The sequence below is a fragment of the Klebsiella sp. GN_Kp190 genome (assembly GCF_040061795.1).
In the GTDB taxonomy this organism is placed as follows: Bacteria; Pseudomonadota; Gammaproteobacteria; order Enterobacterales; family Enterobacteriaceae; genus Klebsiella; species Klebsiella michiganensis.
The window spans coordinates 113,082-156,111 of the sequence record NZ_JBEAFN010000031.1 but is presented as its reverse complement, the minus strand read 5'-3'; the positions used below and the strand labels follow the sequence as shown (position 1 = coordinate 156,111).

At 57.0% G+C, this 43,030-nt stretch carries 38 protein-coding genes and 1 pseudogene (1 of these 39 running past the window's edge); 20 read left to right on the top strand and 19 right to left on the bottom strand.

Annotation, left to right across the window (positions count from 1 at the left end):
- Positions 1-90 precede the first annotated feature (90 nt).
- The 4 genes from ABLU67_RS20095 to yjgA all read right to left on the bottom strand — a co-directional run bounded on the left by ABLU67_RS20095 (position 91) and on the right by yjgA (position 5,663).
- Positions 91-1,299, bottom strand: a complete 1,209-nt coding sequence (locus ABLU67_RS20095; protein ID WP_025107443.1) for an aldose 1-epimerase family protein — start codon at positions 1,297-1,299, stop codon at positions 91-93.
- Between the two features lie 326 nt (positions 1,300-1,625).
- Positions 1,626-2,768 carry an iron-containing alcohol dehydrogenase gene (locus tag ABLU67_RS20090; protein ID WP_014837210.1) on the bottom strand — a complete coding sequence of 381 codons (1,143 nt, stop codon included), beginning with the start codon at positions 2,766-2,768 and terminating at the stop codon, positions 1,626-1,628.
- Positions 2,769-2,962: 194 nt separating this feature from the next.
- Positions 2,963-4,474 (bottom strand): CoA-acylating methylmalonate-semialdehyde dehydrogenase, encoded by a 1,512-nt coding sequence (locus ABLU67_RS20085; RefSeq protein ID WP_049079517.1) that lies wholly within the window; start codon positions 4,472-4,474, stop codon positions 2,963-2,965.
- Positions 4,475-5,111: 637 nt separating this feature from the next.
- Complete coding sequence (yjgA, locus tag ABLU67_RS20080; RefSeq protein ID WP_004098062.1) at positions 5,112-5,663, bottom strand: ribosome biogenesis factor YjgA; 552 nt, start codon at positions 5,661-5,663, stop codon at positions 5,112-5,114.
- A 94-nt stretch (positions 5,664-5,757) separates the two neighbouring features.
- Between yjgA and pmbA the strand changes: the two genes are divergently transcribed.
- The 13 genes and pseudogenes from pmbA to ABLU67_RS20015 all read left to right on the top strand — a co-directional run.
- A complete protein-coding gene (pmbA, locus tag ABLU67_RS20075) occupies positions 5,758-7,110 on the top strand; it encodes a metalloprotease PmbA (RefSeq protein WP_004098067.1) in 1,353 nt (450 codons plus the stop codon).
- 36 nt (positions 7,111-7,146) lie between these two features.
- The gene (cybC, locus tag ABLU67_RS20070) at positions 7,147-7,533 is read left to right on the top strand and encodes a cytochrome b562 (RefSeq protein WP_032695164.1); all 387 of its coding nucleotides are present in this window, start codon (positions 7,147-7,149) and stop codon (positions 7,531-7,533) included.
- Between the two features lie 291 nt (positions 7,534-7,824).
- Positions 7,825-8,163: a PRD domain-containing protein gene (locus tag ABLU67_RS20065; RefSeq protein ID WP_004098070.1), complete on the top strand. Its 339-nt coding sequence runs from the start codon at positions 7,825-7,827 to the stop codon at positions 8,161-8,163.
- An 11-nt stretch (positions 8,164-8,174) separates the two neighbouring features.
- Positions 8,175-8,537, top strand: a complete 363-nt coding sequence (locus tag ABLU67_RS20060; RefSeq protein ID WP_004098072.1) for an SFCGS family glycine-rich protein — start codon at positions 8,175-8,177, stop codon at positions 8,535-8,537.
- A gap of 2 nt (positions 8,538-8,539) precedes the next feature.
- Complete coding sequence (locus tag ABLU67_RS20055) at positions 8,540-8,839, top strand: DUF4312 family protein (protein ID WP_004098073.1); 300 nt, start codon at positions 8,540-8,542, stop codon at positions 8,837-8,839.
- A gap of 21 nt (positions 8,840-8,860) precedes the next feature.
- Positions 8,861-9,637, top strand: coding sequence for a DUF4311 domain-containing protein (locus ABLU67_RS20050; protein ID WP_004098075.1), 777 nt, complete (start codon positions 8,861-8,863; stop codon positions 9,635-9,637).
- 12 nt (positions 9,638-9,649) lie between these two features.
- Positions 9,650-10,294: a DUF4310 family protein gene (locus ABLU67_RS20045; RefSeq protein ID WP_004098076.1), complete on the top strand. Its 645-nt coding sequence runs from the start codon at positions 9,650-9,652 to the stop codon at positions 10,292-10,294.
- 44 nt (positions 10,295-10,338) lie between these two features.
- The gene (locus ABLU67_RS20040) at positions 10,339-11,472 is read left to right on the top strand and encodes an amidohydrolase/deacetylase family metallohydrolase (RefSeq protein WP_064375407.1); all 1,134 of its coding nucleotides are present in this window, start codon (positions 10,339-10,341) and stop codon (positions 11,470-11,472) included.
- On the top strand, positions 11,456-12,574 hold the full coding sequence (locus tag ABLU67_RS20035; protein WP_014227652.1) for a DgaE family pyridoxal phosphate-dependent ammonia lyase: 1,119 nt from the start codon (positions 11,456-11,458) through the stop codon (positions 12,572-12,574). The genes ABLU67_RS20040 and ABLU67_RS20035 overlap by 17 nt, the downstream gene beginning before the upstream one ends.
- A complete protein-coding gene (locus tag ABLU67_RS20030; RefSeq protein ID WP_014227653.1) occupies positions 12,571-13,311 on the top strand; it encodes a KDGP aldolase family protein in 741 nt (246 codons plus the stop codon). The genes ABLU67_RS20035 and ABLU67_RS20030 overlap by 4 nt, the downstream gene beginning before the upstream one ends.
- Positions 13,312-13,398: 87 nt before the next feature.
- On the top strand, positions 13,399-14,550 hold the full coding sequence (locus ABLU67_RS20025) for a lactonase family protein (RefSeq protein WP_048261976.1): 1,152 nt from the start codon (positions 13,399-13,401) through the stop codon (positions 14,548-14,550).
- Positions 14,551-14,572: 22 nt separating this feature from the next.
- Positions 14,573-16,483 (top strand): PRD domain-containing protein, encoded by a 1,911-nt coding sequence (locus ABLU67_RS20020; RefSeq protein ID WP_064358217.1) that lies wholly within the window; start codon positions 14,573-14,575, stop codon positions 16,481-16,483.
- 11 nt (positions 16,484-16,494) lie between these two features.
- Positions 16,495-16,629 (top strand): annotated as a pseudogene (locus tag ABLU67_RS20015) (hypothetical protein); the annotation flags it as partial.
- A gap of 7 nt (positions 16,630-16,636) precedes the next feature.
- Here the strand turns inward: ABLU67_RS20015 and nrdG are convergent.
- The 3 genes from nrdG to ABLU67_RS20000 all read right to left on the bottom strand — a co-directional run bounded on the left by nrdG (position 16,637) and on the right by ABLU67_RS20000 (position 20,674).
- On the bottom strand, positions 16,637-17,101 hold the full coding sequence (gene nrdG, locus ABLU67_RS20010; protein ID WP_014227659.1) for an anaerobic ribonucleoside-triphosphate reductase-activating protein: 465 nt from the start codon (positions 17,099-17,101) through the stop codon (positions 16,637-16,639).
- 320 nt (positions 17,102-17,421) lie between these two features.
- A complete protein-coding gene (nrdD, locus tag ABLU67_RS20005) occupies positions 17,422-19,560 on the bottom strand; it encodes an anaerobic ribonucleoside-triphosphate reductase (RefSeq protein WP_032747666.1) in 2,139 nt (712 codons plus the stop codon).
- Positions 19,561-19,930: 370 nt separating this feature from the next.
- Positions 19,931-20,674, bottom strand: coding sequence for a MurR/RpiR family transcriptional regulator (locus ABLU67_RS20000; protein WP_128696639.1), 744 nt, complete (start codon positions 20,672-20,674; stop codon positions 19,931-19,933).
- Positions 20,675-20,934: 260 nt separating this feature from the next.
- Between ABLU67_RS20000 and ABLU67_RS19995 the strand changes: the two genes are divergently transcribed.
- The 3 genes from ABLU67_RS19995 to celB all read left to right on the top strand — a co-directional run bounded on the left by ABLU67_RS19995 (position 20,935) and on the right by celB (position 24,012).
- On the top strand, positions 20,935-21,243 hold the full coding sequence (locus ABLU67_RS19995; protein WP_014227662.1) for a PTS sugar transporter subunit IIB: 309 nt from the start codon (positions 20,935-20,937) through the stop codon (positions 21,241-21,243).
- A 79-nt stretch (positions 21,244-21,322) separates the two neighbouring features.
- Entirely contained in the window at positions 21,323-22,630 is a 1,308-nt protein-coding gene (locus ABLU67_RS19990; RefSeq protein WP_032718874.1) for a 6-phospho-beta-glucosidase, read from the top strand.
- Positions 22,631-22,656: 26 nt separating this feature from the next.
- The gene (gene celB / locus ABLU67_RS19985; RefSeq protein ID WP_014227664.1) at positions 22,657-24,012 is read left to right on the top strand and encodes a PTS cellobiose transporter subunit IIC; all 1,356 of its coding nucleotides are present in this window, start codon (positions 22,657-22,659) and stop codon (positions 24,010-24,012) included.
- Between the two features lie 119 nt (positions 24,013-24,131).
- Here celB and treC read toward each other — a convergent pair whose 3' ends face one another.
- The 3 genes from treC to treR all read right to left on the bottom strand — a co-directional run bounded on the left by treC (position 24,132) and on the right by treR (position 28,336).
- Positions 24,132-25,787, bottom strand: coding sequence for an alpha,alpha-phosphotrehalase (treC, locus tag ABLU67_RS19980; protein WP_254539724.1), 1,656 nt, complete (start codon positions 25,785-25,787; stop codon positions 24,132-24,134).
- Between the two features lie 54 nt (positions 25,788-25,841).
- Complete coding sequence (treB, locus tag ABLU67_RS19975) at positions 25,842-27,260, bottom strand: PTS trehalose transporter subunit IIBC (RefSeq protein ID WP_004108948.1); 1,419 nt, start codon at positions 27,258-27,260, stop codon at positions 25,842-25,844.
- Positions 27,261-27,388: 128 nt separating this feature from the next.
- On the bottom strand, positions 27,389-28,336 hold the full coding sequence (gene treR / locus ABLU67_RS19970) for a trehalose operon repressor TreR (RefSeq protein WP_014227667.1): 948 nt from the start codon (positions 28,334-28,336) through the stop codon (positions 27,389-27,391).
- 378 nt (positions 28,337-28,714) lie between these two features.
- Here treR and mgtA point away from each other — a divergent pair, with 378 nt between their 5' ends.
- Positions 28,715-31,423: a magnesium-translocating P-type ATPase gene (mgtA, locus tag ABLU67_RS19965; protein WP_064375401.1), complete on the top strand. Its 2,709-nt coding sequence runs from the start codon at positions 28,715-28,717 to the stop codon at positions 31,421-31,423.
- Between the two features lie 67 nt (positions 31,424-31,490).
- On the opposite strand, the gene ridA is transcribed toward mgtA, so the two are convergent.
- From ridA to ABLU67_RS19940, 5 genes are all read right to left on the bottom strand, one after another.
- Positions 31,491-31,877, bottom strand: coding sequence for a 2-iminobutanoate/2-iminopropanoate deaminase (gene ridA, locus ABLU67_RS19960; RefSeq protein ID WP_009652347.1), 387 nt, complete (start codon positions 31,875-31,877; stop codon positions 31,491-31,493).
- Between the two features lie 154 nt (positions 31,878-32,031).
- A complete protein-coding gene (gene gbpA / locus ABLU67_RS19955; RefSeq protein ID WP_070596181.1) occupies positions 32,032-33,495 on the bottom strand; it encodes an N-acetylglucosamine-binding protein GbpA in 1,464 nt (487 codons plus the stop codon).
- 259 nt (positions 33,496-33,754) lie between these two features.
- Complete coding sequence (gene pyrI / locus ABLU67_RS19950) at positions 33,755-34,216, bottom strand: aspartate carbamoyltransferase regulatory subunit (protein WP_004098115.1); 462 nt, start codon at positions 34,214-34,216, stop codon at positions 33,755-33,757.
- Positions 34,217-34,227: 11 nt separating this feature from the next.
- Positions 34,228-35,163, bottom strand: coding sequence for an aspartate carbamoyltransferase (gene pyrB / locus ABLU67_RS19945; RefSeq protein WP_014227670.1), 936 nt, complete (start codon positions 35,161-35,163; stop codon positions 34,228-34,230).
- Between the two features lie 36 nt (positions 35,164-35,199).
- Entirely contained in the window at positions 35,200-35,304 is a 105-nt protein-coding gene (locus tag ABLU67_RS19940) for a pyrBI operon leader peptide (protein ID WP_072351778.1), read from the bottom strand.
- Between the two features lie 192 nt (positions 35,305-35,496).
- Between ABLU67_RS19940 and ABLU67_RS19935 the strand changes: the two genes are divergently transcribed.
- On the top strand, positions 35,497-35,949 hold the full coding sequence (locus tag ABLU67_RS19935) for a YhcH/YjgK/YiaL family protein (RefSeq protein WP_014227671.1): 453 nt from the start codon (positions 35,497-35,499) through the stop codon (positions 35,947-35,949).
- A gap of 111 nt (positions 35,950-36,060) precedes the next feature.
- Here the strand turns inward: ABLU67_RS19935 and argF are convergent, their stop codons facing one another.
- Positions 36,061-37,065 carry an ornithine carbamoyltransferase gene (gene argF / locus ABLU67_RS19930; protein ID WP_014227672.1) on the bottom strand — a complete coding sequence of 335 codons (1,005 nt, stop codon included), beginning with the start codon at positions 37,063-37,065 and terminating at the stop codon, positions 36,061-36,063.
- A gap of 164 nt (positions 37,066-37,229) precedes the next feature.
- On the opposite strand from argF, the gene rraB reads away from it, so the two are divergent.
- Entirely contained in the window at positions 37,230-37,655 is a 426-nt protein-coding gene (gene rraB / locus ABLU67_RS19925) for a ribonuclease E inhibitor RraB (protein WP_004098122.1), read from the top strand.
- A gap of 52 nt (positions 37,656-37,707) precedes the next feature.
- Entirely contained in the window at positions 37,708-38,466 is a 759-nt protein-coding gene (miaE, locus tag ABLU67_RS19920) for a tRNA isopentenyl-2-thiomethyl-A-37 hydroxylase MiaE (RefSeq protein ID WP_014227673.1), read from the top strand.
- A 40-nt stretch (positions 38,467-38,506) separates the two neighbouring features.
- Here miaE and ABLU67_RS19915 read toward each other — a convergent pair whose 3' ends face one another.
- From ABLU67_RS19915 to ABLU67_RS19905, 3 genes are all read right to left on the bottom strand, one after another.
- On the bottom strand, positions 38,507-39,529 hold the full coding sequence (locus ABLU67_RS19915; protein ID WP_025107460.1) for an alpha/beta hydrolase: 1,023 nt from the start codon (positions 39,527-39,529) through the stop codon (positions 38,507-38,509).
- A gap of 152 nt (positions 39,530-39,681) precedes the next feature.
- Positions 39,682-40,185: a GNAT family N-acetyltransferase gene (locus ABLU67_RS19910; protein ID WP_004098126.1), complete on the bottom strand. Its 504-nt coding sequence runs from the start codon at positions 40,183-40,185 to the stop codon at positions 39,682-39,684.
- A gap of 122 nt (positions 40,186-40,307) precedes the next feature.
- Positions 40,308-43,030, bottom strand: partial view of a valine--tRNA ligase gene (locus ABLU67_RS19905; RefSeq protein WP_049083845.1) — the 3' portion only. Its footprint extends 133 nt past the window's final position; only the last 2,723 of its 2,856 coding nucleotides appear in the window; its start codon lies off the right edge, out of view; it ends in the stop codon at positions 40,308-40,310.

Genomic DNA, 43,030 nt, shown 5'->3' with positions numbered 1-43,030 from the left:
CTTAGCCGGGCTACGGGTTCAGCGCCGTCTGCGGGCCGGTAGCCCGGGTCAGGCGTTACGCCGCAACCCGGGATGGGCTCAAAGCTTACGCTACTCCTTCGCGATAGGCGTTTCGTTTTCCGCCACTTTGGTATCGCCCTGAATGGCCGCGATTTTCTTCTCCACGTCGGCAACCTGCTCGCTGCTGTGCAGCAGCGTATAGGTCAGATCAAACTGGGTGCTTGCCCCGGGCTGAAGCTGCTTAACGCGTTTTTGCTCGCGCTCGATGGTTACCGGATAGGCGTAGCTGGTACCCGGCTCAATACCGGTCACGTAACCCTGTTTCTCGGTATCGGTGTTTTTCCACAGCGTCAGCACCGGCAGCTGGCGGGTATCAAACTGAATCGATGCCCCTTTGTCGCCGGCTTTGTTGACCACGGCGGCCAGCGTTTGATGATTTTCGTCCGCCAGCGGCTGCATGTTAAACACCATTTCATCGAAATCTTTGGTTGGACCGGCGTAGGTTTGCCAGGTTTTTAAGCCGGCTTTGGCGTAGTCATTGAACGGGCTGATGCTGGCGATCGGCGCCATAAAGCGGGCCCCCTCTTCGAGGATCGGCTTGCCAAAGTTGCTGTGATAGATAATCTGATAGTCATGCGGATAGTCAGCATGGTTGGTTAAGACATCGTGCAGGCTGAAGCTGTTGCTGCCGGGTACATAGCGCAGCTCGGTCATGGTCTGCAGATCCGCTTTCTTAAACGTGCTCTCCTTCACCAGCCCGCGAACGCGAATTTCATACGGCGCGGTGTCCGCGACTTCCACTTCCACCTGTGAAGCCGGCGTGTTGCCGACTTTACCGTGCAGGGTATAAATCTGCCCGTCTGCGGTTACCGGGTGGCCGGTCCATTCATAGCCGCAGCGCACCATCATTTCATTGAAGCCTTCCAGCCAGCCCAGCCCGTTGCGGCTTTCGAGGTTAATAAAGGCCGGGTTGACCACCTCTTTTACCGGTGAGTCCCAGCCCATCCGTGAACCAAAACCTTCGATTTTCAGTAGATTCATGCCGCGAGTCGGGCTCAGGGTAATCGTCAGGCCGTCTTTGCTGTGGATCACGAGGATTTTGCTGCCTTCCTGTTTCCCGCCGTGAAGGACTTTTTGCTCAATGCTGAAGTTATGATCTTTTATCTTCAGCTGGTCGCTGGTTATCTGCCAGTTTCCTTTATCCATACCGCTTTCAGCGCTTGTCAGCACCCATGTTTTCGCGACTACAGGCCCAGAAACAAGCATGGCAATTGCTGTTAAAGCTAATGTTTTTTTCATTTTTTAACCCTTTTGCTGAATCGATTGTGTTGCTGATGCAGGGAATTTAGTTGTAAGTGGATTATGAAAATGTGAAGTGTCTCACCTGGTGAGAAAATGGCCGTTTTTATATTTTTAAATGAGATTTAAATCGCTTTTTTTAAGTAATTATAAAAGTTGTTGCTAAAAAAATGTGAATCAAGATGATTTTAGCTTTAACGATTCAGCTATTACTGGCTACGGCTATGATGAAGCCTTTAGAAACGACAGGGCCGCCGGGCTTTGGTGGCCCAGGCGGCCCTGGTTGAAGCGGTTTTACCGTGTAAAAAAACGCAGCGGGGAGGTTATCAAGCGCCGTAGAACGCTTTGGTATAGAGCCCTTTGACATCCTGAACGGACGGATAGTTAGGATTCGTTAATGTGCAGGGATCGTCAACGGCATGGTGACTCATTCTGTCGAGGACGTTCACAAAGGTGATTTCATTGATTTCAACTTCGCCGCACTGGCTTAGCGTTTTCGGCACGCCCAGACGTTGATTCAGCGCGTTGATCGCTTCAATCAGGTTTTTGATGCCTAACGCCGCTTCCAGCTGACGATATTTTTTGGTGAACTTCGCATTATATTGAATGATATAAGGCAGCATAATCGCGTTTGCCAGACCGTGGGTAATACCAAACTCGCCGCCAATCTTGTGCGCCATTGAATGAACTAACCCCAGCGAGGCGTTGGTGAAGGCGATTCCCGCCAGCGCAGAAGCATTGTGCATATGCATGCGGGCGTTTAAATCATCAGGTGAGCGCCAGGCGATTTCCAGATACGTAAACACCAGCCGAATCGCTTCTACCGCATAGGGGTCAGTAAACGAGTTGGCCGCGGTGGACACATAGGCTTCAATGGCGTGGGTCAGAACGTCCATTCCGGTATGAACGGTAACGTGCGGCGGCATTTTTGCCGGAATGGTGGGGTCGAGAATGGCGATATCCGGTACCAGATCGGCGGCAACAATCGGGTATTTGATATGATTTGCCGTGTCGGTGATCACCGAAAATGCGGTGATCTCAGAGGCGCTGCCGCTGGTGGAAGGGATCGCCACAAATCGGGCTTTATTGCGTAGCGCCGGCATGGAACCGACCGGGAGAATATCCTCGAACTTCAGCTGCGGATGCTCGTAGAAACACCACATTACTTTTGCGGCATCAAGCGCGGAGCCGCCGCCAATCGCCACTATCCAGTCCGGTTCAAAAGCCTGCATCGCTTTTGCGCCGCGCCAGACGGTTTTAATGGACGGATTGGGTTCGACATTATCGATAATAATGCACTCCATACCTGCTTTATTGAGTTCGCTGACGGCTTTATCCAGAAAGCCAAAACGCTTCATGGAACTTCCGCCAGTGACTAACGCGGCTTTTTTGCCGCTCAGGGTGGAAAGATGTTCTAAAGCATTTTCGCCATAAATAATACTGCGAGGAATTGAGAAGGCCTGGGTCATAGGAAACTCCATTTAATATTAAGGATTTTTTTAGTGTGCATTCGTCATTTACGATTCAGCGACACGTGCAGAGTAAAAAAATCGAATTAATGCTCCAGATATTGCTGAAGCAATATCTGGAGGGAGTTGACCGTCATACTTCGAGCGGCTGGTGCGTTGACTGCAACTTGAATTATTTGGGGTATTAGCGGCGTTTAAATCGTACCGTCCCAGGAGTCGACTTTTTCGCGTTTCGCTTCCTCTTCATCAAACCAGCGCGAGGTCACGCATTTTGATTCGGTGTAGAAACGGACGCCGTCTTTGCCCAGGCAGTGCAGGTCGCCGAAGAAGGACTGCTTATGGCCTGAGAACGGGAATACGCCGACCGGCACAGGTATACCGACGTTGATACCGACCATGCCGCCGTGGGTGCGTTTCTGGAATTCGCGGGCGTAGTAGCCGCTTTGGGTGAAAATAACCGAGCCGTTGGCAAACGGGTTATTGTTCATAAGTTGCAGACCTTCCTCGAAGGTTTTGACCCGCTTAAAGCACAGCACCGGCCCGAAAATTTCCTGCGTGCCGACGCTCATCTCTTCGGTTACGCGATCCAGGATGGTTGGCCCGACGTAGAAGCCATTTTCCTGGCCCGGCACCTGAATAGCGCGACCGTCGAGCACCAGCTTTGCCCCCTCCTCAATGCCTTTATTAATCCAGTTGATGACCGATTGCTTATGATCTTTAGAAATCACCGGACCCATATCGGTATCGCGCAGATAGCCGGGGCCGATTTTCAGCTGTTTGGCTTTCTCGGCGACGGCGGCAATCAGCTTATCAGCGATCTCTTCCTGCACCACGACAACCGGCAGCGCCATGCAGCGTTCGCCCGCGCAGCCAAACGCGGCGTTGATAATCCCCGCTGCGGTACGGTTAATTGGCGCATCGGCCAGCACCAGGGCATGGTTTTTCGCTTCGCACAGCGCCTGAACGCGCTTGCCGTGAGCGGCGGCTTTGGAGTAAACGTGCAGACCCACGGAGGTTGAGCCGACGAAGGAGACGCCGTTGACGTCCGGGTGGGTCAGCAAGATATCGGCTTCATTGCGTGAGCAGGTCACTACGTTAATCACCCCATCCGGCACTCCTGCTTCCTGATAGAGTTTGGTGATTTCCATACAGGTCATCGGCGTCATACTGGCCGCTTTAATCACCATGGTATTACCGGAGGCGACGCATAATGGCGCCATCCATCCCATCGGGATCATTGCCGGGAAGTTAAACGGCACAATACCGGCGAACACGCCAATTGGCTCACGATAAAGGTTGGTGTCGATCCCGGCAGAGGCGTCCATCAGGTTTTCACCGGCCATGAGAGTGGGAATCGAGCAGGCAAGCTCGGTACCTTCTTTCGCTTTTAATACATCGCCCTGGGCGTCGCCCCAGGCTTTACCGTTTTCTTTTGCCACCAGCTCGGTTAAGCGGTCCTGATGCTGGATTAATAATTCGCGAACGCGGAACATAATTTGCGAGCGTTTAATGGCCGGCGTATCTGACCACGCCGGAAAGGCTTTGCGCGCCGCGGCAACGGCATCCAGCACTTCTTGCTCGGTGCAGCAGGGGGCCTGAGCCATGACTTCCCCGGTACTTGGGTTATAGACGTCCATATAGCGTTCGGTCTGCGATACGCGCCATTGACCATCAACGAAATATTTCAGCCTTGGTACAGTAGTCATATTTTTCTCCATGATGATAGCTGTCGACTCTCTAAAATCTGGCTCCGGTCGGCGGCAAATAACCGACCGCCGGGTTAGCCCCTTTCGTGAAAAGTGAATTCCTGCTTCTTGCCGGACGATGGCCTCCGCTGGGCGATTCACCTGCGGCGGTGCGGATGATTTTGTCGACTTTCTGCTGAGGAAAGCCTGCAGACGCCAGGTTTTAATGAACAGAACTCACTGGCCAAAAATACGCGCACGCACCGTTTCGGTTCTTGTACTTTAATGAAATTTATTTTTCATTATTATAATGTATGAAATAACAAAACCGTTTTGAGAGGTGGATCAAAGATAAGCAAACTGCTGATGAAGTCAGCGCCCTAAAGGCAGGGTTATATTGTTTTATTTAATAAAGTTAACAGGTTGTGTTGATGGCATTGGCGTTGATGGCGAGGGGAGATTGCCAGCCGGATTGCAATGGAACGGCTTTCTTGTGAAATAAAAGTTAAATATAAGCGCGAAATCGAATGAAAATGAAAAATTAAAACCGATTTAAATGCAGGGAAAATTCGAATTGACCATTGTCCATGGCATTGCGCTCGAGGGAGTGGGTCGCCCGGATCGGGCAACAGCCGTAATCCGGGGGAGTCATACAGAATTAGCCTTCGCTTTCGGCCAGTTCGCGCAGGTACTGGAAGATAAGACGCGCGGACTTCGGCGGCTTGTTGCCTTCTTTCTCTTTTTTGGCGTTGCGGATCAGCGAACGCAGCTGCTGACGATCGGCATCTGGCCACAGGTTCAGCACTTCAGCCACGGCATCATCACCATTATCAATCAGACGATCGCGGATCTGCTCAAGCTTATGGAACAGCGCAACCTGCTGGTTGTGGCGGTTCTTCAGCTTGTCCAGCGCCTGACGAATCGGCTCGACGTCGCGGCTGCGCAGCATTTTACCAATCAGCTGCATCTGGCGGCGGCGGCCTTCTTTCTTGATACGCTGGGCGAGTTCAATCGCGTCGCGCAGGTCGGTATCCAGCGGGATTTTATCGAGCGCGTTTTTACCCAGCTCGACCATTTCCGCGCCAAGACGCTTCAGTTCTTCGGCGTCACGCTTAATTTCACTTTTACTGACCCAGATAATTTCATCGTCTTCATCTTCGACGTCATCACCAGGGACGTCGTCGAGCCAGTCTTCGGGCTGCTTTGTCATCTCAGGCTCCTTAAAAAAGAGACTAATGTTACCAGTTAAGGCGCGCACTGAAAAACGGTTCTCTGTTAGACTTCAGTTAACTCCTTCTTACATTATGGCATTAGCGATGAAAGTCATCTCTCAAGTTGCACAACAGCGTAAGACGCTGGAAGAGGCCGTGACCACGGCGCTGGAACTGGCGGCAGGCAAATCCGACGGCGCGGAAGTCTCCGTCAGTAAAACTACCGGTATCGGCGTGAGCACCCGCTACGGCGAAGTGGAGAACGTAGAATTCAACAGCGATGGTGCTCTCGGCATCACCGTTTATCACCAGAATCGCAAAGGCAGCGCGTCTTCGACCGATCTCAGCCCGCAGGCTATTGCCCGCACGGTGCAGGCGGCGCTGGATATCGCCCGCTATACCTCGCCGGACCCGTGCGCGGGCGTGGCGGATAAAGAACTGCTGGCTTTTGAAGCCCCGGATCTTGACCTGTTCCATCCGGCGGAAGTTTCCCCGGATGAAGCCATTGAGCTGGCCTCCCGCGCTGAACAGGCGGCGCTAAAAGCCGATAAACGCATCAGCAATACCGAAGGCGGCAGCTTTAACAGCCACTACGGCATTAAAGTGTTCGGCAACAGCCACGGCATGCTGCAGAGCTACTGCTCTACCCGCCACTCGCTCTCCAGCTGCGTGATTGCCGAAGAGAATGGCGATATGGAGCGCGATTACGCTTACACCATCGGACGGGCGATAGACGACCTGCAATCGCCGGAGTGGGTTGGCGAAGAGTGCGCCCGCCGCACCCTGTCGCGCCTGGCCCCGCGTAAGCTATCGACGATGAAAGCGCCGGTGATTTTTGCCAACGAAGTCGCTACCGGTCTGTTTGGCCATCTGGTCGGGGCGATCGCCGGCGGTTCGGTTTACCGTAAATCCACCTTCCTGCTTGATGCGCTGGGTAGCCAGATCCTGCCGGACTGGCTGACCATTGAAGAGCATCCGCACCTGCTGAAAGGTCTGGCTTCGACGCCGTTTGATAGTGAAGGCGTCCGTACGGAACGCCGGGATATCATTAAAGACGGCGTACTGACCCAGTGGCTGTTGACCAACTACTCGGCGCGCAAGCTGGGATTGAAGAGCACTGGCCACGCGGGCGGTATTCATAACTGGCGTATTAACGGCCGCGGCCTGAGTTTTGCAAAGTTGCTTAAAGAGATGGGGACCGGTCTTGTCGTCACGGAACTGATGGGGCAGGGTGTAAGCGGCGTCACCGGCGACTACTCACGCGGCGCATCCGGCTTCTGGGTAGAAAACGGCGAAATTCAGTATCCGGTCAGTGAGATAACCATTGCAGGAAATCTGAAAGATATGTGGCGTAATATCGTGACCATCGGCGACGATATCGAAACGCGCAGCAACATTCAGTGCGGTTCCGTACTGCTGCCGGAGATGAAGATCGCCGGGCAATAACACTTGTGTGCTTAATAATAAAAAAGGAAGTGAGCAATGCGTAAAAAACTGTTAGCGATGCTGGCCGTATCGGCTTTTGCGCTTGGTTCGGCATCGGCTTTCGCCGATCTGGGCGAAGACATGGATACCCTTGCTGAGAACCTGCAAGTGGTGCAGAAAACTTCAGATGCCGGCGAGCTGAAAGCGGCGCTGAATAAGATGCGCACAGCGGCGGCTGACGCTCAGAAAGAGACGCCGCCGAAGCTGGAAGGTAAAGCGGCGGACAGCGCGGAAATGAAAGACTATCGTCACGGTTTCGATGTGCTGATCGGCCAGATTGACGGCGCGCTGAAGCTGGCTGATGAAGGCAAAGTCAAAGAAGCCCAGGCCGCAGCGGAAGAGTTTAAAACCACCCGCAATACATACCATAAGAAGTACCGTTAATTTCTCTTTGTGGGGAGGCGTCAGCCGATGCCTCCCACATTCTGTTAATTCAAAACTCCATCACCGTCACATTTTTCGCTTTTCCTGCATGCCGGTTTTCGCCACCATGACACCGATGATCTTGTGATGTTCATCACGAGAATTGGTTGGGGCGAATACATCCACAATAACTATGTGAAATAGATCACGCCTGCCTTCTTCCTTTCCACTTCGAAGTGGAAAACAACTCGCTACAAACTCTTTGCCCCCGGCATTAGTGTTATCCCCAGAGACATCAACGGGGTAATTCAAGTGAATAACGGAGCGGTAACACACGTCCCAGAGGAGCAGGCCACGCTAACCGAACAGCTGGCCGACAAGATGCTGCAGCAGGTTTTCGCACTATTAAGCCGCCGCAACATCGTCCCCAACGACGTTCAGGAGCAAATGCTGACTTCCCACGTTCGGGCGATGGCCCATCGGTCAATCAGCGGCGAGCCGCTGCCGGAAGTGGATGCCAGCCTGTTCGAAGAGATCTCAGAAGATTCAATGATGCTGGCCCGCGAAGTGGTCGCGCAGTTCGGCAATCTGCCAGATGAAGAAGCCTGGCTGCTGTCCGTCCACTTCGAAGTCGCGAAAGATAACCTGTAAGGAGCACACAAATGGAACAAATCACCGTTGTTATTGGCGATCGCCTGGGTAAAGGACAAAAAGTTGCCGCAGGTGCGGAAAAAGCCGGCGCTCGCGCCGTGGTCGTGCCGGGCGTTGCCGCGGATATGAAGCTGGGCGACATGATGAAGGCGGAAAACGCCACCTTCGGTATCTCTTTCTGCGGCAGCGGCGGCGCAGGGGCTATCACCGCGCAGAATAAGCACGGCTACAAGGCGAAATATGGCATGCGTTCCGTTGATGAAGGCGTCACCGCGATCAACGAAGGCTACAACGTACTGGGCTTCGGCTTTATGGATAAAGAAGAGCTGGGTGAACGCCTGGTTGAGGCCTGGAAGAAGAAGTACGGCGCGTGAGCATGAAAGAGCAATTCACCACCACGGTGAGCGTAACCGGCAAAGGCGAGAGCAAAACGCGCGCTTTTGCCGATGCCCTGAACCATGTCCAGGCGGCGGTGATGAAAACGTCGCCGCACATCTTACTGCGTATTGAACCACAGGACGTGGAGGTTGTTCATGCGCGTGAAGCGGTACGGAAAGAGGCCTTTTTATTCTTCTTTTTGCGCCGTGAGCGACGAACCTACAGCGTGGAGCTGAAGGTCACCGTCACCGTGACCGCCATTAATCTCGATAAAGTGGATTTCGTCACGCAAACCTGATTTTCACCAAAGGGTCAGACTATGTTCCTGATAATTTTAATAAAATCGCTCATCATCGGCGGCCTGGTTGGCGTCGGCGTAGGCGCCGGAGCGGCACGCATGTTTCATGCGCCCACCACGCAGGGGATGGGGGCGTTTCGTACCTTGGGCGAGCTGAATTCATGTGAAGGCGATCCGGCTTCCCACTTCTCATTTGGCCTGGGCTTCTTCTTCAACGCCTGGGCCTCTTCCGTCGCGGCAGGCTCCTTCACTCAGGACGTTGACCACCGCATTATCCCCAACTGGGGGGCGGCAGCGCTGATGATTAAAAACCGCAACGTCGGCGAGACGCTGCACGATCCGAAAAAGATGGCCATCGCCTGCGGCATTATCGGCATGATCGTGGTCGCTTTCCTCAACCTCACCGCCTCTTCTGTACCGGAAGCGCTGCAGGTGACGGCGGTAAAAGTGCTGGTTCCGGCGGCAAACCTGCTGGTGAATACGGTGATGCCGGTCATCTTCTGGCTGGCGGCGATTGATGCCGGTAAAAAATCGGGCTTCTGGGCGACGATTTTCGGCGGCGCGGCGCAGCTGATTATGGGCAACGCCGTTCCGGGCCTGGTGCTGGGCATCCTGATCGGGAAAGGCGTTGAAGAGAGCGGCTGGCACCGCGTCACCAAGGTGATGATGGTGGCGATCGTCGCGCTGTTCGTTCTGAGCGGCTTCTTCCGCGGTTTCGACATGAAGATGATTGAATCCTTCCATCTGACCGTGCCGAACTGGCTGGAACTGATCCACAACTCGCTCAGCGGTAAATAACAGGAGCCTCTCATGGAACAAAATAAAGGTTTTTGGTATGCCGACTGGTCGTTCCCGATCTTTGTTGGCCTGCTCTCCGCCGGCGTCTTTGCCGGGACGCATATGTACTACCTCTACGGCATCGGCGCGTTTAACGAAGTCGCCTTCGTGGCGATGCTGAAAGCGGGAATTGATACCGGAGCCTACGGCGCGGTAGCGGCGTTCGGCGCCAGCTTCCTGTTCGCGCGTATTATCGAAGGCTCGCTGGTGGGGATTCTGGATATCGGCGGGGCGATTCAGACCGGCGTCGGCTTAGGCGTTCCGGCGCTGCTGCTCGGCGCGGGCTTTGTTTTCCCGGTCGCCAACTTTGCCGCCTCGCTGGTCACCGGCCTGGTGCTGGGCCTCGCGATTGGCTACATCATCATCCTGGCGCGTAAATTCACCATCAACCAGAGCGATTCCACCTACGGTGCGGACGTCATGATGGGGGCCGGTAACGCCTCAGGCCGTTTCCTCGGACCGTTGATTATCCTCAGCGCCATGACCGCTTCTATTCCTATCGGCATCGGTTCCCTGGCGGGCGCGCTGCTGTTCTACATCTGGCAGAAGCCTATCACCGGCGGCGCGATCCTTGGCGCCATGCTTCTTGGGTCAATCTTCCCGGTGGCGATTAGTTAAGTCCTGCGGGCGCCTCGGCGCCCGCGTTAACAGGAGAGAGAGACATGTTTGATTTACTCCTGCGCCGTGCGCGCCTCGTCGACGATACCCTGACCGATATCGCCATCCGGGACGGTAAAATCGCGGCGCTTGGCGAGATTAGCGCGCCTGCGCGCAAAACCCTTGAGCTGGACGGTCGCTATTACGTCAGCGCAGGCTGGATTGACTCTCACGTTCACTGCTATCCGAACTCGCCGATTTACCATGATGAGCCGGACAGCGTGGGGGTTGCTACCGGCGTGACCACCGTGATTGACGCGGGCAGCACCGGCGCGGACGACGTGGATGATTTCTACCAGCTGACCCGCAAAGCCGCGACCGAAGTTTACGCCCTGCTTAACATCTCCCGCGTCGGGCTGATTGCCCAGAATGAACTGGCCAATATGGCGAATATCGACGCAGAGGCGGTGAAGCAGGTGGTCAATCGCTACCCGAACTTTATCGTCGGCCTGAAGGCGCGGATGAGCAGCAGCGTGGTGGGGGAAAACGGCATTACGCCGCTGGCGCGCGCAAAGGCGATTCAGCAGGAAAACGGCGGCCTGCCGCTGATGGTGCATATCGGCAACAATCCGCCCGACCTGGATGAGATCGCCGACCTGCTGACCTCCGGCGACATCATTACCCACTGCTACAACGGTAAACCCAATCGTATCCTGACGCCGTCCGGCGAGCTGAAAAGCTCGATTTCCCGCGCGCTACAGCGCGGCGTGCGCCTTGATATCGGCCACGGCACCGCCAGCTTCAGCTTCGAGGTGGCGCGGCGGGCGATTGCTATGGGCATTCTGCCGCACACCATCAGCTCCGATATTTACTGCCGCAACCGTATCGACGGCCCGGTGCGATCGCTGGCGCTGGTGATGTCGAAATTCCTCGCCATTGGCATGTCGCTGCCGCAGGTCATTGACTGCGTGACCGCCAACGCCGCTGAAGGCCTGCGTCTTAGCCACAAAGGGCGGCTGGAAGTGGGTTACGACGCCGACCTGACGCTGTTTACCCTCGCGCAGACGCCAACGGTGCTGGTGGATGCGGAAAAAGAGAGCCTTCAGACCGACAAGATTCTGCTGCCGCTTGCCGCCGTTCGCGCGGGCAAGGGCTATCTGACCGAACAAGGGAGCGCGGAAAATGCCTTCGATTTTTGAGAAATATGATTTAAAACAGGTGATTAATACCTCCGGTCGTATGACCATTCTCGGCGTCTCCACGCCGCGGCCGGAAGTGGTGGATGCCGCGATGGCGGGGATGAACCAGTACTTCGAGATGAAAGATCTGGTCAATAAAACCGGCGCGTATATTGCGAAGCTGCTGGACGTGGAAGGGGCGACCGTCGTCTCCTGCGCCTCGGCGGGCATCGCCCAGTCGGTGGCGGCGGTGCTGGTAAAAGACAGCGACTGGCTGCTGGAAAACCTGCACGTGACGCCGATTGAAAACAACGAAATCGTGCTGCCTAAGGGTCATAACGTCAATTTTGGCGCGCCGGTGGGCACCATGGTGGCGCTGGGCGGCGGCAGGCTGGTGGAAGCGGGCTACGCCAATGAATGTTCCGCCGGGCAGCTGGCGGCGGCCATTACCCCGCGCACCGCGGCCATTCTGTATATCAAATCCCACCACTGCGTGCAGAAAAGCATGCTCAACGTGGCGCAGGCGGCAGCGGTGGCGCAGAGCCATAATCTGCCGCTGATTGTCGACGCGGCGGCGGAGGAAGACCTCCAGGCCTACTATCGCGCCGGCGCGGATCTGGTGATTTATAGCGGCGCGAAGGCGATCGAAGGGCCGACCAGCGGGCTGGTGATTGGCAAAACCCAATACGTTGAGTGGGTTAAACGTCAGTCGAACGGCATTGGCCGGGCGATGAAGGTGGGCAAAGAGGGGATCCTCGGCCTGACCTGCGCCATTGAGCACTATCTGACGGCGCGCAAAGAGAGCGGTGAAGAGATGGTGGCGAAGATGACGCCGTTTATTCAGCAGCTCAATACGCTCGATGGCGTCACCGCGCGCGTGGTCTGGGACAGCGCCGGCCGCGATATCGCGCGGGCGGAGATCAAGTTTGATGAAGCGGTGACCGGCGTCGATACCGGCGATCTGGTCAATGCGCTGAAGCAGGGCGAATACGCCATCTACTTCCGTGGCTATAAAGCAAATGAAGGCATTATTGAAGCCGATGTCCGCAGCGTGAACGCGCAGCAGCTGGAGATTGTCTCCCGTCGCATCGCAGAAGTTTTGAACAAGGAGAAAAACGCATGAAACTGACCCCTAATTTTTATCGTGACCGCGTCTGCCTGAACGTGCTGGCGGGGAGCAAAGAGAACGCCAGCGAGATTTATGAGGCGGCGGAAGGTCATGTACTGGTGGGCGTGCTCTCCAAAAATTACCCGGACGTCGCCAGCGCGGTTGCCGATATGCGTGAATACGCGCAGCGGATTGATAACGCGCTCTCCGTGGGACTGGGCGCGGGCGACCCGAACCAGTCGGCGATGGTCAGCGAAATTTCGCGTCAGGTGCAGCCGCAGCACGTCAATCAGGTATTTACCGGCGTGGCGACCAGCCGCGCGCTGCTGGGGCAGAACGAAACCGTGGTTAACGGCCTGGTGTCGCCAACCGGTACGCCGGGAATGGTGAAGATCTCCACCGGCCCGCTCAGCAGCGGCGCGCCGGACGGCATCGTACCGCTGGAAACGGCGATTGCGCTGCTGAAAGATATGGGCGGCAGTTCGATTAAATATTTCCCGATGGGCGGGCTGAAGCATCGCGACGAGTTTATTGCGGTGGCCGAGGCCTGCGCCCGTCATGATTTCTGGCTGGAGCCCACCGGCGGGATCGATCTGGAAAACTACGGCGAGATCCTGCAGATCGCGCTGGACGCAGGGGTGAGTAAAATTATCCCGCATATCTACAGTTCGATTATTGATAAAGCCAGCGGTCACACCCGCCCGGCGGACGTGCGTCAGCTGCTTTCGATCACCAAACAGTTAGTAAAATAGCGCCGATTATCCCTCACCCGGCCCTCTCCCCAACGGGGAGAGGGTTAGGGCGAAGGGAAACCGCCACCGAACCATCAAGGAGTCACCATGCCAACCGCTCGTCACCTGCTTGTTGCTTCACTCTCTCTGCTCGCCGCCGGCGCCGCTGCGCAAACCCAGTACGCCTGGGTCGGCACCTACAACCCCAATGGCGAAGGGCTGTATCGCTTTACCGTCGATAGCCAGACCGGGGCGCTGCGCGATAAAACGCTGGTCGGGACGCTGCCTGACCTGGCCCAGCTTACCGTCTCGGCGGATGGCAAAACCCTGTACGGCGCCAGCGAAGTGGAAAAGGGAGTGGTGCAGGCGTGGCGCATCGGCAGCAACGGTGAACTGAGCGAGCTGAATCAGGTCGCTTCCGGCGGCGCCGGGCCGGTTTATCTCTCCCTGACCCCCGATGGACGTCATCTGCTGGTGGCAAACTACGTCAGCGGCAGTATCGCCGTGCTGCCGGTGAAAGAAGATGGTAACCTGGGCGAGGCGGTGGATGTGCATCAGGATCAAGGGCCTGCGGGCGCGGAACGCCCGGCGGCAGCCGTCGAAGGCAGTTTTGCCATTAGCGATCATAACGGCCCCCACGCCCATATGATCGCCGCCGATCCCAGCGGTAAATTCGTTTACTCCACCGATCTCGGCCTGGACCGGATCTATCAGTACCGGCTGGATAACGCCACCGGGAAGCTGACGCCGAACGATCCGCCGTTTATCGCGGCCTCATCTCCCGGCGCCGGACCGCGCCACTTTGTGTTTACGCCGCAGGGCGACGGACTATGGTTGATTAACGAAGAGGCGTCGACGCTCACTTTTTATCATCTCAATAAGCAAAGCGGCCTGCTGCGCGAGGGGAAAACGGTCTCGGCGCTGCCTGCAGAGTATAAGGGCACCAGCTTTGCCGCCGGCCTGGTCCTGAGCCGCGACGGCAAGCAGCTGTACGTCGCCAACCGACTGCATAACAGTATCGCCCACTTTACGGTGCTGGCTGACGGCAGCCTGAGCCACCAGGACGATATCTGGACCCGCGGCGACTATCCGCGCACGCTGACGCTGGACAGTCAGGGGCAGTGGCTGTACGTCATGAACCAGCGTAGCGACAACATCACCCGCTTTCGCGTCGCGCCGAAGGATGGCAGGCTGACGTTCTCTCCGGACTACACCCCGGTTGGCAGCCCGTCGCAGATGGTGATATCCGCTCAACCCTGAGCCGTAAGAAAAAGGAACTGACATGCGATTTCCCCATCAACGTTTAGCGCAGCTGTTTACTCTGTTGCAAAACGAAACGCTGCCGCAGGAGGAGCTGGCGCAGCGGCTGTCGGTTTCTACTCGCACGGTACGCGCGGACATCACCGCGCTGAACGCGCTGCTGCTGCACTACGGCGCGCAGTTTATCCTCACCCGCGGCAGCGGCTATCAGCTGGTGATTCACGATCCGACTCGCTATCAGACGCTGGAAGAGAGCGCGCCGAAAGCGCAGCATATCCCGCGAACCGCGGCGGATCGCATCCACTTTTTGCTGGTGCGCTTTTTAACTTCCGCGTTTTCTATCAAGCTGGAGGATCTGGCCGATACGTGGTTCGTCAGCCGCGCCACCTTACAGGGCGATATGGTTGACGTACGCGAGCGTTTTCAGCGTTATCAGCTCACCCTCGAGACCCGGCCGCGCCACGGCATGAAGCTGTTCGGCAGCGAGGTCTCCATTCGCGCCTGCCTGACCGATCTGCTGTGGGAGCTGAGCCAGCAGGGGCCGCTGAACCCGCTTATTGGCGAAGAGGCGTTTGACGCCAGCGTACCGACGCTGCTGGCCGGCGTGCTGCAGGAGACGTTAACCCGCCATCACGTGCGGCTGACGGACGCGGGGGAGCGCTTTATCTGCCTGTACGTCGCGGTTGCCGTGCGCCGCGTGAGCGAAGGGTATCCGCTGGCGGATTTTAGCGCCGAGGATGTGGGGCAAAACGTACGCGACGCCGCACGCGAGCTGGCAAACACGATGCAGCAGCTGGCGGGCAAACTGCTTGCTCCGGCGGAAGAGGAGTGGCTGTGCGTCCACCTTGCCGCCCGCCAGGTGCAGGACGTCGATCCGGGCACCATCAGCGCCGACGACGACGAAGCGCTGGTGAACTACATCCTGCGCTATATCAATCAGCAATATAACTACAATCTGCTGGACGATGCCCAGCTGCGTGCGGATTTACTGACCCATATTAAGACCATGATCACCCGCGTGCGCTACCAGATAATGATCCCCAACCCGCTTCTGGAAAATATCAAACAGCATTACCCCATGGCGTGGGACATGACCCTGGCGGCGGTATCGAGCTGGGGGAAATATACTCCCTACGCCATCAGCGAAAACGAGATCGGCTTTCTGGTGCTGCATATCGGCGTCGGGCTGGAGCGCCATTACAATATCGGCTATCAGCGTCAGCCGCAGGTGCTGCTGGTCTGCGATACCAGCAACGCGATGGTGCGGATGATTGAAGCCATCCTGCAGCGTAAGTATCCGCAGCTGGAAATTGCCGCCACCCTTTCGCAACGCGAATATGAACAGCGGGAAGAGATCGCGGAAGATTTTGTCATTTCCACCGTGCGCATCAGCGAGAAAGAGAAGCCGGTGGTCACCATTGCGCCGTTTCCTACCGACTACCAGCTCGACCAAATCGGCAAGCTGGTGCTGGTGGACCGCACGCGTCCCTGGATGCTGAATAAGTATTTTGATGAGGCCCACTTCCAGGTGATAGATACCCCGATGGATCAGCAGGCGCTGTTTGCCATGCTGTGCCAGCAGCTGCAGCAGGAGGGGTTTGTCGGAGCGGAGTTTCATGGGTCGGTGGTGGAGCGTGAGGCTATCGTCAGCACCATGCTCGGCGACGGGATCGCGCTGCCTCACGCCCTCGGCCTGCTGGCGAAAAAGACCGTGGTCTATACGGTTATCGCCCCGCACGGTATCGCCTGGGGCGACGAAACCGCGCATATCATCTTCCTGCTCGCCATCAGCAAAAGCGAGTATGAAGAGGCGATGGCGATCTACGATATTTTCGTCACCTTCCTGCGCGAACGCGCTATGACCCGCCTTGCCGCCACCCGCAGTTTTGCTGAGTTTAAAGCGGTGGCCATGGAGTGCGTCAGCCGGTTTTGAGATGCGCAGCCAGAGTTCGAGCCGCGCGCGCTTCGGGATATCGACGGGTATATCAGGTTCGGGATGAGGTGGTGAGGGTTTATGTTATTGCTGTGGGAAAACGAGAGAAATTAGCCGTCTATCGGAACGTCCATAAACGGCTGTAGCGGGAGGCTATCTCAGGTGATGTACAACCTGGTTGCTGCTGCCGCGCCAGATCAGCGCCGGGTCTTTTAAGTCCTGCACAAATTTGCCATCAACCAGCACGTTGATGAGATCCACCACCTGCATCTGCGCGGCGTTAAGTTCGTCCAGCTTGTAGCCGGTCCACACCCAGATATCTTTGCCGGGGCACTCGGCGCGAACGCGCTGCACCAGCTTAAGGATCTCCGGGACGTTCTGCGGATGCAGCGGGTCGCCGCCGGAAAGCGTGATCCCCTGGCGCTTAACGCGAGTATCGTTGAGGTCAGCAATAATGCGGTCGGCCATCTCGGCGGTGAACGGCATGCCGGAGTTTAGCCGCCAGGTGCTCTTGTTATAGCAGCCGGGGCACTCGTGAACGCAGCCGGAAACGAACAGGGTGCAGCGAGTGCCCGGACCGTTAACGATATCTACCGGGTAATACTGATGGTAATTCATTTTTCGCTTCTCAATTAACGCCATAGCCGCGTTGGCTGCGCTCGCTCACCCCAGTCACGTACTTAATGTACGCTCCCGGGGATTCCCTCGTTTGCCGCCTTGCTCTGACGCGAATTGCTTTGCGAAAACGGAGGGGCTTTGCATTTGTAAAGGGAACGGCTCCCGGCGTTGCTGCGCTCGGCCGGGCTACGAAGAGCCGCATACGCGGTTGTAGCCCGGATAAGGCGCTTTGCGCCGCGATCCGGGAACGGCTCGAGTGGCCGGCCGGTCCCCTCTCCCGGCAGGGGAGAGGATTAGGGGAGGGGCAAAACCACCCGGAATTAACCGATCTGCCCGTTGCCCAGGTGCTTAACCCGGCGCTTCACTTCTTCCTGCTTGCCGGCGTTGAACGGACGGGCGTCCGGGCTCCCGAGATAGCCGCACACGCGGCGGGTTACCGACACGCGGGAGGCATCGTGGTTGCCGCATTTCGGGCAGGTGAAGCCTTTGCTGGTGCATTCGAACTCACCGGTAAAGCCGCACTCGTAGCATTCGTCGATCGGCGTATTGGTCCCGTAATAGGGCACGTGCTGATAGCTGTAATCCCACACGTCTTCCAGCGCTCTCAGGTTGTGCTGAATATTCGGGTACTCGCCGTAGCAAATAAAGCCCCCGTTAGCCAGCGGCGGATAAGGCGCTTCAAAATCGATTTTATCGTACGGGTTTACCTTCTTCTCTACGTCAAGGTGGAAGCTGTTGGTGTAATACCCTTTATCGGTTACGCCTTCGATCACGCCGAACTCAGCGGTATCCAGACGGCAGAAGCGGTCGCAGAGGTTTTCGCTCGGCGTGCTGTACAGGCTAAAGCCGTAGCCCGTCTCGTCTTTCCATTGGTCTACCGCTTCGCGCAGGCGCTGAACGATGGCGACGCCTTTCTCACGCAGCGCTGCGCTATCGTACATATGCTTGTTGCCGAACAGCGCGTTGATGGTTTCATGAATGCCGATATAGCCCAGCGAAATCGACGCGCGGCCGTTTTTGAAAATCTCAGAGACGTCGTCGTCCGCTTTCAGACGCACGCCGCAGGCGCCTTCCATATACAGAATCGGCGCCACGCGAGCCTTCACCCCTTCCAGACGGGCGATGCGGGTCATCAGCGCTTTACGCGCCAGCTGCAGGCGTTCGTCGAGAAGTTTCCAGAACTCAGTCTCGTCGCCACGGGCTTCCAGCGCGATGCGCGGCAGGTTGAGGCTGATAACGCCGAGGTTGTTGCGGCCATCGTGCACCTGTTCGCCGTCCTCGTTTTCCCACACGCCGAGGAAGCTGCGGCAGCCCATCGGGGTTTTGAACGAGCCGGTCACCTTCACGACCTGATCGTAGTTGAGGATATCCGGATACATGCGCTTGCTCGCGCACTCCAGCGCCAGCTGTTTAATATCGTAGTTCGCATCGCCAAACTTGTGGTTCAGGCCGTCGCGAATGGCGAAGACCAGCTTCGGGAATACCGCCGTTTTACGGTTTTTACCGAGTCCCGCAATGCGGTTGCGCAGAATGGACTGCTGAATCAGACGCGATTCCCAACTGGTGCCGAGGCCGAAACCGAAGGTCACAAACGGCGTTTGACCGTTGGCGGTATGCAGGGTGTTCACTTCATATTCCAGCGACTGGAAGGCGTCGTAGCACTCTTTCTCGGTGCGGGAACGGGCGTAGCCTTCGGCGTCGGGAATGTGCCACTCTTCGGCAATTTTACGGTGCTTATTGAAGCTTTCGGTAACAAACGGCGCCAGTACTTCGTCGATGCGGTTGATGGTCGTACCGCCATAAATATGGCTGGCGACCTGAGCGATAATCTGCGCCGTCACAGCGGTAGCGGTAGAGATCGACTTCGGCGGCTCAATCTCGGCGTTGCCCATTTTAAAACCCTGGGTCAGCATGCCTTTAAGATCGATCAGCATACAGTTGAACATCGGGAAGAATGGGGAGTAGTCGAGATCGTGATAGTGGATCACGCCGCGCTCGTGGGCCATGACCACGTCATGCGGCAGCAGGTGCTGGCGCGCGTAGTGCTTGGCGACGATGCCCGCCAGCAGATCGCGCTGGGTAGGGATGACTTTACTGTCTTTGTTGGCGTTCTCGTTGAGTAACGCCGAGTTGGTCTGCTCAACCAGGCCGCGAATTTCCTGGTTCAGACGACCGCGCTTTTCACGTTGGCTATCGCGGTCGTGGCGATATTCAATGTAGGCGCGCGCCAGCTGCTTGTAGGGACCGGACATCAGCTGGTTCTCAACGGCGGTCTGGATCTCGCTGATATCCACCTGGGCGCGACCCTGCATTTGCTGGCTAACGACTTCTGCGACGGTGGCGCAATAGTCTGCGTCATCGACTCCCGCTGCTTTAGCTGCACGTAGAATTGCTTCATTAATGCGCTCTGACTTGAACGGCACTTTACAGCCATCGCGTTTCATCACATGCGGTGTCATGATCACTCCATAATTTTTTACAGAACAGGTTATCCACAGAGGCGGAAGGTCAACCGAAGTCCCGGGGCGCTGTAGCTGCCGCCGTTTCCCTCCGATCCCGGCCCTTTTTATCCACATCCCATCACCGCCTGAGTACGATGGGTGTGGTGACATAATAGACTATTAATACAATATGTGGGGCCGGGACGCATTTTAAGTTCTATATGTAGTGCTTTGCATCAAAGATGTTTGCAATTTTATTGATGCAGAACAAAGTAAAAAGAGGAGAGCAGGAATGATGGGCGCTTGCGCTTAATGTAAATTTATCCGCTTATAAAATAAGCAAAAATGGGGCCTGAACGCAGGAAATTCAGGCCCGAAAGGAATAACGTCAGGCGAGCAGCGCGTCGTTAAGCAGGTCAACCAGCAGCAGCAGGGCGTAACGCGCGGCCTGCGCATTCTCAGGCAGGGGCAGCAGCGCGGAGGCCATATTGCTCAACGCGTGGTTGACGGGGGTGAGGGCGAAAATTGTCGCTTCCTGTACCCGGGCCAGCAGGGTCGCGCCCTGCAAAATCGCGTCGGCCTCGCCGGTTGCCAGCACCAGCAGGAGATGATCGTCGCTGAGGGTACTGGCGATCATCCGCATCAGGGCGCTGTCCTGGCAGAGATTCATCACGATCCCGATGGAGAGCAGCTGGTGCTGAAGCAGCGTCGCCAGCGCGATGTCCTGTGCGCCGAGGGCGAAACAGTGTACGGCGCGGGCATTTTGCAGGCGCGTGCGCAGCTTTTGCAGCGTTGATTCGGGCGTGCTCACCAGCTGCTGCTCAAGATGTGTGCTAATCAGGCTTAATTTGTCGCGCCACGCGGCGGGCAGCGCGGCGCTCTCCTCGTTAAGCCAGCTGGTACGACGTTCGCAAGCCTGCGCCAGCTGCTTTCGCAAATCACGAATATCCTCGCAGCCGACGGAGCGGGCAAAGCGGGTAATTGTGGCTGCGCTCACGCCAGCGCGCACCGCCAGTTCATCAATCGAAGCGCTGGCGGTAAAACTTAAATTCTGCAGAATAAATGCCGCGACTCTTGATTCCTGAGCGCTAAAGCGAGTCATGCCTTCCTGTAACTGTCCTACGATATCCATGCTTTCAGCCTCTTTTTCCGCCACCGCCTGATTGAAAATATTTTTCAAGTAATGAGGGCTTTTTATACCACGCAATCACGCACGATGCCTGAGATTATTGCCGCTTTCGCTTTTATGCCGGAGTAAAGAGGTGAAAAATAACGCTCCGATCACGTACGTGAAAAAAATTTTCATATAGCCTTCACCCATACCGGCACCTCGTCTTATAGTCGATGGTGTCTGTTTAGCGCTCGCTTACGCCAAATCCATTGGGAGGAATTATGCCACGTATCGTCCTGTGCTGCGCCGCCGGAATGTCCACCAGCATGCTGGTTAACAAAATGAAGGCCGAGGCGCAGCAGCGCGCTCTGGGGCTGGAGATTTACGCCGTACCCGTCGCCGAGTTTGAGCGCGAGTTGCCCAATGCCGACGTGATCTTACTGGGGCCTCAGGTGAAGTATGAAGCGGCCCGATTGACGGAGCTTGCTGCACCGCACGGGAAAGCCGTGGCGGTGATCGACATGGCGGATTACGGCATGATGCGCGGGGCCGCCGTCCTCGATAAAGCGCTCGCTCTGCTGAACTCCTAACCCTTTCCCATCAACGCGTTCATTTCGCAACGCCGCTGCGGCCTTGCGCGGGGATCTGTACGCCAAAAATGAGGCCACTATGCAAACATTGAAAATTGCCGTCATCGGCGGCGGCAGCAGCTATACGCCGGAACTTATCGAAGGCATTATCCTTCGCCATCAGCAGATTCCGGTCACGGAACTGGCGCTGGTGGATGTCGAAGCCGGGCGCGAGAAAGTGGCGATTATCGCCGCGCTGACCCAGCGTATGCTAAAGCGCCATGGCCTCGAACAGGTGAAGGTCAGCGTGCATTTCGGCCTCGATGAGGCCATTCGCGGCGCTCAATTCGTGCTGACCCAGCTGCGGGTTGGGCAGCTGGCGGCGCGGGCGGCGGATGAGCGGTTGGGGCTGAAGTACCATCTGCTGGGTCAGGAAACCACCGGCGTCGGCGGCTTTGCCAAAGCGCTGCGCACGATTCCGGTGATTTTACAGGTTGCTCGCAAGGTGGAAGCGCTGGCGCCCGACGCCTTTATCCTTAATTTTACCAATCCGGCAGGGATCGTGACGGAGGCGGTGAGCCGCTACAGCAGCGCGAAAATCATCGGCCTGTGCAACGTGCCCATCAATATGCAGCACATGATTGCCGGAATGCTGGACGCAAAAGAAGAGGAGGTCCGGCTGAGCTTCGCCGGGCTGAATCATATGGTCTGGGTACACAAGGTGATGCAGGGGCGGGAAGAGGTGACCAGTAAGGTCATCGACATGCTGTGTGACGGTCAATCGCTCTCGATGAACAATATTCAATCGCTGCCGTGGCCGGCGGAGTTTCTGCGGGCCCTGAAGGCCATCCCCTGTCCCTATCATCGCTATTTCTGGCTGACGCCGGCGATGCTGGCGGAAGAGATTGAGGCGGCCAAAACCAAAGGCACCCGCGCGGAACAGGTGATGAAGGTGGAACAGGAGCTGTTTGATATCTATGCCCGGCCCGAGCTGGATGAAAAGCCCGAACAGCTGAGCTTCCGCGGCGGGGCGTACTACTCCGAAGTGGCGGTGGAGCTGATTAACGCCATCTACAACAATCTTGGCAAAGAGATGGTCGTCAACACTCGCAACAACGGCGCGATTCACGGGTTTGATGATGATGCGGTGGTGGAAATTAACAGCATTATTGACGCGCAGGGCGCACGACCGCTGGCCTTTGGCGCGCTGCCGCCGATCATGAACGGGCTGACGCAACAGGTGAAAGCCTTCGAGCGCTTGACGATTGAGGCCGCGGTCCACGGCTGCCGGGATAGCGCGCTGCTGGCGCTGGTGAGTAACCCGCTGGTCGGGAATGTGACCGATGCCCGGGCGCTGCTTGATGAGGTGTTAACCATCAACCGCCCCTGGTTAACGCAGTTTAACTAAACTTTTCCGCCTTCGGGGATACCACTATGTCTCGTACTTCATTTATTGAACGCTATGTCATGCCCGCCGCGCTGAAAATCGGCGGTCAGAAGCATGTCCTGTCGGTACGCGACGGCATTATTCTCAATATGCCGTTTATGCTGATTGGTTCGTTTTTCCTGATATTCGCCTACCTGCCGATTCCCGGCTACGGTGAGATGATGACCAGCGTGTTTGGCGATGCCTGGCGCGATAAGATGCTGTACCCGGTCAAAGCGACCTATGACATCATGGCGCTGCTCTCCGCGTTCGGCATTGCCTACCGCCTGGCGGAAAAATATCGCACCCTGGACCCGCTCAGCGCCGGGGCGATGTCGCTGGTGGCGTTTGTGATGACGATCCCCCAGGTGACGCTCTTTACGCCGGCAGACGGTTCGGCGGCGCAGCTTGTCAAAGGCGTGCTGCCGGTGGGGATGATTGGCAGCCAGGGGCTATTTGTGGCGATTGTGATTTCGCTGCTTTCCACGGAGATCTACCGCCTGGTGGCCAGCCGTAATCTGGTGATCCGCATGCCGGAGGGCGTACCGCCCGCGGTGGCGAAATCTTTTCTCGCCCTGATCCCCGGCTTCTGCGTGCTGGCCGTGGTGCTGGCGCTGCGCCTGATCGTTGAAGCTTCGCCGTTCGGCGATATCAATAGCATGATTACCACCCTTATCGGTATTCCCATGTCGCACGTCGGCGGTTCGCTGCCGGGGATGATTATCTCGGTGATCCTGATTGGTATCCTGTGGACCCTGGGGCTGCACGGCGACACCATTGTGCTGGTGTTTATTCGCCCGGTCTGGCTGTCGAATATGTCGGAAAACCTGGAAGCGTTTCAGAATGGGCTGCCGATCCCGCATATCATCACCCAGCAGTTTTATGACCTGTGGATTGCGCCCGGCGGTACCGGGGCGCTGTTAGGGTTGGTGATTTTTATGCTGCTGCGCAGCCGTAGCCAGCAGATGAAACAGCTGGGGAAAATTGCCGCGCCGGGAGCGCTGTTCAATATCAGCGAGCCGATGGTATTCGGCATTCCGCTGGTGATGAACCCGTACTTCTTCCTGCCGTTTATTTTGACGCCGGTCCTGCTGGTGATTGTCTCGTATACCGCGATGGCCACCGGGCTGGTGATGAAGCCGGCGGGGATTGCGCTGCCGTTTACCACGCCTATTTTTATGAGCGGCTATCTGGCGACGGGAGGGCATATTTCCGGCGCGGTGCTGCAGGTGGTGAACCTGGCGATCTCGCTGGTGATCTACTATCCGTTCTTCCGGGCATGGGATCGCCTGAAGGCGAAAGAAGAGCAGGCGTCCGCGCAGCCGGAAGCCAGCGCGACGCTGTCTGCGGCCGATCGTATTTAAAGCATATTCCCGGAGGCGGCGCTTGACGCGCCTGTCCGGGCTACCGGCTCGCAGAAGATGGTGAACCTGTAGCCCGGGTAAGCGCAGCGCGACCCGGGACTCTCAGCGTAAGCCGTGGGTTACTCCTGCAGCCACCATACCGCTTCAAACGGACGCAGGGTCATATCGGCAGGGCGGTTCGCCGCCTCCGCGTAGTTGCTCATCAGCATCCGCCAGTCGCCGCTCATCGCTTCCGGCTGCCAGCGCTGGAACTCGCGGCTCAGGTTCGCCACGACCACCAGGGTTTGCCCCTGCCACTGACGGCGATAGCACCACAGCGACGGATGTTCCGGCAGCAGATCCTGATAGTCGCCCCAGGTCAGCACCGGCGTGCTCTTGCGCAGCGTAATCAGCTGCTGATAGGCATAAAACACCGATTCCGGGTCCGCCAGCGCCGCATCGGCGTTAATCTCGCGATAGTTATCGCACAGCGCAATCCACGGCTCGCCGGCGGTGAATCCGCCGCCCTCACCGCTGTTCCACTGCATGGGCGTGCGGCTGTTATCGCGCGATTTGCTGGCCAGAATCGCCAACAGTTCATCCGCATCCCGGCCCTGCGCCGCGCGTTCGATAAACATGTTGTGGCTCTCAACGTCGCGATAATCGGTGATGCGCGTAAAGTGCGGGTTGGTCATGCCAATCTCTTCGCCCTGATAGATATAGGGCGTGCCCTGCATGCCGTGCAGCACCATCGCCAGCATTTTCGCCGCCGGGACGCGGTATTCCCCTTCATCACCGAAACGGGAGACGATGCGCGGCTGATCGTGGTTACACCAGAACAGCGCATTCCAGGCGCGATTGTGCATTCCCTGCTGCCAGTGCCTGAACAGCGATTTCAACGCCACAAAATCCGGCCGCGCCAGCGTCCACTTCTCTCCGCCGGGGTAGTCCACCTTCAGATGGTGGAAGTTAAAGGTCATCGAGAGTTCGCTGCCGTCGAGCGCCGCATATTTTTGGCAATGTTCAAGCGTGGTGGAGGACATTTCGCCCACCGTCATCAGATTTCGCGGGGTGAAGACATCGCGGCTCATCTCCTGCAAAAATTCGTGCGCTCGCGGACCGTCGGTATAAAAGCGGCGGCCATCGCCAGCGGTATCGGACGGGAAGGACTGGTCTTTGGAGATAACATTGATCACGTCGAGGCGCAGGCCGTCGACGCCGCGATCGGCCCAAAATTCGCAGACTTTTTTCAGCTCCGCGCGCACCGCCGGATTTTCCCAGTTCAGATCCGCCTGCTCGACGGCGTACAGATGCAGATAGTACTGCTCGCTTTCGGCGTGCCACTGCCAGGCGTTGCCGCCAAACTTAGATTGCCAGTTGTTCGGCGGGGTGGTCGGCTCGCCGTCGCGCCAGATATAGAACTGGCGATACGGACTCTCTTTGCTGAGCGCTTCCCGGAACCAGGCATGCTCGGTCGAAGTGTGGTTCAGCACCATATCCAGCACGATACGAATTCCTCGCACCTTCGCCTGAGCCACCAGCTCGTCGAAATCGTCCAGCGTGCCGTAGGCGGGGTCGATAGCGGTATAGTTGGCCACATCGTAGCCGTTATCCACCTGCGGTGAGACGTAGAACGGCGTCAGCCAGATAGCGTCAACGCCAAGCTTTTGCAGATAGTCGAGGCGGGAGGTGACACCGCGCAGATCGCCGGTACCGGTGCCGATCGTATCCTGGAAACTCTTCGGATAGATTTGATAAATAACGCCGTTTTGCCACCAGAGGGGAAGGGTATTCATATCGCGTTCCTGCTACAAAAAAGGGGGGCGACAGCGCGCCCCGAAAATAAGATGTCAGACAATCTGTAAGGTGCCCTGGCGGAATTTGCGTTGGTAAACGACCGTCGTCAGGACAATCGGCACAATCACGGCAATGGCCATCGCCAGTGCGTAAACCTGCCAGTAGGTGGGTTGAATAGAGAGAATGCCCGGCAGGCCACCGACGCCGATGCCGTTGGCCATCACACCGTTCAGTCCGCACAGCAGCCCGGCAAGACCGGAGCCGACCATCGCGCAAAGCATCGGGAAGCGGTATTTCAGATTGATACCGTACATAGCGGGTTCCGTCACGCCGAGATAGGCGGAAATGGCGGCCGGAACGGAGATTTCGCGTTCGTTCTGTTTACGGCTGGCGATGATTATCCCCACCACTGCCGACGCCTGAGCGATGTTGGACAACGCAATCAGCGGCCATACCGGCGTACCGCCCATGCTTTGAATCATCTGCATATCGATGGCGAGCGTGGTCTGATGGACCCCGGTAATCACCAGCGGCGCGTACAGGAAGCCGAACAGCGCGGCGCCAATCGGTGCGAAGCTGCCGGTTAACAGATGACGCACGGCCCAGGCCACGCCGTCGCCAATCATGCGGCCAACCGGGCCGATAAAAGCGTGGGCGAGAAAGACCGCCAGGATCAGCGAACAGACCGGCACGATCACCAGATAGAGGTAGTCAGGCACGATGCGTTTCAGCCGCGTTTCGATAAAGCCGAGCGCCAGCCCCGCCATCAAGGCCGGGATCACCTGCGCCTGGTAGCCGACTTTCTCAATGGTGAACAGGCCGAAGTTCCATACTTCCGGCACCTGCTGGCCCAGCAGGTAGGCATTCATCAGCTGCGGAGAAACTAACGTAACGCCCAGCACGATGCCGAGGATCGGCGTGCCGCCTATTTTCTTTACCGCAGACCAGCAGATACCCACCGGCAGGTAGAAGAAGATCGCCTCGCCAATTAGCCACAGGAAGTCATAAAGGGTTTTCAGCGACGGATGCATCTGCGCCAGCGTCTGGCCGTTGCTCATTGGCAGATCGCCGATCACGTTGCGGAAGCCTAAGATCAGGCCGCCGCTGATCAGCGCAGGTAGCAGCGGGAAGAAGATCTCCGCGAAATGTGAAATGAGCTGTTCATGCCACTTCATATTCTGACGTGCGGCTTTTTTGGCCTGCTCTTTATCCGCGCTGGCCTGGCCGGTGGTCGCCAGTAGCGCTTTATAGTAGTCGCCAACCTCGGTACCGATCACCACCTGGAACTGACCGGCGTTGGTAAAGCAGCCCTTCACCATGCGTAGTTGTTCAATTTCTTTTGGTTTGGCAATGGCTGGGTTATTCAGCACAAAGCGCAGACGGGTAATACAGTGGCTGACGGTGGCGATATTATCGCGTCCGCCCACCAGTTCGATAAGTTTATCGATGTCCTGCTGATTTACTTTACTCATGATGAGGCCTCATGACCGAGGGGAGAGGTTGCATTTAACTTGCAGCGGATCCTACTCGCTCCGTTTGAATTGCAAAATGGGAACGTTCCCGAAACCCAGCGAAGATCACATAAATCGTTAAGACAGGCTTAATTCAGTACGGCGGGAATCACGATTTGACGGGGTTCACGGTTTCCGGCGATCTGCTCGATCAGCTGCTGCGCCGCCTGGCGTCCGGACTCGGCGTAGCCGGGATCGACCGTCAGGATCTCCGGGTGGAGAAACTTCATCAGCGGCGTGCTGCCGACGCTGGCGAGCTGGAGACGATCGATTCCCTGCTGCTGGAGATATTTGCTGGCTCCCAGCGCGAGGGTATCGGTGGCGCAGACCAGCGCGCTGGTTTCAGCCGACAGCACGCCGGCGACGTTTTCATACCCCTGCTTCATGCCCAGGCCCGGCAGCGCGGCGAGGGGCGTGAGGTGTTTTTTCTGGCAGAAATCGAGGTAGGCTTGGTGGCGGCGCTGCCCGGTGGTGATGTCGCTGTGCGGCACGCCGAGGAAACTGATGTGGCGATGCCCGCGATCGTACAGGCGCTGCATCAGCATCCTGATCGATCCTTCATCGTCATAGCAGACGGAGGCGATGCCCGGCGCGTCGCGGGCCAGCAGCACCAGCGTCTCTCGCCACGGGGTGAGCATCTCTTCATGGATGCCGGTGAAACCAAACAGCACCACGCCGTCGATATTGCGCCGGGCGAGCATGCCGAGATGCTCCTCGACCAGCGCCGGGGAGAACTGGCTCTCCATCATAATCGGATCGTAGCCCTGAGCGTAAAAGGCGGGAAGCATGGTCTGTACGGCGAGGTTTTCCGACAGCGAATCCAGACGGGTGACGATGATCGCCACCACTTTATCGCTCTGGCCGCGCATCGCCCTGGCGGAACGTGAGGGCGAAAACCCGTGCTGCTGCATCACCGCTTCAACGCGCTCACGCGTGCGTTCGCTGACGCCGCTTTCGTTATTAAGCACGCGCGATACCGTCGATTTCCCGACGCCGCTTAAGCGTGCGATATCTTTGATGGTCAGCCGGTTTTGCATGCAGGGTTCTCGTTGTGGTCCGCTTAAAGTGAGCCTAATGCTACTCAACGAAACCACAATGAGCAAAGTCTGGTTTACGTCTGGTTTAGTTGCCCGGGGGTATTATCGCCATAATAGCCACAAATAGATTATCGGCGACGGTATAATTCGCGCCGTTTGTATTCATTTACCGGAGATTTTATGGACCCCGATCCCACTCCTCATCCTCGATGGAGCCCCCTTTTTTTCCGGTAAATCTGCGTAGCGCTGCTTTACCGGAAGCGTAAAGCAGCGATGTCTTTGACGTCCCTGCCATAAAAATAACATGCCTGACAGGTAAGGTTGACTCGCGCCTGTCGGTAGCCTGCGTTCGCTCGCGCGAGCGCGGAGGGACTGTTTATGTTTAAAAATTTTACCCGCCAGCTGTTTGCCCAGCTTGGCCGTCATTTACCGCGTCGTTTAGTACAACGCGATCCGCTACCCGATGCCCGCAATCTGGCGAGCGCGCCGATCCCGGACTCCCTCGGCAAGCAGTGCCTGGACGTGGCGGCAATGGATGAGAATGAAATCTGGCGCGCCTTCGCCAGCCATCCGGAAGGGCTAAATGCGGGCGAAGTGGCGCAGAAAATCGCGCAGTATGGCGAAAATCAGATCCCGGCGCAGAAGCCGTCGCCGTGGTGGGTGCATCTTTGGAGCTGCTACCGCAACCCCTTCAACCTGCTGCTGACCGTTCTGGGTATCGTCTCCTACTCAACGGAAGATCTGTTTGCCGCCGCGGTTATCGCCCTGATGGTGGGGATCTCCACGCTGCTGAACTTTATTCAGGAAGCGCGTTCAACTAAAGCGGCGGACGCCCTGAAGGCGATGGTCAGCAACACCGCGACGGTCCTGCGGGTGGTGAACGAGCAGGGCGAGAGCCGCTGGTGCGAGCTGCCCATCGACCAGCTGGTGCCGGGGGATATCGTCAAGCTATCGGCGGGAGACATGATCCCGGCAGACCTGCGCGTCATTCAGGCGCGCGACCTGTTTGTCGCTCAGGCCTCGCTGACCGGTGAATCGCTGCCGGTCGAAAAAGTGGCCCGCACCCGCGACCCGCTGCAGGCAAACCCGCTGGAGTGCGACACCCTGTGCTTTATGGGCACCAACGTGGTCAGCGGTTCGGCGCAGGCGATTGTTTTCGCTACCGGCGGCGGCACCTGGTTTGGCCAGCTGGCTGGCCGCGTCAGCGAGCAGGAAAGCGAGCCGAACGCCTTTCAGAAAGGCATCAGCCGGGTCAGCATGCTGCTGATCCGCTTTATGCTGGTGATGACGCCGGTTGTGCTGCTGATTAACGGCTATACCAAAGGCGACTGGTGGGAGGCGGCGCTGTTCGCGCTCTCCGTCGCGGTGGGCCTGACCCCGGAAATGCTGCCGATGATCGTCACCTCGACCCTGGCGCGCGGGGCGGTGAAGCTGTCGAAACAGAAAGTGATCGTCAAGCACCTCGACGCGATACAGAACTTTGGCGCGATGGACATCCTGTGCACCGATAAAACCGGCACCCTGACGCAGGATAAAATCGTGCTGGAGAACCACACCGATGTCTCCGGCAAGGTGAGCGAACGCGTGCTGCATACGGCATGGCTTAACAGCCACTATCAGACCGGGCTGAAGAATCTGCTCGATACCGCGGTGCTTGAGGGCGTCGAGCTGGAGTCAGCGCGCGGGCTGGCGGAACGCTGGCAGAAAGTCGATGAGATCCCGTTCGATTTTGAGCGTCGCCGCATGTCGGTGGTGGTGCAGGAGCAGGACAACGTCCATCAGCTGATCTGCAAGGGGGCGCTGCAGGAGATCCTCAACGTCTCGACCCAGGTGCGCTATAACGGCGACATCGTACCGCTGGACGACACCATGCTGCGGCGCATCCGTCGCGTAACCGACACCCTCAACCGTCAGGGACTGCGCGTGGTGGCGGTGGCGACGAAGTACCTGCCCGCCCGCGAAGGCGACTACCAGCGCGCGGATGAATCCGACCTGATCCTTGAAGGCTATATCGCCTTTCTGGATCCGCCTAAAGAGACCACAGCCCCGGCGCTGAAAGCGCTGAAGGCCAGCGGTATTACGGTCAAAATCCTGACCGGAGACAGCGAGCTGGTGGCGGCGAAAGTCTGTCATGAAGTCGGGCTGGACGCGGGTGACGTGGTTATCGGCAGCCAGGTTGAAGCGCTGAATGATGATGAGCTGGCCGAGCTGGCAAAACGTACCACCCTGTTTGCTCGCCTGGCGCCGCTGCACAAAGAGCGTATCGTGACCCTGCTGAAACGCGAAGGACACGTGGTGGGTTTTATGGGCGACGGCATTAACGACGCTCCGGCGCTGCGCGCGGCGGATATCGGTATTTCCGTCGACGGCGCGGTGGATATCGCCCGCGAGGCGGCGGATATCATCCTGCTGGAGAAGAGCCTGATGGTGCTGGAAGAGGGGGTTATTGAAGGCCGCCGGACCTTCGCCAATATGCTCAAGTACATCAAAATGACCGCCAGTTCCAACTTCGGTAACGTCTTCAGCGTGCTGGTCGCCAGCGCCTTCCTGCCGTTCCTGCCGATGCTGCCGCTGCATCTGCTGATCCAGAACCTGCTGTACGATGTCTCCCAGGTCGCCATTCCGTTTGATAACGTAGACGATGAGCAGATCCGTAAACCGCAGCGCTGGAACCCGGCGGATCTCGGCCGCTTTATGGTCTTCTTTGGGCCAATCAGCTCCATATTCGATATTCTGACGTTCTGCCTGATGTGGTGGGTGTTCCACGCCAACACGCCGGAACATCAGACCCTGTTCCAGTCCGGCTGGTTCGTGGTTGGCCTGCTGTCGCAGACGCTGATTGTGCATATGATCCGTACGCGGCGGATCCCGTTTATCCAGAGCCGTGCGGCCTGGCCGCTGATCGTGATGACGCTGCTGGTGATGGTGGTGGGGATTGCGCTGCCGTTCTCGCCGCTGGCGGGCTACCTGCAGCTTCAGGCGCTGCCGCTCAGCTATTTCCCATGGCTGATTGCGATCCTTGCGGGCTATATGACGCTAACCCAGATGGTCAAAGGCTTCTACAGCCGCCGCTACGGCTGGCAGTGAGCGAGGCGCTTTACGTGCAGAAACAACAAAGGCAGCCACGGGCTGCCTTTGTTCATACTGTCTACGATTAGCGACGAATGGCGATCGCTTCGATCTCAATTTTTACGTCTTTCGGCAGACGCGCCACTTCCACGCAGGAGCGCGCCGGGAAGGTGGCGTTGTGCTCGGTGAAGAAGGCTTCATAGGTGGCGTTAACGGTGGCGAAATCGTTGAGGTCTTTGACGAAAACGGTGGTTTTAACGATATCGCCCACTTTCAGGCCCGCGGCTTCGACGATAGCTTTCACGTTCTCCAGAGACTGACGCGCCTGAGCGGCGACATCTTCCGGCACGCTACCGGTTTTCGGGTCTACCGGGATCTGGCCGGAAGTGATGATCATGTTACCCAGATCAACGCCCTGAACGTACGGGCCGATGGCTGCTGGCGCATTTTCCGTCGCGATAGTTTTAGACATGAGTTCTCCTGAAATATGTGAATGTAATCTGACTGGCGTGGGTCATTATAAAGAGTGCTGGCTGCTTTATCATTAAGCAGGCCGCATTTTGCGAAGGAGAAAAGCGGATAACGCAGCGCGCTATCCGCATAAGGCGTGAGCCTGAAGGATGAAGTTAGTGGGTGACTTCCGTCCATGCTTTGGCCCAGTCAGAACCTATACCCGGTTCGAACTGAGTGGCGTACTGGCTCCACTGCACGCAGTAGCCGCTGTAGGGGAACGGGCGACATTGGTACACTTTGCCGTTTTTAGGCTGCATGACCTTCGTTCCCGCCTTATAGCTTTTCAGGTTATCCGGGAAGGTATAGTCGTAGTTTCCCGCAGGCGCAGGCGTCGGATCCGGCTGAACCGTACTCTCTTCCAGCATCAGGTCAATGACCCCCTGGCTGAGGGTGGCGCCCTGCGCATTGCTGGCTGAGTAGCGCAGCATATGATGACCTGCCTGAACGTTGGTCAGCGGAATAGATACCGTCAGGGAGCGATTATCTATCGTCTGCTGAATGCTCCCTTTCTGCGTGCCCGCATGGTCGTTGACGGTGGCGGTGAGATGCATTTTGCCGCTGGCCGTGGCGTTGAACGTCACCGTCGCTTTCCCGTTGGCGATTTTGGTTGCGTTAACGTTGGCGACGCTCAGGGATTCTTCCACGATATCGTCTGACTGCGACTCGGCGTAGGTCAGCGTAACGCTTTGAACGGTGCTGTCTTTTGGCACATACACCTGGTTAACGCCGTGGAGGGGGGTAATGTTGCCATCACTCCCTTTTACCCCGGCGCGCAGCTTGCCCTGGTGCGCGGTATTAATAGCTTCAGCCAGATCGTAAGACCACTGGCTGCTTTTTCCTTGCGCTTCGCTGGCGATGGTCAATTCCGTTTGTAGCGAATGAACTTCACCGCTCGCGTTAAAGAAATGGGCAATGACTTTATCTCCCGCATGCAGATCTTTCCCGCTAAGCTGGCCGGCGAGCTGCGTTGTCCAGAGGGATTCATTCTCCGTTTCATCGCTGGCGCCGCCGAAATCAACGTCAATGGCCTGATAAAAACTATTTGCCGTATCGGCAATTTCCCAGACGGCATAAATAACCTGATAGCCGGTGCGATCGGGTACATTACAGGAGTGCGTGACCTGTACAGCCGGCGTCGCGCCATTACCGTCGATTTGACAAAATGGCTTAGTTTCAAAATCGCTGCGCGTCAGCGGCTTATTTTGATCCCAGTTCTGTTTGGTAATGTAATAACGCCAGTTAGTCGTTCTATGCGGCGCAGAATGGTGCCAGACGAAATTATTTTTACCGCTCTTTATCGTGGTTTTCGCCCAGCGTGTCGGGCTCTGGCTATCCAGCTGCGAGAAGTTGCTTTTACCCGCGCTGGCCAGTTTACCATCAGGCGGCATTGCCCCTTCAGGAAAACCGCTCGCTTGCTCGACGCTTTGCGGTTCCCACTGCACCGAACCGCAGTCGGTGTTTTTCCCTAAATGACATTGGTACGCCCGACTTGGCGGCGATTCCACATAGCCGTGCGCCAATGCTGAGGAGGTAAATAATAATGTTGCTGTATATAACGATATTTTTTTCACTTTCATAATTCATCCTGTGAACATTGATTAAATAATGGAAAACGCACTGGAGTGTATGAAGGGAAAAATTCAGGTTCAATAGCAGTGATATTTAATGATTAATCTCATTGTTTGTTATTTTTAATTATGAGGCGTGTTGATGAGAAATTGATGAATGTTGATTATCTGACCCGAGGTCAGTGAGTTGACGGCCGTGCGGATGATTTAAATTATCGTTCAGGAGCAGTCCCGTTTATCGGGCTGCTCCTGATAAAACCTGGCGAATTTAATTTGCCAGCACGACATGATGTGAAAATTCTTTTTCACAATATTTGCACTTCAGCGCGATATCGTTTTCGCGTTTCTTCACCGCAAAGCTGGAGGACACCGGCTCGGCGTGGCTAATACAGTTGCTGTTCGGGCATACCAGCACGTTGTTAATACGGTCCGGCAGATTCGGTCGGGATTTACCGACGACTTCATACTCATCAATGCGGTTTACCGTGGCCTGCGGCGCGTACAGGGAGAGCTGGTTGACCTGCTCGTCGGTCAGGAAGGTGTTCTCAATTTTGATCAAATCTTTGCGGCCCATTTCGCCTGACGGCAGGTTCAGGCCGATGGTGATGCGCTGATCCGTTTCGGTCAGTTTGAACAGGGTCAGCAGCTTAAAGCCGACCTGCGCCGGGATATGGTCGATAACGGTGCCACGTTTGATGGCTTCTACCTGTAATTTATTGTCGTGTGTCATCTCTTTTCCCCTTACAGTGCCAGATCGCTATTCAGTACCAGCGCCAGTAACGCCTGGCGCGCGAAGATGCCGTTACCCGCCTGCTGGAAGTACCAGGCGTGCGGCGTTTTATCGACATCGGTGGTGATTTCATCAATGCGCGGCAGCGGATGCAGCACCTTCATGTTCGCGCGTGCGCCTTCCAGGTCGGCGGCGCGCAGGACGAACTGCGCCTTCACGTTGGCATATTCCGACGGATCGAGGCGCTCTTTCTGCACGCGGGTCATATACAGAATGTCCACCTCTTCCATCACCTCTTCAATGGCGCTATGCAGGCTCCAGGCAATGCCTTTTTCGTCGAGCATGTCGAGGATGTACTGCGGCATGGCCAGCGCGTCCGGGGCGATAAAGTAGAAGCGGTTGCCGTTAAATTTCGCCAGCGCCTGGGTCAGGGAGTGAACGGTGCGGCCGTATTTCAGGTCACCCACCATCGCCACGTTAAGATTTTCCAGACGGCCCTGGGTCTCCTGAATGGTGAACAGATCCAGCAGGGTCTGCGTCGGATGCTGGTTCGCGCCGTCGCCGGCGTTGAGTACCGGAATACCGCCGGAGAACTCGGTCGCCAGACGCGCCGCGCCCTCCTGCGGGTGGCGCATGACGATGGCATCGACATAGGTGCTGATGACCGAGATGGTATCGGCCAGGGTTTCGCCTTTTTTGCCCAGCGAGGTGTTGCTGCTGTCTGAGAAACCGACCACGCTGGCGCCCAGGCGGTGCATGGAGGTCTCAAACGACAGGCGGGTGCGGGTCGACGCTTCAAAAAAGCAGCTGGCGATCACTTTATGCTTGAGCAGCTCCGGTTGCGGATTGGCTTTGAGTTTTGCTGCGGTTGCCAGTACCAGTTCAAGGTCTTCGCGGCTGAGATCGTTTATGGAAATGATATGTTTTTGATATAGCGGGTTAGCCATGTTTATCTCCTGACGCCTGGGCAAAAAAAAAGCCCCTTAAATAAGGGGCTTTACGAATACGGATGCAACGGAAAGAAAAAACGGCAGGCCAGCGTCTGTTTTCAGACGCGGTAAGACGCGATGTCGTACACACTGAACCATAATTCCTCCCGGCAAAACGGGTGGCATTATACGCAGCTCATATTTCGGATCAAGCGATTAATCCACAAACAGGTAAACGTTTGCCTGGGGAATCATGCGTTAACGCAAAAAACCCGCAAAAAGAGGTGGTATGGCAGTCGGATGGGGGGTATAAACGCGAAATGAAAAGCTGTTTTATATTTGAGGGCTATTATGATCGTTGGAAATATTCACCATCTGCAAAGCGGGTTGCCGGCGTCTCTGCGTGAGGCGATCGAACATGTTAAAGCGCATGTCACCGACGCGACGCCGCTGGGTAAACATGATATTGACGGCAACAACCTGTTCTATCTCATTTCCGAAGATACCACCGAGCCGATGGCCGACCGCCGCGCCGAGTATCACGCCCGCTACCTGGACATCCAGATTGTACTGAAAGGCCAGGAAGGAATGACCTTTAGCGTTCTCCCTGCCGGCGCGCCGGATATCGACTGGCTGGCGGAGAAAGACATCGCTTTCCTGGCGGAGGGGGCGCAGGAAAAAACCGTCATCCTCAGCGAAGGCGACTTTGTGGTGTTCTATCCCGGTGAAGTGCATAAGCCGCTGTGCGCCGTGGGCACGCCGGCGAAGGTGCGCAAAGCGGTAGTGAAGATGCTGATGGCGTAAAAAATACCCCGGGCTGCGGCTGGCGCCTTGCCCGGGCTACAGATCCGCGCGGTTTGGGGGCGGGTAGCCCGGATAAGCGCAGCGCAATCCGGGGAAATATCGCGGGAACGCTTACTTACCCAGCGTCGCCACCATCACCGCTTTGATGGTATGCATGCGGTTTTCCGCCTGGTCGAAAACGATGCTCGCCGCGGATTCAAATACCTCGTCGGTGACTTCCATACCGCCGTGCAGGCCGTACTCCGCCGCCATCTGTTTGCCGAGCGTGGTCTGGTCGTCGTGGAACGCGGGCAGGCAGTGGAGGAATTTCACCTGCGGATTGCCGGTCAGCGCCATCATCTCGCTATTTACCTGATACCCGCGCAGCAGCGCGATACGCTCCGCCCACTTCTCTTTGGCTTCGCCCATCGATACCCAGACGTCGGTATAGATAAAGTCCGCGCCCTTCACGCCCGCCGCAATATCTTCGGTCAGCGTAATATTGCCGCCGTTTTTCTGCGCCAGCGCCCGGCACTGCTCGACCAGCTTCTCTTCCGGCCAGCAGGCGGTTGGCGCGACCAGACGCAGATCCAGCCCGGTCAACGCGGCGGCTTCGAGCATGGAGTTGCCCATATTATTCCGCGCGTCGCCGGCGTAGACCAGGGTCATCTGATTAAAGGCTTTGCCCGGCAGATGCTCCTGCATGGTCAGTAAGTCCGCCAGCAGCTGGGTGGGGTGGAATTCGTTGGTCAGGCCGTTCCATACCGGAACGCCGGCATACTCGGCCAGGGTTTCAACCACTTCCTGGCCGTGGCCGCGATATTGAATACCGTCGTACATGCGCCCCAGCACGCGGGCGGTGTCTTTAATCGACTCTTTATGGCCAATCTGGCTGCCGCTGGGGCCGAGCCAGGTGACGCGAGCGCCCTGGTCAAATGCGGCAACTTCGAAAGAGCATCGGGTGCGGGTAGAGTCTTTTTCGAAGATGAGCGCGATGTTTTTGCCGGTGAGATGCTGAATTTCAATATTGTTTTTCTTATCAGCTTTAAGCCTGGCCGCCAGCTCAAGCAGAGCGGTGATTTCGGCGGGGGTAAAATCGAGCAACTTTAAAAAATGCTTCTGATAAAACGCGGACATGGTTCCCTCACATGGCTTAAGCCATTTGTTGAATTAAAATTCACTTTATATGTATGAATATTCATTTGCAACCCCGTGTCATAAATCTTTCGCTCAGAAGGTGGAGGCAATCACGGCGGTATGTGACAATAGAAGCATCCGCGACACATTATGAGGAACGAGCCATGGCAAACCCGGAATTACTGGAAGAACAGCGTGAAGAAACGCGCCTGATTATTGAAGAGCTGCTCGAAGACGGCAGCGATCCTGACGCGCTGTACACCATTGAGCATCATCTCTCTGCCGATGATTTCGAAACGCTGGAGAAAGTGGCGGTCGAGGCCTTCAAGCTGGGCTACGAAGTGACTGAGCCGGAAGAGCTGGAAGTCGAAGAGGGCGATACCGTGATTTGCTGCGATATTCTCAGCGAATCCGCGCTGAATGCCGAGCTGATTGACGCCCAGGTTGAGCAGCTGATGACCCTGGCGGAAAAATACGACGTTGAATACGACGGCTGGGGCACCTACTACGAAGATCCGAACGGGGAAGACGAAGAAGGTGACGACGACGAAGATCTGGTTGATGAAGACGATGACGGCGTTCGCCACTAAGTAGCAGAGGTATACGGCGGTGCGGTATGCCGCCGTATAGCAAGGAATTTTAATGGATTACCCGCAAATACTCGCCCCGATTTTAAGCTTTCTGCATTGCCCAACTCCTCAGGCGTGGATTGATGAAGCCCGTAAACCGGAAAACCTCCCGCTGCTGTTGACCGACCATATGGTGTGCGAGCTGAAAGCGGCGCAAAACGCTATGCTGCTGGTGCGTCGATACGTCGCGGATAAAGCGGACGCGGATGAGCTGCTGGCCTGCCTGAAGCCGTATGAGGACTTCACCTACCGCTGGGGGCCGGAGCCGGATTTCGTCGCGCTGCATAAGCAGATAAATAAAAGCGCCATGCCGCAGACCGACGATCCCTGGGGACGTCAGCTACTCGACAGCATGATTCTGCTGATCAAAGAGGAGCTGCATCACTTCTGGCAGGTGAGGGAAATCATGCTTTCCCGCGAAATCCCGTACGTCAAAATCACCGCCAGCAACTATGCCCGCGGGCTGCGCCGGGAAGTGCGTTCTCACGAACCGGTCATGCTGATCGATAAACTCATCTGCGGAGCCTATATTGAAGCCCGCTCCTGCGAGCGTTTTGCCGCGCTGGCGCCATGGCTGGATGACGATCTGCAGAAGTTTTATCTGTCGCTGCTGCGTTCCGAAGCGCGCCACTATCAGGACTATCTGGACCTGGCGCAGAGAATCGCCCAGGACGATATCAGCGAACGCGTGCGCCAGCTTGGCGAAGCGGAAGCGGCGCTTATTAACGCGCCTGAAGCGGAGTTTCGTTTTCACAGCGGCGTGCCCGCCTGAGCGTCAGGTCGCCGCTTCACCGCCGCGGCCTGACGATCCATTACAGATTGGCGTTTTTGTCTTTCTCTGCCGTCGCGGCGGCTTTGGGCGCGCCGAGGGTCGCTTTAAACCAGTTCACCACCCGTTCAATAACCGGCTTCTGATACCAGCTGTCATCGCCGTGCTCCGCGCCCGCCAGCAACACGTAATCAGCCGGGTTGCCCTCCTTTTTCAGCGCGCGATAGAGCTGTTGACTTTGTACCGGTGAAACCAGGGTGTCGGCGCTGCCGTGCATAATTAAAAACGGCGGCTTTTTACCGCTGATATGGCCCATCGGGCTGGCCGCCAGGGCTTTTTGCGGATCGCTGTCAATCGTCGCTCCCGGCCAGTCGCGAAAGGCGCTACCGTGTACCAGCAGTGCTTCAGTGACCGCCGGCGACTGGTGCACTTTTTGAATCGCCTGCGGAAAACCTTCGCCGATATTCAACAGGTTCGAAATACCGTACAGCGTGGCGGCGGCCTGCACGTCCGAGGATTGCGCCAGGTTATCGCCACGATCGAACGTTTTGTCACCGTTGGTGAGCGCCAGCATCTGCGCCATATAGCCGCCTGCGGAATCCCCCAGCACGCCAATACGCGACGGGTCTATACCGTATTCCGCGGCATGTTCGCGCAGATAGCGAACGGCGGCTTTACCATCGATAACCGGGGCCGGAAAGGTGTCGGGAACCGTACGGTATTCCGCCGCCGCGACGACGAATCCCGCCGCCGCCAGCGCCATACGCATCTCGATAAACTTATTCCAGGCCGCGCTGGTGAAACCGCCGCCGGGGAAATAGATGATTGCCGGTTTCAGATCGCCGTTACGCGGTACCAGTAAAGACATATGCAGCTGACGAACGGCGACGGTGCTTTTTACCTGGCTATAAACGATATCGTTGAGCGCATCGATACGGCCCCGGGTTTTTTCCACGCGAATGACCTGAGCGCCTTCGGTATTGCCAGCAAGTTCGCCGGCGTTAACGCAGGAAGCCATGCCGGCAAGCAGCAGGCCGCCGGTGAGCAGGAGGGGGAGTTTTTTCATGATGTTCTATCCTGAGCAAAGCCTGCCGCGGCGGCAGGCGAAAAGATCCAATGCTCGAAGAGTGTATTAGCGAAAACGGGCGGTGAATAACGCTCTTTTTGCATGAAAACCATGCATTTTTTCGATTAATCAACGTCGCCGTTTTGCGGGCGCTACAGCACTTTCAACATCCTGACTTCGCAGTCAACGTGGCCGGTGCAGCCCAGCGGCTCAGCAATATGCTCGAAGCCGAGGTGCTCATATAAACCGACCGCTTCTTTCAGGAAGGCGGTGGTTTCCAGATAGCAGCGTTTGAATCCCTGCTCGCGGGCGTAATCAAGGGCCATCAGCGCCAGCTTTTTCGCCAGCCCCTGGCCGCGCGCGGAGGTCATAAAATACATTTTTTGTAGTTCGCAGATATCGGGCTCGCTGCAGGAGAGCGGTGCCACGCCGCCGCCGCCCACCACTTCACCATTCTGCTCAACGACCCAATAGGCGGAACCCGGCTGGCTATAAAGCTCATAGAGTTCATCCAGATTCGGATCGGCTACCGTATAGCCTTTGTCGGCGGTCAGACCATATTCAGCGGAGACCTGGCGGATAACAGCGGCAATCGCCGGATTATCATTAGCCGTGATGCGGCGCAGGGTTAGCGGTAGGGTTGCGCTCGTATTCATGTGAAGACTCATTGCAAAATAATGACGGATAATGTTGTTAATAACACTGCGGGAGGGGAGAGTGCAAGCGAGGATCTTTCACAGAAAACGCCCCTTATCCGAATGGATAAGGGGCGAGTGAATTACAGCGCGGCGATAATCGCCTGCTGCTCAATCAGCTTCGCTTTTGCTTCCGCGTAACCTTCCAGCTTCTCACGCTCTTTGGCGATCACCGCTTCCGGCGCGCGCGCCACAAAGCCTTCGTTGGAGAGTTTGCTTTCGATGCGGCCAATCTCGCCTTCGATTTTGGTCACCTCTTTAGCGAGGCGCGCCAGCTCATCTTCTTTATTGATAAGGCCAGCCATCGGGATCAGCAGCTCGGCGCCGTCGATAATTTTGGTCACGGAAACCGGACCTTTATCATCGGCAGGCAGCACGGTGATGCTTTCCAGACGCGCCAGGTTCAGCAGGAAGCTGCGGTTGTCGTTCACGCGACGAATCGCGGCTTCGCTGCAGCCGCGCAGCAGCAGCTCCAGCGGCTTACCTGGGGCGATGTTCATTTCCGCACGGATGTTACGCACGGCGACGATCGCCTGCTTCAGCCATTCGGTATCGGCCAGCGCCGCTTCGTCAACCTGAGACGCATCGTACTGCGGGAACGGCTGCAGCATGATGGTATCGGCAGTGATACCGCAAATGACCTTCACGCGCTGCCAGATGGTCTCGGTGATGAACGGAATAATTGGGTGCGCCAGGCGCAGCAGACCTTCCAGAACGGTCACCAGCGTGTGACGGGTGCCGCGCAGCTCAGACTCGGAACCGCCGTTCATTACCGGCTTGGTCAGCTCCAGATACCAGTCGCAGAACTGGTTCCAGGTGAACTCGTACAGAATGCCTGCGGCAATATCGAAGCGGAAGCCGTCCAGCGCCTCGCGGTAGGCTTTGATGGTCTGGTTGAATTCCGCCAGGATCCAGCGGTCCGCCAGCGACAGGGTCATCTCGCCGCCGTTAAAGCCGCAATCCTGATCTTCGGTATTCATCAGCACAAAGCGGCTGGCGTTCCACAGCTTGTTGCAGAAGTTACGGTAACCTTCCAGACGCTTCATATCCCAGTTGATATCGCGGCCGGTAGAGGCCAGCGCCGCCAGGGTAAAGCGCAGGGCGTCGGTACCGTGCGGCTCAATGCCGTTCGGGAACTGCTTCTCGGTGCGTTTGGCGATTTTTTCCGCCAGCTGCGGCTGCATCATGTTACCGGTGCGTTTTTCCAGCAGCTCCGGCAGGGAAATGCCGTCGACCATATCCAGCGGGTCGATAACGTTGCCCTTCGATTTGGACATCTTCTGGCCTTCGTCATCGCGGATCAAACCGGTCATATAGACGGTTTTAAACGGCACCTGCGGCTTGCCGTTTTCATCTTTGATGAAGTGCATGGTCATCATGATCATGCGGGCAATCCAGAAGAAGATGATGTCGAAGCCGGAAACCATCACGCTGGTCGGGTGGAACTGACGCAGGGCATCGGTGTTTTCCGGCCAGCCGAGGGTGGAGAAGGTCCACAGCGCGGAGGAGAACCAGGTATCGAGAACGTCTTCGTCCTGGCGCAGCGCCACGTCGGCGCCCAGGTTATTTTCCTGACGCACTTCGTCTTCGGTGCGGCCAACGTAGACGTTGCCGTCGTTGTCGTACCATGCCGGGATGCGGTGACCCCACCACAGCTGGCGGGAGATACACCAGTCCTGAATATCGCGCATCCAGGAGAAGTACATGTTTTCGTACTGCTTCGGCACGAACTGGATGTCGCCGTTCTCCACCGCTTCAACCGCCGGTTTAGCCAGCACGTCGGCGCGGACGTACCACTGGTCGGTCAGCATCGGCTCAATTACCACGCCGCCGCGGTCGCCGTACGGGACGGTCAGATCGTGCGGTTTAATCTCGTCCAGCAGGCCCAGGGCGTCGATAGCGGCAACCACCGCTTTACGCGCGGCAAAGCGCTCCAGCTTCTGGAACTCCGCCGGGATGACGTTTGAGTAGACATCGGACTCGTTGCCTTTGGTGTCGTAAACTTCCGCGGTTTCGCGGATGTCGCCGTCAAAGGTCAGGATGTTGATCATCGGCAGCGCATGACGCTTGCCCACTTCATAGTCGTTAAAGTCGTGCGCCGGGGTGATCTTCACGCAGCCGGTGCCCTTTTCCATATCGGCGTGTTCATCGCCCACAATCGGAATGCGGCGGTCAACCAGCGGCAGGATCACGAATTTGCCGATAAGGTCTTTATAGCGCGGATCTTCCGGGTTAACGGCCACGCCGGTATCGCCCAGCACCGTCTCCGGACGGGTGGTGGCGACGACCAGATAATCTTTACCGTCAGCGGTTTTCGCGCCGTCGGCCAGCGGATAGCGGATATGCCACATCGAGCCTTTAGACTCGCGGTTTTCCACTTCCAGATCGGAGATGGCGGTGCGCAGTTTCGGGTCCCAGTTGACCAGGCGCTTGCCGCGGTAGATCAGATCTTCTTTGTACAGGCGGACAAAGACTTCTTTTACGGCGTTGGACAGGCCTTCGTCCATGGTGAAGCGCTCGCGCTCCCAGTCCACGGAGTTGCCCAGGCGGCGCATCTGACGGGTAATGGTGCCGCCGGATTCCGCTTTCCACTGCCAGATTTTATCGATAAAGGCGTCGCGACCGTAGTCGTGGCGGGTTTTACCTTCTTCGGCGGCAATCTTACGCTCAACCACCATCTGGGTAGCGATACCCGCGTGGTCGGTACCGGCCTGCCACAGGGTGTTTTTACCCTGCATGCGCTGGTAGCGAATCATGGTATCCATGATGGTTTGCTGGAAGGCATGACCCATATGCAAACTGCCGG

Coding starts and splice junctions, on each gene's coding strand:
- ABLU67_RS20025 (WP_048261976.1), top strand. CDS start 13,399: ATGCCAACCGCTCGTCACCTGCTTGTTGCTTCACTCTCTCTGCTCGCC.
- pyrB (WP_014227670.1), bottom strand. CDS start 35,163: ATGGCTAACCCGCTATATCAAAAACATATCATTTCCATAAACGATCTC.
- cybC (WP_032695164.1), top strand. CDS start 7,147: ATGCGTAAAAAACTGTTAGCGATGCTGGCCGTATCGGCTTTTGCGCTT.
- treR (WP_014227667.1), bottom strand. CDS start 28,336: ATGCAAAACCGGCTGACCATCAAAGATATCGCACGCTTAAGCGGCGTC.
- ridA (WP_009652347.1), bottom strand. CDS start 31,877: ATGTCTAAAACTATCGCGACGGAAAATGCGCCAGCAGCCATCGGCCCG.
- treB (WP_004108948.1), bottom strand. CDS start 27,260: ATGAGTAAAGTAAATCAGCAGGACATCGATAAACTTATCGAACTGGTG.
- ABLU67_RS20055 (WP_004098073.1), top strand. CDS start 8,540: ATGAAAGAGCAATTCACCACCACGGTGAGCGTAACCGGCAAAGGCGAG.
- ABLU67_RS20060 (WP_004098072.1), top strand. CDS start 8,175: ATGGAACAAATCACCGTTGTTATTGGCGATCGCCTGGGTAAAGGACAA.
- pyrI (WP_004098115.1), bottom strand. CDS start 34,216: ATGACACACGACAATAAATTACAGGTAGAAGCCATCAAACGTGGCACC.
- treC (WP_254539724.1), bottom strand. CDS start 25,787: ATGAATACCCTTCCCCTCTGGTGGCAAAACGGCGTTATTTATCAAATC.
- nrdD (WP_032747666.1), bottom strand. CDS start 19,560: ATGACACCGCATGTGATGAAACGCGATGGCTGTAAAGTGCCGTTCAAG.
- miaE (WP_014227673.1), top strand. CDS start 37,708: ATGGATTACCCGCAAATACTCGCCCCGATTTTAAGCTTTCTGCATTGC.
- ABLU67_RS20035 (WP_014227652.1), top strand. CDS start 11,456: ATGCCTTCGATTTTTGAGAAATATGATTTAAAACAGGTGATTAATACC.
- ABLU67_RS20045 (WP_004098076.1), top strand. CDS start 9,650: ATGGAACAAAATAAAGGTTTTTGGTATGCCGACTGGTCGTTCCCGATC.
- ABLU67_RS19935 (WP_014227671.1), top strand. CDS start 35,497: ATGATCGTTGGAAATATTCACCATCTGCAAAGCGGGTTGCCGGCGTCT.
- mgtA (WP_064375401.1), top strand. CDS start 28,715: ATGTTTAAAAATTTTACCCGCCAGCTGTTTGCCCAGCTTGGCCGTCAT.
- ABLU67_RS19910 (WP_004098126.1), bottom strand. CDS start 40,185: ATGAATACGAGCGCAACCCTACCGCTAACCCTGCGCCGCATCACGGCT.
- ABLU67_RS20085 (WP_049079517.1), bottom strand. CDS start 4,474: ATGACTACTGTACCAAGGCTGAAATATTTCGTTGATGGTCAATGGCGC.
- ABLU67_RS19940 (WP_072351778.1), bottom strand. CDS start 35,304: ATGGTTCAGTGTGTACGACATCGCGTCTTACCGCGTCTGAAAACAGAC.
- yjgA (WP_004098062.1), bottom strand. CDS start 5,663: ATGACAAAGCAGCCCGAAGACTGGCTCGACGACGTCCCTGGTGATGAC.
- nrdG (WP_014227659.1), bottom strand. CDS start 17,101: ATGAATTACCATCAGTATTACCCGGTAGATATCGTTAACGGTCCGGGC.
- pmbA (WP_004098067.1), top strand. CDS start 5,758: ATGGCATTAGCGATGAAAGTCATCTCTCAAGTTGCACAACAGCGTAAG.
- ABLU67_RS20050 (WP_004098075.1), top strand. CDS start 8,861: ATGTTCCTGATAATTTTAATAAAATCGCTCATCATCGGCGGCCTGGTT.
- ABLU67_RS20040 (WP_064375407.1), top strand. CDS start 10,339: ATGTTTGATTTACTCCTGCGCCGTGCGCGCCTCGTCGACGATACCCTG.
- gbpA (WP_070596181.1), bottom strand. CDS start 33,495: ATGAAAGTGAAAAAAATATCGTTATATACAGCAACATTATTATTTACC.
- ABLU67_RS19915 (WP_025107460.1), bottom strand. CDS start 39,529: ATGAAAAAACTCCCCCTCCTGCTCACCGGCGGCCTGCTGCTTGCCGGC.
- rraB (WP_004098122.1), top strand. CDS start 37,230: ATGGCAAACCCGGAATTACTGGAAGAACAGCGTGAAGAAACGCGCCTG.
- ABLU67_RS20090 (WP_014837210.1), bottom strand. CDS start 2,768: ATGACCCAGGCCTTCTCAATTCCTCGCAGTATTATTTATGGCGAAAAT.
- ABLU67_RS20000 (WP_128696639.1), bottom strand. CDS start 20,674: ATGGATATCGTAGGACAGTTACAGGAAGGCATGACTCGCTTTAGCGCT.
- celB (WP_014227664.1), top strand. CDS start 22,657: ATGTCTCGTACTTCATTTATTGAACGCTATGTCATGCCCGCCGCGCTG.
- ABLU67_RS19990 (WP_032718874.1), top strand. CDS start 21,323: ATGCAAACATTGAAAATTGCCGTCATCGGCGGCGGCAGCAGCTATACG.
- ABLU67_RS20030 (WP_014227653.1), top strand. CDS start 12,571: ATGAAACTGACCCCTAATTTTTATCGTGACCGCGTCTGCCTGAACGTG.
- ABLU67_RS19995 (WP_014227662.1), top strand. CDS start 20,935: ATGCCACGTATCGTCCTGTGCTGCGCCGCCGGAATGTCCACCAGCATG.
- argF (WP_014227672.1), bottom strand. CDS start 37,065: ATGTCCGCGTTTTATCAGAAGCATTTTTTAAAGTTGCTCGATTTTACC.
- ABLU67_RS20020 (WP_064358217.1), top strand. CDS start 14,573: ATGCGATTTCCCCATCAACGTTTAGCGCAGCTGTTTACTCTGTTGCAA.
- ABLU67_RS20095 (WP_025107443.1), bottom strand. CDS start 1,299: ATGAAAAAAACATTAGCTTTAACAGCAATTGCCATGCTTGTTTCTGGG.